Source organism: Bacteroidota bacterium (assembly GCA_030706745.1).
In the GTDB taxonomy this organism is placed as follows: Bacteria; Bacteroidota; Ignavibacteria; order Palsa-1295; family Palsa-1295; genus PALSA-1295.
In genome coordinates this window covers 230,687-288,357 of sequence record JAUZNX010000002.1, presented here as the reverse complement: position 1 = coordinate 288,357, position 57,671 = coordinate 230,687, and the positions used below count along the sequence as shown (strand labels likewise).

The window sequence follows — 57,671 nt, the reverse complement described above, 5'->3', positions numbered from 1 at the left end:
TTACTACAGCGTGCCTTTCTTCCAATCCGCAGGGCAACCCCCGCAACACAATGCTTCAACGTTTCTCGTTATCGCTACTAAGCCTGGACAGGTAATTCGTCGGCAGAATCAGGTCTACTTTTCATCTTCAAAAGCATTCGACTTCTATTGGCGGAGTGACGTCGATCAGAGCAGCACCTGGTCATCAGATCAGCCATTCTTGCTGGTTCAGTATCATAATAGCGCATCCTATCCTGATAATGTGGATGGCTCGGGCGACCCGTCGGAGGTTGTTCTCACACCGAAAGAAGAGTATATGAAGTCCATTCTGTTTCAGGCTCCTGTGACAATTGGGAAAAATGGTTCTTTTGTCAATTATGCGAACATCATCGCGCATAGTGGCGACCAAAACGTCCTGTTAGATGGGAGCAACGCCAAGAAATACACGCAGATTTATATTGATGGCATTTGCGTGGGCTATAGAGCCACCGTATCGCCAGGCGCTCACTCCGTCACGTCCGATTCTGGTGTGACGGTATACTGTTACGGCTATGGCACGTATGAATCGTATGCGTGGTCGGGCGCACTCGGAGTCGTTTCGCAGATCACATCGGATTCGATTCCACCATTAGCATCTGTGAGTCCGCTCACATGTCAGATCGTCCGGATAACCGTTGTCGATTCTGGTCAGAATGCGTCGAAGCTTCAAGGATACAAAATCGATAGCGCAGTAAATCTGCAACTGAATCCCGACGTACCGACCACGAACGGTGATTCAATCGCGCTCTATGATGCAACGGTACTCGATCCGGCGAGTCCGGGTTTGCTGCGTGCGCGTTTCTATGACTTGGCCGGCAACTGGACAACGGTCACGCTCGGCTACGCACCGACCACATCAGCACGTGTGGGGCCACTGCAACAAAGCTTCGGCTCAGCGGACAGCGGGCATTGCACCTATCGATACGATACGATCATAAATAACGGCGTCGGAACATTTACGTTCACGAACCTCAAACTCACGCGGGGCAATCAAGGCTTCACGATCGATAGCGCGGATACTTCCCCACTCCCCTTCGGGAAGAGTCATCTGATCAAGCTTTGCTTCCGGCCCATTTCGGCTGCCACGGTGACGGATACGCTGGAGCTTACCGCTCAATGCGGTAAGATAATTGGAGCACTAACCGGCAATGGCGGACCGACGAACTTCATCGTGACCGATCACGACTTTGACACCGTGATTGTAGGATCGATGGTTTCGGGCGTGGCTTCCATCATCAACCAGTCGACGCTCTCGTTCATTAGCATCGATTCCGTCTGGCTTGAGAGTCCAGGCTTTTTCCAGATCCTGCCAAATCAGGCCGGACACGTCGCGCCGCCTCAGTTTCTCATCGCACCACAAGCTTCGGATACCGTTCAATTTCAATTCGTGACTTCCAGCTTGTCGGCGTTGGGACCATACGAAACGAAGTGGCATGCCCTCAGTCGGGCGATCATGGGACAAGGTGAAACCGGCATCCGGACCGGAACACTCACCGCATTCGTGACGGCACCACAAGCCAGCGTTCTGCATTCGGAGCTAAAGGCGGTGACTCTTTCGGTCTCGCCCAATCCGGCCCGTGATGAACTTTGGGTGCGAATCATCGGTGGGAGTACCACGCGTGCCATGCTACCAGTACTTCGACTCTATGATATTCTTGGACGGGCGTTGGCAATCCAACAGACTCCGATGCTCTCAGGAGATGGAGTTGTCCTCAATCTTAGTAGCTTGGAAGATGGTGTCTACTACCTCAAAGCGATGACAGGCGATCTCAACATGATGCGGAGGATTGTGATTCAGCGGTGACCTCACTTGACTTCGGTCTCACAATTGCGTAAGTTTGCCTCGTTCCGCAAGGGCGTTGGAAGCCCTGTTCCTATTTATTTAACATAATCTCACAATGGCAAACATCAACTGGCTTGCAGTCCTGGTAGCCTCGCTTGTGTTCTTCTTCTTTGGCTCGCTGTGGTATCAGGTTCTCTTTCGCAAACTTTGGGCACGGGAATCGGGGATCAAAATGGATAATCCGCCGTCAGGCTCGGCGATGATGAAGATGATGCTCAAGAGCTTTCTTGGCAATCTTCTCACAGTGATTGCCGTCGCACTCCTCATCAGCTATGCGCACGGCGGCGGATGTGTCCGCAGCATGAAGATTGGTGCCGTTGCAGGGTTTGGCATCGCTGGCGGATCACTTTGGATCAACTATAACTGGCACGGCAAATCAGCAACACTGTGGGCGATCGATATTGGCTATATGACGATTGGCTGCGTGCTCGCCGCCGCGATCGTTGGGACCTGGTAGGATCGCGCGTCAAAAATTCGCACCGATTGCAGCGGCCTTGTGGAATGCTTCAAGGTATTCCATCTGGCCGCACTCATATAAGCCAAACTGTCTGAGATGTGCAGTGGATTGTTGCGCGTCCAGAAGTTCATAGCCACGTTGTCGTAAGTGCTCGACCAGATGGACCAGCGCAATTTGCGAGGCATAGGGAGCCCGTGAGAACATGGACTCTCCACAAAATGCAGCGCCAAAGGTGAGGCCGTAAAGTCCGCCGATCAGGTTGCCCCCGCGCCACACTTCGACGGTGTGGACACGACCCAGATTGAATAGCGACAGGTAATGTTCGATGAGTTCATCTGAGAGCCAGAGTTCATATGCAGGAATCTCACCGATGCGAGAGCAGCCCTGGAGGACCGCTCGAGGCTCGGTGTCGAATGTAATCTGGTAATCTTCGCGCCGGAGGATCTGCCGCAACGATTTGCGAACAGTGAACCGATCATCAAGCGGGACGATGCCGCGAGTTTGATACGCATAGAATCCAATCTCGCCGCCTTCGAGCGCCATCGGGAAAAAGCCTTGATAATACGCATTCAGGATTACCTCCGGCGTAACGAACGTGTTGCTGGAATGCCGCATCATAAGACCAACTGTACAAAAGACCCGATAAAGGATAACACCTCAGACATTCGAAACACTATTTCGCCAAAATAAGAAACTCTATTCTTCGATTCAACCGACGACCCGTCTCAGTAGCATTGGAAGCAATCGGCCGAGTTGCGCCGTACCCGAGCGTTTCGAGACGGTCCGGGGCAATCCCACTCTGCATTAGGTATCGTTTAACCGCTACCGCGCGTTCACTCGATATTTTCCAATTCACATCCGGAATTCCAGTTGAGTCCGCGTGCCCTTCAATCCGAATTCGCATGGCGGGACGGACGTGCATCAGCCGAACCACACGTTCAAGTTCTGGAATGAACTCATTCACCAACTGAGTCTGGTTTGGGCCGAACTGAAGATCTTCGAACACAAATCGTCGTCCCGGCTCCATGGCCAGGAGCTTGCGCGAAGCGAGCGGCGAGCGATCCTCGGCTCGCATGAGATCGATCCGAACCGAATCCGGCGCCAATGTCGATTGCGAGAGGTACCGAAGCGCGTACAAGCTCGTAATATTGCTGGCCATATCAACTATCGTCCCCGCAAAGGTCTGTCCAAGATCGAAGCTTGCGCCTTCGGTCAGGCTTGCCAGTTCATGGTATTCCGGGTATTCAGGTGGCGTGACCGTGAGCAACCGGACTTCCCGCTCGTAAAGCCAATCCCCCATGGACTTCATCGTAAAGTCCGTAGTCCCATCCCCTTGCTCACCCTGCAAGTGACACTGCGCGTCCGTGACAAGGACCGCGAGACGAAGTGCGATCGGACGCAACGGCATCCCGGCAATCGCATGAAGCCCCTCAAGAGCATTCTCCTTCGGATCGCCGCCGCCCTCTGCATGTATTGCGCCAACCCATTTTTCGAACTCGCCGACATCATCTGTCGTCGTTGGACTGACCCACTCAACGACGTCACTAAATCGGATGAGCCCCAACCGGAAGTCGAAGCCATGTCCCCGAAGTTCCTCCGCAAAGCGATTGACGTTGTCCTTGACACTTTCAATTACGTCGCCCATCGAGGCAGTCTGATCGATCACAAATACAATATCGATCGGGACTCGATTCTCCCCGCTGACCAAATCCAAGGATAAAATCGGCCGTTGCTGGCCATTTTCGAGAACGATCAAGTCCTCTTTGCGAAGCGTGCGGATAAATTCATTTCTGGCGTTCGAAGCAGAAAAGATCACGCTCAATTCAGGAAAGTGCGTAATATCAACATTCTTGATCGTGAACCGCAAATTACCCAGAACTGACTGGAGTCCCGTATGCGCGGCATCGCGGCCGGCGATGCTGCGGCGCTTTTCGAGTTCAGGATGCCCTCCATCTTGGCCAAGACAGGGCAAACTCACAGCGAGAATAAGGACACTAAGGGCAAGCGCTCGGGATATCATCTTCCCTCTAAAACTTTTGTCTGACAGTTTTGTGCCCGGCTTCAGCAATCAGGCTGCTCAGCGGCCATGAATTTGAAAATTCATTCAGTAACGAGCGGTCGCTCGGCTGCGTTAAGGAATTGTATGTTGCGAAGGCGATTCCTTGTGATTTGGTTTGCGATCGGACTGGTGCCAATTGGCTGCACGCAGTCGGAGGCGCCGCCATCCATCGTGCCAACGGCTACGTATCGGCTCGTTGCCCAGAATCTCCGGCCTCTCGATACTTCGCGCAACCGGTACGTTTTGTGGCTCCGAACTCAGACGAAACCAGGAAATGACACAGCATGGCTGGCCATCCCGCTCACAAACTGGACGAAGAGTAAGAACGGCGACGTACTCACGTTCTCGGGAAAACTTCCACAGAGCGCTGCCACAGACTCGCTCGGCCGAGCCTTGCTCTCAATTGAACCATTGGCCAATCTCGGTAACCCAACGAGCATTCTTTTGGCGGGAAGCATCTCGAATAGTTTTGCAGCGCTCTCCACTGATTCCTCCGCCATTAAGGACTATTCAAACGCACAAGGCTCGGTTCTGTTTACCACGAAGTCGATCGACACAAATCGGGCGAAAAACGAATTCTATTTGATGCGTTTTGTGAACGGTGTTGCGCAATCGAGCATCACGGACCTGCCTATAGCGAAAGCCGGTTGGGCCTATGGTCTTTGGGTCCTCGATAGCAGCTTCTTCCCGCCGCATCAGTTCTTTTATGGCTCTTTCTTGGAGCCGAATGGCCCCAGCGTTGGCGCAGGTGTGGATTCAAATTCATCTTCAGGCACGTATCCGTTTCCTGGTGGGTATAATCCTGCCCCGCTAACCGATGGAGCAGCTCGGATCGTCGTAACGCTCGAACCAACATCAAACCTTCATCCCAAGCACCCGCTTGTTCCATCACCGATCGAGATCATGACCGCGCCACTTCACGACATCATTAGCCTGGGCGATACGACACGGTTTGAGAATATTTGGGATGCCAACGTGCCAACGGGAACGCTGACGATCACGCACTAAAATTCGATCGGTATCCGGATTTCTTCCTGCTCGTTCTTCTTCAATTCGATCTGACCGATAAAACGATATCCCTTTGGAGGATGCATCATCGGCTTCTCCGAACGCAGTTCCAACTCGCCCGATTGATAGGGTGATAGCCGAAGCATACTTGGTGCCGAGGTCAGGTCCTGTTCGTTTTGCAGGTATCTCATCTCATGGATGCGCAGATGCCAGGGATGGGCGCGATCGGGCAATGCCAATCCACCACGAATAAAGAGAGTATATGGTGCTGAGCGATCGCCAATTGACGCTTGCCCGTTCGCACTAGATTCTTCACCGCCAGACAGTGTGGAATCATCCGCATCTGCCGCTTCCGTGCTTGACATGCTCCCGGAGAGATTGACCGGCACCAATTTTCTGCGATAGTCAAACGCTGAATTGAATACGGCGCTCGAATCCGGACGAAGCACCTGGCAGGTGATGTCAGTGAAGAGGTCGTAATCCGCGGCCGGCAACGAGACATCAAAGAGCACCGCGCGCTCCCCTGCCCTCGCCGCGAATGGCAGAACAAACGAATCACTCGAAGAAATAAGGGTGTCGAAGGTCCGTTCATAACCGAGCACCGTCGCATCTGGCTGTGCTGAGAAAGTGCGCTCGCTTGGATTTGCGACAACCGAGCGGATAACGGGAAGTTGGTCGAGATCGATACTGGCCGAGGCGGTAACAGACAGTGGTTGTACCTCGAATGTAAGATCCACGGGCATCTCCCGTTCGTCCTCCGAGGCCATGGTGCGAGAGAGATCGATCTCCATCACACCAGGCTGAAGTTCGCGACCCGTAACGTATTCCGTTGTGGAACGCTGGGCCGAACCACGACGAAGCGAAAGCCCGGAAAACTCATGGCCATCATTATCGAATATTCTGGCAGTGCATGCACCGTTCTGATCGCGCGTTGAAAGCGTCACCTTCGCGGCAACAGCACCCGGCGGCATTTTAAAGAATTCTCGCTCAACTTCTCCCGGTGCCATCTTGATATCCCGCAATGTCACACGATACTGATTATCATCAGAGAATGTGTAAGGCACCGCGATAGTACTCCAGAGTTCGAAGCGAGCTTCTCCGCGGATATGCTCATGTCCTTTTTCGTATCCCCAGATCCTGCCGGAATAGAGGCCGGGCTTTTGGAGCAACTTGGCATTGTAGCGGACATCCACAGTCATCGCGCCCGAGCCGCGACGGTAGATACTCGATTCAACAGGGGTCATCCAGGCAGCATCGCTGACAAGATCGAAGGCGTCCATTCCCAGCGCGCGCTGGCGCACCCCCGCGCCACTTGACTCTTCCGGAAAGACCGTAAAACTCTCGCGGTCCCCATCGATTGGATAATTTCCGGCACGAAAATATGCTGCCGTACCGCTCCGAATCGCCGATGGGATGGCGGCCTCAACCTGAACCGGCAGCGGCATGGATCCACGCTTCTGCCAGCGCGAGAGTAATTCAAAGGCGGCCGGGATATCGATCATTCCGTATCCTTCATCGGGTGGCAATGCACCCTCGATGTGCTTGGCCGAAAGCATCATTGCGCGTTTTATGGCAAAAGCATTCGTCTGCCAATCCGGAAAAGCCTGCTTCATTGCCGATAGCAGCACGGCCGCGCATCCCGCCGTATATGGCGAAGACATGCTGGTCCCATTATACCGATCGCCACCCACATAGTCCGGCACCGTACTGACCGCCGTTCCGGGCGAGACAATATCGGGTTTGGCGAGTTCACCTCCACGAGACGAAAAATCGAAAAGGACAGGATGATTGATATAAATACTGTAGAGGTCTCGCGCCGCATCGTCCGGGAGTGCGGCACCGCTTGTGATCACGCGATCGGCCGAGCCAGGCAAACCAACGCTTGAGAGCCCGGGGCCTTCGTTACCCGCCGAGATACACACCGTAAGGTTGGGAGTCGCGGCGAGCAAACTATCCAACCACAAGTCCATGACGCTGCTGCCCTCTAACTCGTTGCCTATCCCAAAGCTCATGTTGACAACAACAGGCTTTGGCTGCGTTGTCGCTGTCTCTGCGGCCAATTGAAAGGCCTGTTGCATCGAGCCACTTACTGTTACACCACCGGCATTGTTATCGGCGAACTTGCAGGCAATGATTTCCGCGCCAGGCGCCACACCATTAAAACCGGGCTCATTATCAATATCATGGCCAGCCGCGATTCCTGCGACATGAGTCCCATGACTACCATCATCGAAGTAGATCGAGACAAGATGCCGATCGGGGAAAATATTCACGGCCCCAGTCAGATGCTTGCCGCTCGAGGCGACAGAGTCCGGCGAGTGAAACTCGAATGTATCGAACCGCTCGTGGTAATTAGTCAACTGCCGCTCGCCGGTCAAGTCACCATCCCCATCGGAATCGACGTAGGCAACCCAATGTCCCGAACCACCGGTACTGACCGCATCTTGAAAAAGCAGCACACCAAAGTTGTCTGTTCCTTTGCCATTGAAGTTCAGATCGCTGAGCCCGTTCTGAAACCGCTTCTCCGATAACGATGCATAGTAATATTTTCCGTCTGCCGGCTTGGCAGAAATAGAATTCAGTCCTCGAAGCACTGTGGTCGGCTGAACATTCACGCCACTGGCGGAGCCATGTCTTAAAACATCGCCCTCTCGAATAGCTTCTTCGAATGAGACATCCCCCGTTCCGGAGAAGTCATGAACATCGATGACTTTGTGCGTACCCTCGCTCGTTGTGAGCAAACCGGCTACGCCCGGATCAACCCCGGTATCGAAAATAAAAATGATCACGCCTCGGCCATCATACGTCGGGTGTTCGTGCTCAAAGGCATCCGCATGCGTCGCGCCAAGTGAGAGAAAGCTCCACGCCGAATGCGTTGCTGTCTTGTCCGAAGCGATGACAGGAGATGCGCTTGGACTAGGAGCAGTCACCAGTTTCGGCTTTGGAGTCTGACCCCACGATGCCGAGCTGACGAGTGCGAGGAGCGCGACGAAACAGTACCGACGTGTATATGTGCAAACCATTGGAATAAGTAAAGACGAGTTGGCCTACAAATAAGTCCCGGACTTATACGGAAAGCGTGTATTGCTTACCGGCCATTGGCCGAATGAGGTTCTTCATTTCGAGTGAAAATAGCTGCATGAAGAGATCTTGCACCTCGAATCCAGATCGCTCGGCGATTTGATCGATGACGAGCGGCCCACCGGCCGCATCCAAAACGTCGATAATTCTTGCTTCAAACATTGAGAGCCCTGTGCGATCGAGTGGCTTCTTCTTTTCTTGCTTGTTAGCACCGTTTGACCAGCCAAGTTCGGTTAATATCTGCTCGGGACTGGTTGCGATCCGAGCGCGAGACTCTCGGATCAGCCGATTCGGCCCACTGCTCGACGTTCGGTACAAATCTCCGGGAATCGCATACACGTCGCGCTTCTCGTTGTATGCGATGGATGCCGTGATCATCGAGCCACCATCCGATTCACTTTCAACGACAACCGTCGCGCGGGCAAGTCCACTGACAATCCGGTTTCGCCATGGGAAATTCCGCGCATCGGGATTTGCGCCGAGCGGAAGTTCGCTCGCTATTATTCCCCGGCCACTTTCAATGAGTTGCGTGGCAAATTGTTTGTTCGACGTCGGATATATTACATCAACTCCCGAACCAAGGATCGCGATCGTACTCCCTCCCGCTTCAAACGTAGCCTCATGGGCTTGCGTGTCGATTCCTTTCGCAAACCCGCTCACCACGGTCACACCATCCCGTGCGAACCGCTCGGCAAGTTCCCGTGCCGCCCGGCGCCCGTAGTCACTTGTCTTGCGTGAGCCAACTATAGCGATCGTTCTCTCAGCCTTCAACAGCTGGACGTTGCCACACACAAAGAGCAAAGCGGGAGGTGCATCAATCGATTTCAACAAAGCCGGATAAGTCTCCTCATAATAAGTGACAATCGATGTGTCCGCCGGTAATCGTGCGATCTGTTTCGCGGCTTGATCGAGTGCGTTATCGCGTGACGCCAATAAACTATCGGCAATTCCCCTCCCAAATCCTGGGACCTGCATCCACTCTTGATGCTTCGCATAGATCGCACGCTCTGCACTGCCAAAGTACTCATGGAGCGCTAGTAATCGCCGGGACCCTATGCCGCTGGCCAGATGGAGGGCAAGATAGCACGTGAGTTCGGTCGTTTCCACGATGTTCGAAAAACCGGTAACGTATTCGAATGACCAATAACGAACTTAACTGCCGATCAACGGCCACACGATATTATGTGTTGGCATTCACCTTGGCTCGAGTCGCAATGAGTTCTTCCTCCAACTTCTTAACCCGTTCGATGAGATCAGGCAAGGACCTCATCGCCCCTTCCTGCTTCAAAACCTCTCGGCCTGGCCTTGCCGGATACCCCATATACGTTCCTGGCTTCGTGATGGATTTCGATACGCCGGACTGTGCCCCGACAATCACGTGCTCAGTCGTCTGGATGTGACCGGTGACTCCCGATTGACCCGCGAGGATGTTTGCGCGGCCGATCTTAGTCGAACCAGAAACTCCAGCCTGCGCAGCCATCACGGTGTGCTCGCCAACATCGACATTGTGAGCGATCTGAATTAGATTGTCCAACTTCACTCCCTTTCGAATTCGCGTTTCGGCTACGGTCGCGCGATCGATGGTAGTGTTCGCGCCAACTTCGACATCGTCTTCGAGCACCACAATACCAATTTGAGGAATTTTGCGGTACGAACCATCGCCCATGGGGACATATCCAAAGCCATCGAACCCGATGACGCTTCCGGCTCCAACAACGACGCGGTCCCCAATCTGCATGTGATCGTATATCACGACATTGGGATGTATCTCGCAGTCTGCACCAATAGTCGTAGCGGCCCCGACATACGCGCCATGCCGCACGATGGTCCGGGGCCCAATCGTTGCATCACGACCGATGTATACATGAGCGCCAATATGCGCGTCAGCATCGATGACTGCGGAAGGATCGACGACGGACGAAGGGTGAATGCCTTTCGCCGGGCGTTCCTTCACAGGACTAAACATTTCGAGGGCACGCGCGAAGGCCTCGTAAGGACTTTTGGCGCGGAGAATCGCCGGCCCCTCACCGGCGGCGTATGGAATATTCTGATACTCGCTCACGATTGCCGCTGTCGCCTTCGTCGAGGCCAGAAAGCGTTCGTAAAGCGGATTGCCCACAAAGGTCAGCGCCCCGGGCACGCCATCTTCAATTCCCGTGACGCAGATGATCTCTTCGTCGCCGCGCGCCAGTTCAAGCGTGCTCGCGCCAATTTGTTCGGCTAAGCTTTTGATGTTCATACGAGTAATTGGGCAAAGCCCAGATGGTGTAACGAGTATCGAGTTACGAGTATTCCCTGCGGATGCAACAGCAGCACTCGTTACTCATTCCGATGACCCGAGTTAGTGGAGGACTGCAATTCTGACTGGTGGCGCGTGCCAGATCATCCCTCCAGTAATTGGATCATAGGCGATGAGCGACGCAAAATAAACACCGCTGGCAGACGGAAGTTGATCGCGACTCAGTGTAATTGATTGCGCCCCGGCCGAAAAGAGATCGCCAGAAATTGGATGGCTGACTACTCGCCCAGAGGGATCGGTCAACAAGACATCGACCACTGCTGCATCCGGAAGCAAAATCGAAATCGAAGTTCCTTCCTGAACGGGATTCGGAACGCTGGGCCCGAACGACCACGCGTTGGCTACACTCGCAGATGTCGAAGCATCGACCAGCTTTGGTTCATGTGCGCGCTTCTCACCGGAGAGTGAAATGTCGATCAACCGATATTCATAGAATCCCGGAGAGATGGAGCGATCGACAAAGGCATAGTGTCTCCCTTCGTTCGATGTTCCGAGAGCGCGAAGCGCAGGACTCGTTGCAAAATCGGCAACGAAGGTCCAATTATTATCGAGCCCATCGCCAATTTGGCGCCGCTCTATTTCGAATCCGGCGCATGCGGATTCGCTGGCAGTCTGCCAGGAAAGATCGGCCTCACCGGGACGAGGAGAGATTACATTGAACGAAGAGAGTTCGATTGGCAACGTGCCATCCTTGAAGACAAGTTGCGCGTAAATATCGGCGTTGCCGTTGCGATAATCTGTCCATGCTGCGATCCCGCCATTCGTGCGAGGGGCGAGTGTTACTTGCACGGACTTTGAGCTCGCTCGCGCACTGACGGCAAGGCCCCACAAGCTGGATGCGGACGGAAAGTAGTGTTTTGTGAGCCGGTCGACTCGTTGGGCAAACACACAGCTATCATATCGCGCATCGTTCCAGGCAACCAATGCACTACCCGGCGGACATGGCACCGCCCGGAAGCCATTCATGCCATAGGCGGTGCTCGTAACTGAGGCAAAGGTTCCGTTGGTGGCCGGAATCTGCGTGATCCCATCGGCAAACATCCGAACGGTACCGAGGTGTGGACCGCCAAAACTCGCCTGAAACAGAACGTAAAAACCCGCATAGGGGAAATTTCCGGTTTCCACTGAATCGTCCGAGAATATCACGGGATTTGTCTCATTGCCCGGATAATTTGGGGTAAGGGGTGGAGCAGTGTAATAGACCTTTGTGCCATCGCTCAACAATCGGTTCGCATATACATCTTGCCCATCGCTGGTGCTATTCGGGTTGGTCACCTCCCATGCCGCCAGGAGTTGACTTCCATCGCGATGGAGATTCACATTCTTGACATTCGGCTGAGTCGGTTGACTGGAAGAACCTTGAAAAATCGTGTTGCCGTATGGGGTTGACCACAGGAGACGGCCACTCCCATCAACGTGCTGGCCTGTTATTGAAGTAGGGGTTGTATTGTCATTGTCCCATGCGGCGTAGAACCCACCTGAACCATCTTCGCAGATCGAAGGCCTGCGTTGCTTGCTCGGCTGATTTGTCAGAACCGCGCCCCCTGAGCCCCACGCGACACCGCTTGTGGTAAGCTTGTTCATACCGAGATCTGGAGCCGAAGACTGAATCGATGTATTATTATCTTCCCAAACGACAAAGGCATTGCCATAGCCATCGGCAGTGATTACGGGATTGGTCTGGTCTGCAAGTTCCGTAGCAACGGCTCGACCCATCGTATCCCAGGCAAGGACACCAATATTGGTAATGTGCTGAGCATAAAGATCGATGCCGAGTGAAGCGCTATTGCGCCAATCCTGCCAAACAACGTAAGCCCCACCCTGCCCATCGGAGGTAAGAATCGGGTAGCGCTGAGAAATTCCACCTGAAGGCGCAAGTGCGACGCCATTCAACTTCCAAAGAGGTTTGCCATTTGCATCCAACCGTTGAGCATAGACTCGAAAGCCTCCACCACCACGAGCATCTTCCCAAGCGATAATTGCTCCGTCCGAGCCATCCGAGCAAGCGGCCGGCGAGTCTTGTATGCTCGTCGCAATGCAGACGGGAGTATTCGTGGTAGAATCAGATACCCACTGGCACCGGGCCATGTGTGGAGTTAAGAGTAGGCACAGGGCCATTCCCGATGTTAGAAGTATTGGTCGGAGACGCATGTATAAAGACGTGCTGAAGCAGATAAGGTATGTACTCACGGCACCCACGGCCGGCTCAAAAATCACAGCGTGGCCGGTCAAACCCCGCTTGGTGGTCAGTATGAACACCGGCCAGGCCCCAAATGTCACTGGGGTTCTGCTTAATGATCGCAAGGGCCCCCAATGAACGAAATGGTCCTTTGCCCTGTAACAATTTCCCTTCATGCGAGTTATTATTCAACGGGTTACCAGAGCATCAGTTCGTGTCGATGGCGAACTGATCGGTAGTATCGCCGACGGACTCGTCGCGCTGGTTGGATTTCGCGACAGTGATACGCAGGCTGAAATTCAATGGATGGCTCGTAAACTCCCGGGTCTTCGAGTCTTCAGCGATTCCGAAGGCAAAATGAATCATTCCTTGCGAGATATCAATGGCCAAATACTGATCGTCAGCCAATTCACGGTTTATGGGAACGCCCGAAAAGGCAATCGCCCCAGCTACATACTCGCTGCTCGACCCGAAAAAGCCGTGACGCTGTATCATGAATTTATCGATTTGCTTCGGCAGGATCTTGGCTCAGAGCAGGTTGCTTCAGGAGTCTTTCAGGCACACATGCAACTGGAATTGATGAATGATGGGCCGGTCACTTTGATCCTCGAGCGTGATGCCAAGGACACAGAATAACGAATCTCAGGGGAACAACACAAACGTGTTGTATCTTTACAGTGACTGGAAGCATTCATTGACGCTCCATCTACCGAATCTCGGTCAAATTTTCACGTCAATCATTCCTCAGATGAAGACTCATCCTTCTCCATCCTTTCCTCATTTCGGGCTTGCTTCACTCGGGATTGCGCTGCTGTCTATCAGCGCCATACAGCTGCTGTCGCTCGGCAGCATTGCACGAGCGCAATGCAACACCATGGTCGAACCGCCGACGAGTATCGGCACGGAATTTCTGCTCTGCTTCGAACGAAACGTGGATGCCAATCGGGAAGACCTCGATAGCGGCTATTGCGAGATTGACCTAGCGTCACTTGATCAGGCTGCTACCGTCACGATCACCAGCCGACACTATCCGGGAATGAGTCAGGTATTTCAGCTTCCACCACGGACCTCGAAGGTCTGGCGTGTTACCGACTTGTGGCCTGACCTTTGGATCACAAGTGCCGATAGTATTGAGGATCGCGTCGTGAAGGTCACCTCATCCAGCCCGATCGCCTGTTACGGTCAGAACCATAAGGCACAATCTGCGGATGGATTTCTGGCGCTGCCCATCAGTTCGTGCGGCTCTGAATACCGCGTCATGAGTTATGGTAATTCAGATTATACGACAGCCGTAACCATGATGCCTTCGCAATTCGCTGTGGCGGCATTCACCCCATCGACTATAACGATCACACCTTCCGCTCCCACAGCCACTGGTCACCCGGCCGGTGCTCCGTTTACCGTTACTCTCGATGCCGGACAATGCATTCAGATTCAAACCGATGGCACGGTGATCGGCCAAGATCTAACCGGCTCTATTGTCACCGCATCAGGCGGCAGCAAGATCGCCGTCTTTGGGTCGCATGCCCGGACGGAGTTGCCAACCCGATTTCAGAATTCCCTGTTTTCAACCAGTCGTGATCATTTGGCAGAGCAATTGCCCCCGATCGGGGCCTGGGGCTCCAACTTCGTTCTCGCGCCGATCCAAGTTGACGCGAGCTCTAGGATCTGTCCGGATGGTGATAACGTCCGGGTTCTCGCACTCAACAACAATACCGTGGTTACGGTTAATGGCAATCCGTGGGTCACGCTTGCGGCCAATCAATGGGCCGATTCTTTATTTTTGAACCCGCTTGTCATATCCGCCAGTGGAGGACCCATTCTCGTAGGGCAATACGCACATAGCAATTTGTATAATGGAGATGATGGCGATCCTTTCCTCGCGATTGTCCCACCGGTTGAGCAGTCCTACAATGATTACACTTTTTTTGCCAGTGAGGATAATGCATACTCAGTTCAAAAAGTGATCGTAGCAGCAGATACCGCGGCGCAAAACAGCATTGTCTTCGATGGCGCCCCGCTCTCCTCTTCCTTTTTTATCCCAATGCCCATTTCCATTGGGACCAATTCGTATGGCTACACGGAATTGACCGTCACGCCGGGCGCCCACAGGATTAGCTGCAATCAGTCGGATGGATTCACCATTCTCAGCTATGGTCTCGGATTTGTAATTTCCTATGGATATACTGCCGGAGCACTCCTCAAGCCACTCCGCGCAGTGTTTGTCCAACCTCAGCCGACTATCATTGGGAGCGGCTCAGCGACGCCTGATCGCACCAGTTCGAATCGCGTCCATATTAATAACGTGCTGACCGATCCTGTTTATCTCGATCAGGCCGATTTCATCCCCGATAACCCGGATGATGCGAGTTACGATATTCACTTCGTTGAGCAGCTCGATCCCATTAGCGGACAACTCGATCCTGGTGAGACTTCGACCCTCCATTTGGCCTGCCAGCAGCAATTGGATAAACCGATCACAGGGACCATTAAGATCTATGCGCATGCCTTCAACTGGCATGATCTCGAACCGGCACAGCAAGCGTGGACGTTCTTCCCAAACACTGCGGCCGACGTCCAGGCAGGCACCGCAAACGCGATCGACTTCCGCAATGCACCCAATCCCTTTGGGACCGTCACGACCATCGCATTTAACATGCCCGAAATGGCCGATGTGACGCTCACACTAACCGACGAACTCGGACGCTGTGTTCGTACCATCGCACAGGGACCCTTCCAGCCTGGACACTATGACATTCGTCTCGACCGGCATGAACTGCCAAATGGCTGCTATCACTGCAATCTCAGGGCGCCTAAGCTCGGGATTGACAGGACGATTACAATTCTCGCTGTGGAATAGGTGAACACAAGGGGCGAAGCTCGATTGCCCTTCAACACTTTCGGATGATTCCATATGCAGCGTCCGGCTCTCCTCGCGGTTCTTGCGCTCGCATTTGGGATTGAAACCACAACGTTCGCCCCTCACCTTTTTGGAAGTGAGGGTTTTTTTATTCTGTTTAGTTTAGTCCTCGTTCTCACTGTACTCCGAACTCGACCGGGACTCTTTGTCCCCGCCAGTCTTATCTCTCTGGTGCTTCTGGGTGGTATACTAGCTTCGACAAATCATGCAGCCCACACAGAGACTTTCTTTTCTCAGATTGCCAGTATCAACCCAAGGTTTCCTGTTTCAATGGCAAGGGATGGCAATGCTGGACTAACCTTCAAAATATCCGGGCGCATCGTGGATCTCCGTGAAACAGAGATGAGCTATCTTTATGCGTTCAAAACAGACTCCGCAAGCCTCGCTGGCGGAAAAATGTTCGGCGTCCAAGATCGCGTTCTGATTCGCATTTCAAAAGCCGCGCCTGGCTTGAAGTCTGTTCCGCAGCTTGGCAGCAATCTCGAAGTCTTCGGATCGCTCCAGCCATTTCGCGGACCAACAAACCCACATGAGTTTGCCTGGGGGCTCGCGCTGCAAGCACAGATGCAGACATCCGCCCTACTAGAAGTTCACTCAGGCTATGACCTGTATATGCTTGGTCCACCGCAACGCACTATCTGGTCACAAATTTTCGAAATCGCTAGTATAGCCCATGCCTGGATTGCCACACAACTCGACTCCGCCGTGCGCGATGTCCCCACCCGTGGTTTCATCAAGGCCGTCGTTCTCGGAGATCGCGGCGAGATGGAACGCGAAACGCTTGATGATTTCACCGTTGCCGGAGTCGCCCATATTCTCGCCGTCAGTGGGTTCAATGTCGCGATCGTCGGAATTGTAATTGCGCAGCTCCTACGCATTTTTGGTATCTTTTGGCATCGTCCCCGCACAATCATTACGATGATTGCCGTTTTCGCGTATGCCGCAATCGTTGGCTGGCAGCCGAGTGTCGTTCGAGCATTGTTTATGATCGAGCTATATCTTCTTGCGTTGCTCTTCGAGCGAAAACCAGATTCACTTAATATTATTGCGAGTGCCGCATTAGTGGAGTTGGTAATTCGGCCTTCGGATCTTTTCGATGTCAGCTTTCAACTGTCGTATGCTGCGGTATTGGGTTTGATTCTGATCGCACCGCAGATCCGACGATTGCTGGGAATCTCGAGCGAGGATTCGCAGCCTCATCGAACATCGATTGATCGCCTCATGCAGAATCGCTCTGCAAGACGATTCGCCGAAGCAGCGGCGCTTAGCCTTGGCGCTACCATCGCCTCCTATCCCGTTATCGCCGCGCACTTCTATCGTATCTCCATCGTAGGAATCTTCGCAAATCTTCCGGCTATTCCGCTCTCTGCTCTGATCACCGCGCTTGGATTTCTGTTGATACCTTTGACCGCTCTTTCGAGCTTCCTGGGTCACATTTATGGCGATGCCGCAACGTATCTGACAAACGTGCTTCTCCTAATCACCAGACTCAGCGCTCATTTGCCCCAGGCCTCGCGTCCCGCCGCTGCACCCACGTGGATTTACCTAGCATTCTTCGGCTGCGCTCTCACATATTCACTTCGAGCCTCCACGCGAAAGCAATTCCTTGGGCGCGTCGTTATGGCGGCAGTGTGTTATGTGGTGCTTGGATTACTCCATGTTCCATTTTCCGATTCCGCGCTAGTGCCGAATGAAGGAAAATTGCAGGTCCTCTTTTTCGATGTTGGGCAGGGTGATTGCGTTTACATTCGAACACCCAGCGGCTCATCCTATCTCGTCGATTTTGGCAGCATGGCATCTTCAGGCACCGCTCGAGTCGAGCAAAGCACGCTTCCCTTTCTTCGCGCGGAAAACAGCACGAATGTAATGGCAGGGTTCATTAGCCACATGCACAGCGATCACTACGGCGGCGCGCCCTCGCTTCTCGATCACGCGAGTGTCGCTCAATTGTTCACCAGCGGTGAACGCGTTCACGAACCATTGGCAAAGAGTCTTGAACATGATGCCAACATTCAGCATACTTCACTCCACGTTCTGTCCGTCGGTAATACCATTCGACTCGATACTTCCACAGAAATCCCGGTCACGCTGTACACACTGCATCCGACTCGGTTCGAAATCGCCGGAATGCGGACCAATTACGGTCTCAACACGAATAATGGCTCGTTGGCATTCAAGCTTGTCTATGGCCGAACGAGCTTCTTATTCTTGGGCGACATCGCAACCAGCGATGAACGCGGCATGGTCATGAGCTACGGTGGGAACACCAATGGTGCTCCCAACTTCCTTGCGAGCGATGTCGTGAAAGTCGCTCATCACGGAAGTCTCACCAATTCCTGCAAGGAACTGGTCCAGTGTTCGCATCCGCGTTTCGCCGTGATCTCGGTTGGCGCTTCGAATCGCTATGGCCATCCCGCACCTGCGGTCATCAAACGCTGGATGGGCTCTGGTGCGAACGTACGCCAGACTAACCGCGATGGCGCCATTCTCTTTGCCAGCGATGGAACACGCGTCGAAGAGATCAACTGGAAATGAATTAGAAACCAGCCTGGATGCCAGCAAGGATTTTGATGGTCTCGCCAATCTGATCGCCATTGAGCGCATGGACGAAGGGAAGCCATACTGTGGCATCGAGCGCGATCCGGTCAGCGAAAAAAACCTGTAGGCCCGGTGCCACGTAGGTGACATCACCACCGGAGTTGTCAATCCGTTGGCCATCCTGCACTTCGTATCCACGCCACTCGCCTCGCACACCAAGCGCGGCGAAGACGGGGATGTCGGATGAGTGGCTCCATGCATTGGAGATTCGATACCGCGCTGTCACATCGTAGTTCAGATTATTTCCATACAGGTGTCCGCTTGCTCCCGGCCCAAATCCTCGGATACCAGCCAGGACATTTGCTCCAATACTCCAATCTTCAAAACCACGCAAATAGCCAGCCCCAATCAGCAAATCGGTCGTGCCGGTACCAAGTTGCACATCGGGATCGGCGGGCATCTCGCCGTCGCGCAAACCGGTCGAACCATTGGCAAGCTTCACTCCGCCTGTAATGGACGCAATGCACGCCGAACCGCAAGTGCGGTCGGATAAAACATTGTACCGAGCCAGTAGCGAGATATCACCCAAGCCATCGTTGGTGATTGCGTGCACCGTCCCATCCGGATCGGCGGCATGCTCGCTCTTACGAGCCACCGGCAAGATTGCCGAGACTATGGCTCGCGAGGCGATTGCATAGTTTAGAGCAAACTGATTCGTAAGGTACGTCGCAACCGCATTCGAGGTGTTGGCCACTCGTTCCCCATTGCGAAACTCGTGGCTCAGTTCGGTGTACCGAATATCATACCGCATCCCCGTGCCGCCCATCTCCAGAGGCGAGATGCCTTGCGAGCACATACAGAAGTCGCACTCGGAAACCAGACCGGGAAGCTGCTGCGCGTGCAGCGCAATGCATGCAAAAAGTAAAGAGATTGCGATAGAAATTGTCTTCATAAGAATGGATTGAATGTGGGAAACAACTCCTCATCGGAGTTCCCTGCTGTTAACAGCTATCAGCAGATGCCGTCGGACGAATCCGACTAATCTGGGCAGGGTTCTAATCATCCAATCCGAGGCGGCTGCAGAAGACCTTGCAGCCAGCCGGAGGCAATCGCGCCTCCAGAAACCGGTAAAGTTCTTTCCTGCTTATGAGAAAGCGTCAAATTATCTGCCGCGCTGGGCAGGAATACTTGGTCGAGATGAGGCGCTGCATAGTTCGAGGGAGCATTGGAAGTGTTCTTTGCAAGCTGCTTCGTGAGATAGCAATGACCATTGCAGTGCGGCATCTTCCGCTCGCACTGCGTTCGCACAATCTGGTCCCGATTCAAACGAAACAGCACATAATCGAGCGGGACGGCATTCACCTGCACCCAGATGGCAAGGATGCCCAGCCAGGCCACGGAGCTACTCGAAATTCGTCCCCTTTCTCCCATTTGTTCTATCGACCAGACAAAAGTAATGCCGCCTATGCCGCTACCTCCTCCTTTAGCACACCAAGTTCTGCCCCCACTTTCGTAAATGCCTCGATTGCCTGATCGAGATGCCGCCGCTCGTGGGCCGCTGAGATTTGTACCCGGATGCGCGCCTGTCCCTTCGCCACGACGGGATAGAAGAACCCGGTCACGAAAATGCCTTCGTCCTGCAATCGCGATGCAAATTTCTGCGCAAGTGGCGCATCGTACAGCATGATCGGCACGATGGGATGAATGCCCGGTTTGATGTCGAAGCCCGCTTGGGTCATCTGCTCGCGGAAGTAAGTCGTGTTGGCCTCAAGCTTGTCGCGCAACTCGGTCGTCTCTTCGAGCATTCGCAGCACTTGCAGCGCGGCACCGGCGATTGGTGGTGGCAATGTGTTCGAAAACAGATACGGCCGCGAACGTTGGCGCAGCATATCGATGATCTCCTGACGTCCCGAGACAAATCCGCCAGCCGCTCCGCCGAGCGCCTTGCCGAGTGTCGATGTGATAATATCGACGCGTCCCATCACACCGCAGTGTTCGATCGATCCGCGACCCGTCTTGCCGACGAATCCGGTGGCGTGCGAATCGTCTACCATCACGAGCGCATCATACTTATCCGCGAGGTCGCATATCTCCTTGAGCTTCGCGATATCGCCGTCCATGGAAAAGACACCATCGGTCACAATGACACGGCGGCGACAGGTGGCGGCATCCTTAAGCTGCTGCTCGAGATCGGCCATGTCGGCGTGCTTATAGCGGAAACGCTTCGCCTTCGCCAGGCGAACGCCATCGATGATTGACGCGTGATTCAACTCATCGGAAATGATCGCGTCGTTCTCGCCAAAGAGCGGCTCGAAAACGCCACCGTTTGCATCGAAGCATGCGACATAGAGGATGGTGTCGTCGGTCTTGAGGAAGCGCGATACTTCGCGCTCCAGCTCCTTGTGCAAATCTTGCGTGCCGCAGATAAAGCGGACGCTCGACATCCCGTAGCCATGCGAATCAAGTGTGCGGTGTGCCGCTTCGATCACTTTCGGATGCGATGACAGACCGAGATAGTTGTTCGCGCAAAAGTTGAGGACCGTTCCAGGGCGTCCTTTGACACGAATCTCGACACCTTGCGGCGTTTCGATTTCGCGCTCTGTCTTGTAGAGACCGGCTTCGCGAATGGCACTGAGTTCTGCTGCTAATTCTTCTTTGACTTTTCCGTACATATCACAATTTGTTTTTTGGGAAGCGGCCCCTTAACATGAAGCCGTCGGAAATAGTGTGACCCCATGAAGAGTCAGAATCACTGTGTCAGACGGACAAGGAAAAACCATGATTTTGATCCTAAGAATCGTGGCGCGTACGTTTGTACTTCATGAACTTTATTGAGAACATTGAATTTACGGGGGCACTTATATACCTGACTCACCAGCCGGTTAGAAAAGAGACCCTTCCCGGAATTCTTGCATCGGCAGCACCTCGAAGACCTGCAAGATGGTGTAAGATTCTGCCACGACCTCAAAATCGTATCCATAATTAACAACCGTCCGAAGAGAGACACGCAATGAGTCTCCCGGCCTGACATCGTGTGCCCGATTTTGGAAGGCCGTTAGCCATATTTCGTCTGCGATTTTTGCGGCGATTGTATGTGTGCCGTGTCGGAATTCCCATTGAGAAGAACCAAGATAATCCGGCTTTTTTACCTTCAAAATTGCTTCGTGCGTTTCCCCGAGGGATTGTCTCGTTAGTAGCTCTTCGAGGTTCTCAGGGATCATTGTGAATTCGGCATTGACGACTAAATCCGGGCGGTCGGATTTATAGGTCACCGTGTCCTGTGGACTGAGATTAGACATTGCAGTGGTTACGCTTTGAATTCCGGGTAATAGGCGACGTGGGTTAATACGGGAATAGCTTGGCATATTGAGAATATCCGTCTCTTCGGCCAGCCTCAATAGGTCATTTTCCAGTACCTCTAATTCAGCGCGGGACGTTATTGAGGTCTTGTTCTCAATGTAATTGAGAATAACATACTTTCCCTTGACAAGATACGAACCAACGACCTTTTTCCAATCACCATCTTTTAAGGCAGAGTCATCGACGCTTCGCAGTGCATAAGCAAGCCACGCTCGCACAGAGCCAGTCTCAACATCTTCAATTATTGCAACGGGCTGAATGTTCGGGTCAATAGAGGACAGGAGCGCCCGATCTATTTGTTCAAAGGCCTCAATAAGTCCAGTGAGTGCACGAAAAACGCGGGACGGGTTTTCGCTACCCTTCTCGAAATCAATCTCAATAGCAAAAATCGGATTGTTCGGAGTTGGCATTCAGAGCTAACCGCTGAATGCCAACTTTGGTTTAAACTCAGGAAGTAGCACTTATCCTGAATAGATTCAACTGCGCCCCCGCTCGTCCGGGTCTTTCGGTACTGGCAATTTTCGAATTTTCTCCGCTTCCTCTGGGGTGAGTTTCAAAATATGCCGCACGGCGTTCTCGAATTTCTCGAACTCTTCGGATTTCGAATTCACGTCTGTCCCTGAGTTCTCGGAATCGTTTTGATCTTCCGGCTTCTTCATTGTTGATTCGCTCCGATCAATTCAGCATAGGTCAGAGTAGTCCCAAAAATCTGAGACGCAGCCTGTGTGAATCTCTCGGAGTCATTGCCCTTTCGTGTGTTGAATCGGAATCCCTGTTCATCCAGGTACCGATCTAAGTGGAACGGCTCAACGTGAATGTAGGTGCCTTTTAACATGCGCTTTACGAGTGACCAGTAGTTCTCAACGGTGTTCGTGTGAACGTCACCCTTGACATATTCGCCGTTCGCATGGTTCACAACGTCGCGATAATACTCATGGCCCATGCCGTCATATGAAGGGAAGTTGTCAGTGTAGAGAACTGAATCCCTCTCAACGTGCTTGCGAATCTCAGATTTCAGGCTATGCGCCGTTGTGTTATTAACGACCTTCGAAACTACCTTACCCTGACGCTCAACCATACCCATTACGATTGTCTTATCAGACGGCATGTAGGGATTCATACGACGCTTTTTGTTCGCGTGCCGGTTGATGTCCTTACCGCCGATGAACGTCTCATCTGCCTCCACGACGCCGGAGAGCTTCGCTACGGAGTCATTTGCAATCGCCTGACGAATCCTGTGGTTCATGTGCCATGCACTCTTCTGAGTGATTCCGAGTGCGCGTGCCATCTCGCAAGAGCTAATGCCGTTCTTGCAATTCACAACCATCCAAATCGCCGGAACCCATTTCGTGATCGGAAGCGGAGAGTCCTGCATGATTGTACCAACCTTAATGCTGAACTGCTTTTTGCAATCGCGGCACTTGAACACCGGGCGGGTGCGGAGTCCGTACACGGCAACAGAACCGCACTTCGGGCAGCACTTCTCGCCACCGTCCCATTTCAGGGAGGAGAGAAATTCAACGCATACCGTCTCGTTTGAGTAGTAACGGATGGCCTCTAACAGGCTTGTCGGGTTCTTCATGTTCGTTGTCATTGTTTCGTTATAGTATAACGCCTTGCGGGACGGGATGTTTCCCCAAACCGAAACTTTCTCAAATTATTTTCGTTATCGTTGCCATGAAGAAACCACTCCAAAAACAGGTAGCAGAGCGCATTTCGGATGTACTCCACGAAAAGGGACTCCGGCAACAGGACTTGGCCGATCAAACGGGCATGACGAAGTCCTATGTGAGTCAAATCATGCACGGGACGGTGAACCTCACGCTCGAAACGATTGAACTGATTGAGAGTGCGCTAAAGGCTCCGATAGTGGTATGCCCGAAGTAGCGGAGAGGGACACGGTGTTCGCCGCCTTTGGCGAATTCATGGCCGCATTCAGCCTCGCGGATGGAAGCTTCCATCGGTTTCTTCGCCTAATAACTGGAATGCCGGATGACATTGCAAGACTGGCATTTGAGGGGGAAAGGACTGCGGATATTATTAAGCGGGTGAAGTCGATTGCCAAGATAACGATAACTCACGATGTTCTTATGACGGTGCTTGGCGATACAATAGAGCAATTTGAAAAGATTGCCAGAATGCGCAACATGATCCTTCACCGCCAGACGTTCGTTGAGGGTGGTGCGCTCGTGTCGAGCGATGAACTAACCTCCAAAGTGGCAAGAGAGGATGAAAGTGAGTATTTGCGGCATCAAACAAAAGACCTACTGAACGCGGCGAGTGACCTATGGAAGATAGTCACTCAGATTCAGTTTGTGAAGTTGTCGCTGGAGAGCGACGGGAAGGCAAACAGACTTCTGATCTTACCACGTCATTCTTCCTCATGGCTTTATACACCTCCCTCGCAATGAACCGCGTGCTAACTGCGTCCCGAAGATCGTCAATTATCTGCGCTCCCGCCTCCTCCATCTCCTCCGTCACTATGATTTCATCGTTTTCCATTTTTGGGCCTCACAAACTTTTCTATGATGGGTTAAGGTTTCCTGTAAGTTATTTTGGGGCAATGATTTAGGGCTGGTGAGTCAGCGATATAAGTGCCTTTACGGGAATTTGTCTTTTAGACAGAAAGCTATTTGTGTCATAATTCGTACCTCATAATCTCTCGTAGGTGCCTATCACAGCTTACATGAATATAGCACACTGGCCGAGGCGATACAAGCAAAAGTGAGATTATTGCGGATGGCAAGAATGCAACTCTCCCTGATTGGGACAGCACCGATCGGTGCTGTCCTCGAACGTACATCGACACACTCACCCAACTGGCACACTTATCCGGCAACTCCATTTGTGTGACTACATTCTAATACAGGAGGCGTTATGACTAAACAACCGAACGCACAAACACCGAGAACCCCGATCGCACGGGCGCTCGCCTCCGCACAGTTCTTCTCCTTACTCTCAAGGCTGAACCGCTCTACGAAGACGATAAACTGACCGCTCAGTCCAAGGCTGACTGAGCGTAAGCCCGCTGCCAGGCCACTCGCGCCGCGAACATCTTAGGATTCCTATTTATCACTTTCCGTGACAGTACGGAGAGGCTGTATCGCGCACTCTAAAATACGAATCATTGCCATGAAGACCATACTCATTCTTCTTCTTCTCGCGCCGCTCGCCGCGCAAGCGCAGCGAGTGCATACCGCAAGTATTCCCCGCGCCGGTGATACGGTATTTCCTGGGTCACCCGCGTGGATCCATGCCGGTTCGCCACATAATACACTGACGGGAGATTCCATCACACTGATATGGGGAGCCGATGGCGCGTTACATCCGCTCGGATACGCGATCGAGGATGTGGATGGTTCATGGGTGGTCAACACGCTTGCGAATCGAGAAGTGGTGGAGGAAAAAACTCGGCTGATGGCCGCCGCCAGGCTGATCATGCAGGAAATGCCAGATCGGAAAATTCTTCGACCCGTTAACACTGGCACGGTCTCCATCGCGCGCAACGATACAGGATATGACCCCTACAAGGAAGTCATGCAATGGGTGGACTCGATCGCGAGAGTCTACAATGCGCCGTACTTCCGACAAAGGATGTATGATAATTATCGAACGGGGCACGGCGGATTAGAACCAACACCATACGATCATCCCCGCTACGATTCGTAACACGTTCTCACAACGACAACAAGCAGCCAATCAAAATGAAGACTACCGTACTCACCCTTCTTCTTCTGCCGGGCTTCACGCTCCTGACCGCCTCTCAACTCGCGGCGCAGGACCCACTGACCCGCTATGCACGCGCATACCCGAAACAGCCATCGGACTCCGAACGCGAGGCCGCACTCCGACCATATCAAGAGCCCCTCGATAGCTTAGACACAATACTCGAAAGCGAAGAGGCGCAAGCGCGTGACCTCGCCGATTATCCCGATCCAATGCCGGACTCATTCGTCATCTGGGCACGCGACGACCGGCAAGTCACGCCGAGTCAATTTGTGGACATCCTCTACAAAGACATGGCCACATACGACTCGCTGAACTTCGAATACCGCAAGTTCTGGGTCACCTATCGTCGGCGCACCATGCTCGATCCCGACGCGCTCGCCATGCCGTCCGGCATTGACTATATCAACGCCCGCGAACAACGCCACGAGCGGATGCTCTCGAAGCTCACAGCGGCAATCGCGCGGCGGAAGCACTAATACTGCGAAGGTCAGCGCCTCTGGACCAACCGGCTGATTCTTTTGGGGATCCGATTGGGCGAGACGCCCCGACCCAAGTGTACTGCCCAAAAGGCCTTGAATCCTCATGAACATTCCTTCCCCAAACTATTCCCCATCCATTTCGTTTGTACGTTTCTTCACACGAGCAAATATTTGTCGCCCGTGGAAGCCAAGGCAATTTGTCGCCAATCGTTACGAATTTTCACTTCATGGACCTATCCTTCATTAGCCACACGTGGTGGGGCGCCGCACTGTTCGTTGTGCTTTGTGGACACATCACGATCATGTGTACTTCGCTGTATTTGCACCGTTCCATCACCCACTCAGGCGTGACATTTAATCCGGTCATCAGCATGGCGATGCGCCTGTGGCTCTGGTTCTTTACCGGCATGAGCACCAAGCACTGGGTTGCCGTGCATCGCAAGCACCATGTCTTTACCGATACCGAGGGCGATCCGCATTCACCCGTTCTGAATGGCTGGTCTCAGATCATGTTCTTTGGCGTGAAGTATTATCGCGCCGCCTATAGCGATCCAGCCTCGATGGCGCAATACACCGAAGGCTGCCCGGAGGACTGGATGGAGCGTCACGTTTTCGAGCCTCACAAATACACCGGGCCGGTGCTGCTACTGATTATCAACGTCCTGCTGTTCGGCTTCATTGCCGGACCGCTCCTCTGGCTCGGACAAGTGCTCTGGGTACCGTTCTGGGCGGCGGGTGTTGTCAATGGACTCGGCCACACGATCGGCTATCGCAATTACAAAGTCAAAGACGCCAGCCGCAATATCATCCCGCTGGGGCTCTTGCTCTCGGGCGAAGAGCTTCACAACAACCACCACAAATTCCCATCGAGCGCAAAGTTCTCGAAGCGTTGGTTCGAGTTCGATATGGGCTGGAATTATATTCAGACCTTGCGCGTGTTCGGACTCGCGCGCGTGAACGTCGTGCAGACTGGTCTGGCCGACTTCAAAGAACGCGCCCGGCAAGCTGCGCTCCATGCCCGTGAAGCAGCCGGACATGCTCGCGAAACGGCGATCGAACGCGTACATACTGCTACCCAGGCAGCAAAAGACATGGCGCAAGCGGCATCCGCCGTGCCGCAGCCGGAAGGCTAAGGCGCGGAATCCGTGAACCGGGATTGGCTGTCGCAGGTTTTGTAACATGCGATTGTCCATCCAGTCCCTTATACGCCTTCTATCTGTGGCCGTTGCGATTCTGACTTTTGTCGAAAGCTCGGGCGCGCAACAGCTGTTTACTGGTAAACCGCAATATCAGATTGAAGTCCGCCGTGCCGATACGGTGATGGGCCGGATCATTGTCGAGTTATTTCCTGCTATCGCGCCGAACAGCGTCCGCAATTGGGATAGCCTCGTCGGGATTCACTTTTACGATTCCACCGCGTTTCATCGCGTCATCCCAGGATTTATGATCCAGGGTGGTGATCCGAATTCGCGGAGCGGCGATCCATCGACGTGGGGGTACGGCGACCCGTCACAGCAGACCGTGGATTCAGAGTTTAGCGCCATCTCGCATCGCCGCGGCATCCTCTCCGCGGCTCGGGCGAGCGACCCCAACAGCGCGACCTCGCAGTTCTTCATTTGCGTCGCGAGCGCAGCATATCTCGATCGACATTATTCTGTCTATGGACATGTCATTCAAGGCATGAGTGTTGCCGACTCCATTGTGATGGCCCCACGTGACGGAAGCGATCGGCCTTACGATAAGATCTCGATGTTCATCACGCGCATTGGCTCGAACGATAGCCTTGAGCCTGCCCCCGCACTGGCATCGCCAACCAATGGGTTCGCGAATGGGATAGCCTCCAAGGTCACCATGCGCTGGCATCTGGTCCATGATGCGATGATGTACGAACTTCAAATGGCAACGGACACCGGGTTCAATCATATCGTGATTGACAGCACATTCAACCAGATCGATACGATTGAATTGTTTAGCAAGTTGAAAACCGGGACGACGTACTACTGGCACGTGCTTGCAAATAACGGTGGCCATGCGAGCGCGTATTCTCCAACGTGGACATTCAACGAGCAGTCACTCGGCGTGGCGGAGCCAGCCGCGACCGAACTCGATCTAAGCGAGCCGCTTCCTAATCCAACGCAGGGCGGCACATTGCTTCGCTTCAATCTCAAGCAAGAGGCGGTCGTTCGTTTCTCGATTCAAGATATGCTTGGCCGCACGGTCATGACTCTGCTTGACGCAAGAATGATGGCAAGCGGTGACCAAGAAGTTACAATACCCACAACCACGCTCATCCCCGGCGTTTACCTCTGCCGGTTCGAATGCATGGGCAATGTAATCTCGAAGAAACTAGTAGTGGAGTAGAATCCTCCACGGTCTACAGATGGATCGGCTCGCCTTCGGCCACGCTGGCCGCTTCCATCACGGCTTCGGACCACGTCGGATGCGGATGGATCGTCTTGGTAAGTGACATACCGGTGGCGCCGTGGGCCCGGGCAATCACGATCTCTTCCAGCATCTCGGCTGCTTCGTAGCCAATGATGTGCGCGCCTAAGATCTCATCGTACTTCGTGCCGATGATAAGCTTGACAAATCCATCGGTCTCTCCCATAGCGCGGGCTTTGCCGAGCGCGGTGAATGGGAATTTGCCGATCTTATATTCGATCCCGGCTTCTTTCGCCGCGCGCTCGGTCATACCGACACTCGCAACTTGTGGTTGACAATAGGTGCAACCCGGAATGTTGACGTAATCGAGCGACTGCGGATGATGTCCCGCCAGATGCTCGGCGGCGATCACGCCTTCGTGCGTCGCGACGTGCGCGAGCCACGGCGGGCCAGCGACATCACCGACCGCATAAATGCTATCGACGCCCGTTCGCATGAACTCATCAACATCGATGAATCCCTTCGTCATCTTCACACCGAGCTTCTCGAGTCCGATGTTCTCGGTGTTGCCTTGCACACCGATAGCAACAAGTACGCACTCCGCCTCGAGCACTTGCTTCTTGCCATCGGCAGATTCGATCTCGACTTTCGTCGTCTTCTTATCCACCTTGACCGAATTGACTTTGTGCTTCGTAAAGAGCTGGTAGCCCTGCTTCTTGTATAGTCGTTCGATCTCGGTTGAGACTTCCGTATCCTCGATCGGCAACAGGTTTGGCATCATCTCGACGACCGAGACTTTTGTCCCGAACGTCTTGTAGAAGTAAGCGAATTCCATTCCGATCGCACCGGCGCCAATGACCGTCATGGATTCCGGAATGTGGTCCATGATCATTGCCTCCGTGGAGGAGAGCACTTGCTTTCCATCGGGCTTCACATTTGGCAGCATCCGGGCGCGAGCACCGGTCGCAATCACAATGTTCTTTGCGGTCACGATCTTTTTCGTACCATCCGCGCCGGTCACTTCGATAGAGTTCTTTCCCGTCAGGACGCCGAAGCCTTTGATGTGCTCGACTTTATTCTTGCGAAAGAGAAATTCGATGCCCTTGACAACACGATCGGAAACGTCGCGCGATCGCTTGATCACCCGCGTGAAATCGACGCGGAGATTGTCGTAGCTGATGCCCCACTCATCCGGCGCCACCTGCATCGTGTGATAGATCTCGGCGTTTTTGAGCAATGCTTTGGTCGGGATGCAACCCCAGTTCAGGCAGATGCCACCCAGACGGTCGCGCTCGATGCACGCCGTTTTGAGGCCAAGCTGCGCCGATCGAATTGCCGCCGGATAACCGCCCGGACCGCCGCCGAGCACAATTACGTCAAAGTCAAAAGCCATGGATAAGTGCTTAATGCTGAAGGTCAAATGTTGACTACAAAACCCTGAAACGATTGGAAATGGGGTGTTTGTTGCCCTTCAGCGAAAAATGATTGGATTCTGCTGTAGGACACTCCAATTAGTATTTCGCTCTTGATTGGCTGTCCCAATTTGACACGATTGTTTCGTGACGTGTACAAAAATACGACAGCCCCGGATAATATTACCAGATCGTCGTAAGATTTACCGCCTAATACGCCGAAAAGCATGATTAGTTATAAACCATATCGCCGGTTGTTTCGTCTAATCCATAGTGCAGGTTTCGTTCATTGCACCTCAGTTTGAGGGCAATGCGATCGAAGAAGACAATGCGCAACTTTCTAGCTCACTGGTCCCTGATTCTCATGATCGCGCCGATCGTATGCGTGGGTCAGGCACTCGCGCAGGAGCGGACACTCAACCATGCGAACGTCCCGGTGACCGTCGCCGCTGATAATGTGGATGTTGGCCCGCTCACGATGCCGCAGGCTGAATACAGTCAGACATATCCTCCGATTTTCATTCCACCGCTGATTCAACCGACTCCGGGATTCCGATTCGAAATTTCGTTTGCACCGCCGGTCAATAATATTCCGACGGATCCGTATCAGATGGGGAAATACGGAAGATTGAGTTTGGACTATACGCCACTGACCGTATTCGATGGCTCCGATCTCGGCGTAATGATTCAGGCCATGCATGTCGCGCATCATCTTCTGCTGTACTCTGCCGGCTTCACGACGGACATCAATAAAGATGGCAAGTTTCTGCTGACGGCAGGCCTGGCACACTATCAAACTGGAAATGCGCCGACCGAACCGTTCGTCGATGCCCCGTTCATCCGGTTTCGGATGCAATCGCTGTCGGAGAACGATCCGTTTGCAGTAGATGATGATGGCTCCGATCTCTTCGTTTATTCCGAGGTTGAGACGACCATGCACTTCCGATCCTACATCTCCGGGACCGCCGGACTCGGCTTGCGCCTCACGCCAATGCTCCGCATGATTGGCGGCTGGCAGCATACCGAGTTTATCATGCCCACCGAACGCGCTGTCCGAACGGTCGATGGCTTGCAGGGCATCTTGCAGTGGGGCATGTAGGAGATTGGCAATTGTTCCACAATGTCGTCGTTGCGAGTGGCGACGAAGGTGCGACGAAGCAATGCAGGACAAACTCACACTTCGTGGCGGACTATACTGTTGTAACGTAGAAACACACGCCTGCCAACCAATTCATCGGACGACCGATGGCGAAACACTGGCCGGAGCCATGCGCCCATCTCTCGCATCTCGAAGCGATTGCATGAAGTTCTGAGTGGGCGCGCCGGATGATCCGCTTGTCTCGGATAGATTCACGAAACGCCTGCTTGCTGTATGGCGCGAGCCGATGATCGTGAAGAGGTAAGTGCCGGGCACAAGTCCCCGGAGATAGATGCGCTGTTCTTCCGCCCCGCCGAGCAATCGGATTGGACTCGCATCCACCAACCGCCCGAGCATATCATAAACTTTGTATTCCGCCTCCTCGGCCTCGGGCCACACGATCATCGCAACTGACCAGCCTCTGGTAACGGGATTTGGTGCAAGAACAAGTGACTCGGAAGCGCGATTTTCAGCCCTCTGAACGTCGGCGAACTTCGAATTCAGGTGAACCGGAATATCTTTTGTGCCGTAGTAAAGTTTGAGACCTCCAGGTGCCATGGGATCGTTCGGGGCGTTCGGCCATGACAAGTCCGTCACATAATCCTCTAGGCTGTCTCCGTTCACAGTAAGCGAATCCCCGTATCCGAATCCATACTGGACCTGGTCGAATAAATCGATCCGTTCGTCAAGTCCCCTGCCTAACACATAGAAGTTTTCCCATCCGTAGTCACCTGAGGCATTGCGGGCGGTGACATCCAGAACGCGATTGCCAGTCCCTGTCATATCCCCGGCATCGGTTAGAGTCTCTGGCCAATAATAGTCACTGCCGAACGTGAAGGGATCGAGGTTCTTTGGATGCCGAATGACATAAGCAGCGCTGTCGAGCGTCAGCCGGTGCGAGCCGAAATCGGGACCACCGCGGAAAAAGAAAATGCCCAAATTCAGGTCGTCTGTTGTATGGAAGACGGGAAGGAGGTCCACGGATTTATCCCATGCTGGCTTCGGAAGTGCTCGCATCGTAAGGTAGCTGCCGAGGGCTTCAGGTTCTGTGGGATATTGGAGATGCGGATTCTGCCATTTTGCAAGCAGGGTGTCGTAGAGCATCGCATGTGCAAATTTCTCGAGCGTGAATGGGGGATCGTTTTTGAAGTAATGCCAATTCATCGAATCGTCACTAAAGAGAAGATCCTCGCGGCCCACCCCTCGAAAATCGCCTTTCGTAATCCGGCGATTGTAGGGCTTGAGGGCGAAGACAGAGCAGATTGCTATGGAGGTGTCCTCAAACAGTGTGTCGTGAAGCGCTCGGTCGGAACCACCGCTATACAGTGCAAGAAACACAGTGTCTTTCATGTAATCTGTCCACTGAGAGGATAGCCCGAGTACAATATCATCGACACTATCGCTGGTCAGGTGGGCAATGTATGCCTGCGGATTCCAATCAAACACATGCGGGTCCCACATCCCATCGCCCCTGATGTTTGTCGAGACTTGTGAGAATCGAGTCGAGTCGTAGTTGCCCTGATCGTCGGCCCAATAGATGCGCCAATTGTAGTTGACGAACATATCAAGATGACTGCGGTCACGAAAATGGGCGAGGATGTATCCCGAGCCAAGTTGAGTGTTATCGGACAGTCGCTGGCGCGTTGTCTTCAATTGGTGCAGATTGAAGCTCGACCCGCTCTGGATTTGAAAAATTGTGCTGCTCGTCGTATAGTGATCGTTGGCATCGAGATTTTCGATAAAGAGATTGCCGTACGAGCCGTCCGGCTTCGGACCAAGGTTCTTGATCCCCGATCCGAGGTACTGATTCTTTACCGTGCCGTAGAGCGTATCGATCTGCCCGGGAATTCCTATCTGTGGGAAGTAACAATTAGAATCGAGCGCCGGGCTGCTGAACGGAGTGTTTTGGGCAAGCAGCACTGGCGGGCCAGAAGCAACGACCCACACTGCTATAAGCAAGAGTAGAATGTGTTTCATCGCTGTACGGATCCAGATAGAGTTGCCGGAGCCATGCGCCCATCTCTCGCATCTCGAAGCGATTGCATGAAGTTCTGAGGCGCTGCACCTGATGATCCGCTGGTCTCGGATAGGTTTACGAAACGCGTGCTTGCCGTGTGGCGCGAACCGATGATCGTGAAGAGGTACGTGCCGGGCACAAGTCCCCGGAAATAGATGCGCTGCTGTTCCGCCCCGCCGAGCAAACGAATCGGCCAGTCCTCCACCAACCGTCCGAGCATATCATAGACTTTGTATTGAGCCTCCTCGGCTTCAGGCCACACGATCGCTGCAACAGACCAGCCTCTGGTGATGGGATTCGGCGAGAGCGAAAGGCCCGTCCCATCGAGTGATACCGGGATATTCTTCACATCGGCCCACTTTGGATTTAGATGGACAGGTATTTGCGTTGTGCCTTTATAGACCCAAAGTGATCCTTTTTCACTCTCAGGAATAGAGTACGGATCACCCACCATCACATCCTCAAGCGAGTCCTCGTCCGCTGTCAGCGTGTCCGCACCGGCTTCACCGATAATGCCAGAGTGATAAATATCGATCTTTTCGTCGAGGGCAGTTCCAGTGACATAGAACATGTTGATTTCGGCCGCACCGGCGGTATTTGCCGTCGTGAGTATTACATGATTGCCTGTGCCCGTCATATCGCCGGCATCGATTAGACCCTCGGGCCAAAAATCGAATTGGTAAAACCGCCAAAAGTCCAGCATAGCTGGATGCCGAATGATGAATGCTGCGCTATCGATCGTAATGCGATGTGAGCCGAAATCGGGTCCGCCCCGGAACATGAATATGGCTCCGGCGCTGTCTTTTCGTGTCACAAAGACCGGAAGAAAGTCAACGGAATTGTCTGTGCTCGCCTTGGGCAATGCTCGCATCGTAAACCATTTTTCCGCTGTGTGCAGATGAGACGACAAACTCGGATTTTGCCAGGACGTGAAAATTGTGTCCTTACCCATTGCATGAGCCAGACTGTCGAGAGAGAAGGGACGATCGTTTCGATAGTAGCATAGATTTGTGGAGTCGTCGGAGACGATGAGATCGTCTCGGCCGATACCCCGAAAATCCGCTTGAGTGCATATTCGGAACGCGTGGTTATTGGGCTTCATCGGATATAGGAAGGCAGATGTGTCCTCATATGCCGTGTCCTTCGATGCTAACTGTGTTCCTCCTCGGTACAAGGTCAAGTAAGCCGTGTCCTTCTCGTTGATGTAATCAGAATAACAACTGATGACAATGTCCTCGACTGTGTCGTTTGTAAGATACGCGAAATAAGGATCGACAATGCCATAACCGAGTCCTCCACCGGAGTGGTAATCACCATGCCTAATGTTTGCCAGAAGTTCCGTAAATCTCAGAGAATCGTAATCCCCGGCATCATCGGCCCAATAGATCTTTAGATTGGCTGCGTCCAAAATATCGACGTTTGATCGATTGTGAAAATGTCCGAATCGGAGATCCTCAATATCGGGCAGAAACTTCTGCGCCCTCGCTTTGAAATTGTGTAAATCAAATGGCCCCGTAGCAGCGGTGACAAAAAAATTCGTCGATTGATTAAGAGCGTTGGTCGGTCCTTGCCTCCCGATGAGCATGTTGCCAAAGCTTCCATCGGGCTTTGGTCCAAGATTGTGGATGAAGGCGCCGGGACCCTTTCCGCTATCGATGGTCTGAATCGTATCGATCTCGCCTGGCACGCCGATTTGCGGGAAATAGCAATTGCTATCGAGCGCAGGACTGCTGAACGGCGTGTTTTGGGCACGGGCTTCCCCTCCTACAAAAAGGAGCGTCATCAGAGCCGCGAGCACGTTCAAACGCTTGAGGCCCATGGTTAGAAAAGAGCAGACATCAAATGACGAATGACAATTAGAATCCAATTTGTCATTCGTCATTCGTCATTTGTCATTGAATGGACCCTACCTGGCTCCCAACCTGCGCAGAGTAGATATGTGTGAGCTCCGTGGATATTCCGCCCGAAGCCGCTCGTACCAGGTGTTCGCTCCCTGGCGATTCCCAAGATGCAGATTGGCACGTGAAAGTTTGTAGAGCGACATCTCCCGCTTGTATTGGGGTCCAACGCGCACCACATACCGGAAATATGGCATCGACTCGGCATAGCGGCCCATGGCATAGAGCGATTCACCCATCCAGTAATATGCATTCGGCACCAGCTCCGGCGGACGGCCCGTCGTAACGATGCGCGAGAACAGCGCCAGCGCTTCATCGTATCGAGCACCGTTGTATGCTCCGAGTGCTGCCTCGTAAAGTCCGTATTCCGTCGCGTCCGGCTGCGGAAGCCGTGGCGCAACCGACATCGGTGGTCGCGGCGCAGCGAATCCTTCCGCTGGCGGCGGCATTTCGCGCGGCGCCTCGCGGTCGTCATTGGCAAGTTGGCTCACTCGCGCCAAAGCACTATCGGCATGATTCAACACTTGCTTCGCGCTCGGCGCGGATTGCTCGCTGGCAGCGGGAGCGGCCGGCCGACTGCGTTGTGCGGTGCCTCTCGAACTTCGTGATGGACGGCACGCACTAAGCGAGAGGGTGCTCGCGGCGAGAATGCCAAAGAGGAAAATCTTGTACGCGTTGCGCATGGTCTATCTCCTCAATAAAGATTGTATTTGATGCCGATCGAAAGCGAGACGTTCGAGGCCGAACGTTGCGGACCCGTCTGTGATACAAGATACGGGTCATTTCCCGGTTTGGTCAGCACAGGGCCAGCGCCCGATCCGTTCGGATAAATGTCGTAATCATAAACGTACACGCTCATTTCCGTGAGTCGGAATTCGGCGAATAAATCGAGCATGCTGTTGCCAGCGTCGGCATCATACATAAGTGGCTCCTCGAACCCCAGCGAGCCATACAGCGCAAACGGAAGCGGCGGGTGCATCCTCCGAGTGAAGCTCGCGGCGCCATCCGAAGAACTGACATCTTCTTCGTAAATTCCGACGAGATAGATTCCTCCGCCGGCACCGATGTAAACCGATGGCAAACCACCACCGAAATTTGTTCGAACGTTCAGGCCAAGCAGCACCGGTACGAAGGTCGCGGTCCGCGTTGTCGAAAGTGTGACGCCTCCGCCAAGCGGATCGCCGGTCGAACCGCCGCTCGAAAGATGATAACCTGTCGAGGCCTCGAGTTCGAGTCCGACAACCGGCACGGTACCGCTGGTGCTCCCTGCGGAATCGACAACATCGACCGGAATGAGCGGAAGATCAAGTGCGAGATCGAGCTTCGGACCTTGACCGGTGCTCCACCAAAGGTCATCACTCTTTGTGGAGCTATAGAGTTGCCGCGAGCGGCCCAAGCCGTAGCCTGCGCTCGCTTTCAGACTAAAAAGCGTGGGCGCTTCGATCGCTGCCCCAGCATCCTGCGCGCGGCACACGGTCGGAGCGAATGCTGCGAGTGCAGCCGTTGCGAGCGCACCCATCGCGAGTGTGATCGCGATCACGGGAAATACAGAACGGGCTTGTCGTATCATCATGAGATTCAATTGATTCAACTTCATTCACCGGTCAACGCGCGGAGCCGAATTGACGCACGAGAGTGATATTCTGAATTCGGATAATCAGCCAGCAATCGCGCATATGCTGCCCTCGCGTTCGATTTATCTCCGAGCTGTTCGTAGCACTCCGCGATCTTAAACGCTGCCGCGGAAGCTTTGGGCGATTGTGGATACCCATCGAGCACAGACCGGAAACCGTGCAATGCCCGGCTGTAGCGCTTCATCGCATACAAACTTTCACTTTCCCAATATTTATAGTTCGGATAGTATGACCCGGTGGGATCGTCCGCCTCCAGGGATTGCATGGCATCGAGCGCGGCAGAATACTGCTTATCATTGAAGAGTCTCAGCGCCGATTCATATCGATCGCGCAGCATTGTGGATCCCTGATCCGCGGGTGGCACGGGCGCGGCAAAACCACGAGGTGCGGGTGTTTCTCGCGGTTCCGCAGTCTGTGCGGGAGGCGGCGCAGGAAGTTCGGTGCCATCGATACGGGATCGCAACATCGACACATCTGCTTCCAACGCACGGATTCGCTCGCGATCGGCACTGGCTAAACTCGTGAGCGAATCGATAAGCTCGACCAGCTTCTCCTGAACGAGACGCAGCGAATCGACCTCGCGAGACAGGCCACCGGTTGGCGTTCGCGCGGCGGCGTCCCGGCGCGACTGCTGGGCCGTGCGGCATCCAAAGAGTGCCACCATGCTGGCGGCAAGTAGAAAAGCGGTCCCCGTGTGGACGAGCGTCCGCGGTAAGTGAGTCATATCGCGCGTTAATTGCACGACGAATGATCGTTCGTCGAAATAGCCGCCAACAGGCGGCACCGCGGGGCACGCGGCCTACTGCCTATCAATGCATCACAAAGATACTACTATTTGCGGCAAAAAGCAAGAAAATGTGCCAGTATGCCTCAAAAACATTTTTAATGAATCGACAGGGGAGTTCACGCTCCGATTCAAACATCGCCAGAAATCCCGGCAGGTCGTCCTCCTTGTGAAGCCCGAATTTTTGCGCAGATTCAGTCGGTGAATCTGGACGGTGCGCATGGCAATGCAAAGAGTGGTGCATTGTCCTGCGCTTTCTGATCGAGCTGGCGAAGAGAATAATCTTAGCTTATCAGAGCATTCGCCGAATTCGGTGAGATGCTTAGATCTCAATGAGCGACCCATAGCAGTCATTGACTCACCAATTTTTCAAATGCGGAACCTACTGATTTCAAGCGGCATTTAAGGGCCGCTTCCTTAGCTCAGTTGGTAGAGCAACTGACTCTTAATCAGTGGGTCGCCGGTTCGAGCCCGGCAGGAAGCACAAGGTCTGTCCCCTTGAACATGATCGTCAGCCTTTTCATGGTAAGGTCCGTTGCCTGATCCCCGTCTCGATTCCTTTTGCCTGAAGGCGACTGTCAAAAGTCCGCTCGAATGTCAGATTTCCTCCAATGATTACATAAGAAGCCAGAACTGCTTGGTCGCGGATCCCGATGCGATTCCTTCGTGGCAGCCAGGGAAAAGGAATATCTTGACTCTCCGTAAGATATTCTTCCCCTCCGATCAAATATCTTACGCATCATTTAGGGCTAATACGCGCTATTGCTTCAAAAATACACGCGGAGACAACGTGGCACAATAGTTCGAATAAGAATCACCAGTGATCGATCTGCCAGTTCTCAGAAACTGTAGAATTGCATTCCGATGACAGGTCCTCCATAAGACGACAAGAAAAAGGCGACAAAAAGGGTAGCGTAAGCTACCCTTTTTTTGCGACCTGCAACCAAGGTTTTCCTAGCCACTAACGTTCCGGCACGGCTTTTTCCCATTACTAAGGATAGAGTCGTCAGCGATTTCAAAATCGTTGAATATTCGCCCATAAGGCCCATTCTTGATCTTTCGGCCAAAGTGGTTTATTCGAGGCCGTAAAGAATTTTAACGGTAGCCAAGTGGAACCGTAGGATTTTCGTCAGAAGCGTTTTGAATTCTAGCAGGACCATGAAATCACGCCCCCTAAACGATTTGGTGCTCGCCGAAGGTGCGTTGGCGCACCTATTCGAACGGCTGGGAATCGATTACTGCTGCCACGGCGAGGAAACGCTGGAGGTCGCTTGTATCAAGAGAGGTCTTGATGTCGACTTGGTTTTAGCTGAAATTGAGGCTATGCGGCAGACCCGCCCATATAGCTTCCTTCATGGTGACTTGTGGAGCGAGGAATTCCTCATCGAGTACATTGTTGAAAACCACCACCGGTATTTTCGAGCCACGATGCCGGTGTTGCTCGAGCAGTTGACGAAGGTTAACGAAGTGAACGGTGAGCGCTATGCGTATCTTCGACCGGTGTTGTTCCTTTTTCAACGCGTGACGCACGAAATCGAGCAGCACATGCGCAAAGAGGAAATGATCCTCTTCCCATATATTAAGTCATTGGCTTCGGCTCACGAATTTTCGCGCCGGCGTCCGCTGGCTCCATTTGTCGCAATCGAAGGTCCGATTACGCGTATGAAGGAAGAGCACGAGGAGACCGTACAGATCTTCGCGAAGATCCGCGCGCTGCTCAATGACTTTACCACACCGAAGGACGCGACTCCGATGCACGCTGCAGTGATTAGGGGTCTGCAGGCATTCACGAATGACCTGCATCAACATGTCCACCTTGAGAACAACCTTCTATTTCCGCGCGCGCGCGCGCTCGAGCAAGAATTTGACAAGCGGACTGGTCTTCCGCTGGCCGACAGAGCTTCGTCGTATTCAAGAGAACCTTCACATAGGAGTGCAAACGCCTTATCATAATTTATCGCCTAAAGACCTATGGATAACGCTGTCACATTCAAACCACTAAAACGGAGCGAGCGCATGCGGAAAGCAGCGCCGCCAAAGGAAGTCCCACGCCGAGACGATCTTCTGCCATTGCTTGCCAAATATGATGTGCAGGCACCGCGATACACGAGTTATCCGCCTGCAACTCAATTTACCGCAGCCTTCGATAGCGGCCGCTATATCAGCCAGATTGCACAAATCGGAAGTGACGGCGAGCGGACCGAGCTCTCGCTGTATATGCATTTGCCGTTCTGTGATACGCTCTGCTACTTCTGTGGCTGCACCATGTTGATCTCGAACAATCGGGAGAAGATCGCCGAATACCTGGGGTATCTCAAGCGCGAGATCACGATGGCCTCTGAGTTATTCGAGGTGCCGCCCGTCATCGTCCAAATGCATTGGGGGGGAGGAAGTCCCACGCATCTGCTCCCTCAGGAAATCGCTGAACTGGGTGCGCATATTCGCAGTACTTTTGAATTTGCTCCGAATGCCGAAGTCTCGATCGAAATCGATCCACGTGGCGTAACGAAAGAGCACATTGCTGCCATGCAAGCTGTCGGATTCAACCGAGCAAGTATTGGCGTCCAGGATTTCGATTCTGACGTGCAGATAGCCATCAATCGTGTTCAGCCGCGGAGCATCACAGAGCAAGTGATCACCTGGTGCCGGCAAGCCGGGATTTCGGCTATTAATCTGGATCTTATTTATGGACTCCCCTACCAGACCAGCGAGAGTTTTCTGAGGACGCTGGAAGCGGTAAAGGAAATTTCTCCGGACCGAATTGCGGTATATAATTTCGCATACGTTCCGTGGATCAAGCCTCATCAGAAGTTGATCGAGATCGAGACGCTGCCGAAAGCAAGTTCGAAACTCGCGCTCCTTGAGCTTGCCATCCGTGTACTTAGCGAGGCAGGCTATGAATATCTGGGAATGGACCATTTTGCGAAGCCATCGGATGCTCTCGTCCAGGCCAAGCATGCCAAAACCCTTCACCGAAATTTCCAGGGATATTCGACACTCGCTGGCAAGGACCTTCTGGCATTCGGTATTTCCGCCATCGGACGTGTGGAAAACTTTTTCGCGCAAAATGTCAAGGAGCTGCCTGACTACTATCGAATGATCGATGAAGGTCGACTCCCGATCGAGAAGGGATACGAACTGACCGCGGACGATGCAGTGCGCGAGTATGTCATTATGCAGTTAATGTGCAACTCCCGACTGGATGAGCGCGAGACAGAGCTTCTTTTTGGAATCAATTTCAAAGAATATTTCTCTCAGGCAATCGCAGCCCTCTCCCCCCTGGCTGCCGATGGTCTATGCGAGATAGAGAACAATGCAATCGGCATCACAGACCGAGGCCGATATTTTTTGCGCAACATCGCTGCACAATTTGATGCATATCTGCCCTCCGCACAGGCGGCGCAGATGTACTCCCGCGCAGTGTAAAATGCGGATAGGCTGGTATGGACAGTGGATTGAAACCGGTGGAACAATGTTCTGTGGTTGACGGCGCGTTACTGCTCACGGATGTGGGGCCGAAAGCGCGCCGCCGAGCTGTACTCCGTGCTATGCCTCAAACAGAATCCGCCTTGCTCCGTTTTGCCTTCGAACATTCCTCGGATGGGATGCTTTTGACCGATCCTCATGGAGTCATCCGGATGGTCAATAATGCATTCATCCGCATGTTCGGCTTTACTCGCGATGAAGTGATCGGACAACGGACCGGTTTTTTGCGCTCCCAGTATTCCACGCAGGAGTTTTATGAGATGATGTGGAATTCACTTCGTGAACGCGGCGAGTGGAAAGGCGAGATCATTAACCGGACGAAGCAAGGGACGGAGAAAACATGTTTTCTCACCATCACCTCGATTTTCTCCGAGGCAGGAGAACGGCTTGGGTATCTCGGAGTGGAGATTGATCTGACAGAGCGAAAGCGCCTTGAATCTCAGTTGATTCAAGGCGAAAAACTCTCCGCGATTGGCGAAAGCGTGGCAACACTCGTGCATGAGATCCGCAATCCGCTCAACGGTATCGCGATGAATATCTACATGCTCGAGCACAGTGCGAACACCGATAAGCACTGGACCGAGGAGGAGCGCGAGTCGATCCATCTTATCAGCCGAGAGGCAAAACGGCTCGAAGGACTTGTAAAGAACGTACTGACGTATGCGCGAAACGTCGAACTCCGCTACGAACGCGTCATTCTTTCTTCATTCCTTGAAGAACTTGAAGAATTGCTTGTTTTTCAAGCCGAGCAGCGGGACGTGACACTTAAAGTATTGATCGAGCAAGATAAACTCACGGGACGCTTCGATCCCGATCAGATGAAGCAGGTCATGCTGAATCTCGTTCAAAACGCAATCGAAGCTGCTGAGCAAAGCGATCAGCGAGCAGTCCAAGTCCAGGCCAATCTACGTGAAGATTCCTCTTGGAGGCCCATCAGCTCTTCGGGTCGCGTCATTCTCTTTGAAGTAGCTAATAGCGGCCCAGGCATCCCGGAAGAAGTCCGAAGCCGACTCTTTCGGCCATTCTTCACGACCAAATCCCAGGGATTGGGACTCGGGCTGGCGACGAGTGCGAAGATCGTCCGTCAGCACCATGGAATTCTCGACATTCGAAAGGCCGAAGAGCCTCCCTTTACGACCGTATTCACTGTAGCTTTACCCGCATAATATCGTGGAAGAAGAGCAAGTACTAACCCTACCCCGAGATGGTATTGCCCAACGGGCATCCACTACCCGCCGCGTCCTCGTTATCGATGACGACGCAACCGCACGACGCACCCTTGAGCGATTCCTGACGCGAGAGGGATTCTCCGTAACGACTGCCGCAAATGCGAATGAGGGCTTGCTGGCAGTGCAGGTCGATCAGCCCGAAATCATCTTGTCGGACATTTATATGCCCGGCATGTCTGGTCTCGAGCTTCAAGCGAAGATCCAGGAATTCGCGCCGCATATCAATATCTTGCTGATGACCGGGCAAGACGATATGCCAACGACCGTCAAGGCCATGCAGCAAGGCGCATACGATTATCTTACGAAGCCGATCGATCTCGAACGGCTCAAGAAGATCCTTACTCGCCTGATCGAGACGCAGCAACTCTCCGAGCAACTCGAACTCCTGAAAAAGACCGAGGCCGAAGAGTATAAACTCGAGAACATTCTGGTCGGACGAAGCCGACAGATGCTCGATATTTACAAAACAATCGGCAGCGTGACACGCTCGCGTGTCACTGTTCTGATCGAAGGCGAGTCTGGCACGGGCAAAGAGCTCATCGCACGGGCAGTTCATTTTAACTCGCCATGGAAAGACGAACCGTTCATTGCCGTTAATTGCACGGCACTTGCCGAGACGTTGCTCGAATCTGAATTGTTCGGGCACATGAAGGGATCGTTCACCGGTGCGACCGCCGATAAGCGTGGAAAATTCGAGCTTGCTCGCGGCGGTACAATCTTCCTCGATGAGATCGGCGAGATTTCACCGACGCTCCAGGTTAAGCTATTGCGCGTATTGCAGGAGCGGGAATTCGAACGAGTCGGAGGCGAAAAAACGCTTCCCATGAGTGCGCGAATCATCGCTGCGACGAATCGCGACCTCAAAAAAGAAGTCGATGAAGGCCGCTTCCGTGAGGACTTATATTATCGACTTAATGTCGTTTCGATCAAAGCGCCGCCACTTCGCGAGCGCAAGGAAGACATTCCGATTCTCGTCACGAACTTGCTTCGGCGCATCAATGAAGAACTTCACACGAAGGTCTTCAAGGTTAGCTCGCAAGCGATGGAACGTATACAAAAGCACGATTGGTCCGGGAATGTCCGCGAGCTTGAGAATGTGCTGACCCGCGCGGTCGTGCTTTCCAAGTCCGATGTGATCGAGGAGTCTGTTCTTCCGAATCCTTCGGAACATCTGGGTCATGCGAACCACTACGACTGGAATCGCTCGCTGGCCGATGTCGAGCGCGAACATATTCGTCGCGTCCTCGATGCCGTCCACGGCAATCGTACCGAAGCAGCCCGCATTCTTGGGATTTCCAAACCTACGCTATACGCCAAGCTTCCCACCGTTAAACATGAAGAAAAGGTGGATCACCACGAGACAGCGCATAGCGCCTAGCGCTCTGCTATAACTGGAGCGGAACTGATGTTCCGCTCCACTGTCTCAATTGCCGCCGAATTGAGAATGTGTGACCAGCGACTGCTTCCAGCAGAGAACGAAGCACCCCCTGGACGACTTAGCCGATTACAGGTGTGTTTTGTGAAATTCTGATTGCGCCTACCTGCAGTGTTCGATGCTCAGCGTGTTTGTTTTCACAGCAATCGGACTAACGTATGGAATTCCCAATTCCATACCGCGCAACAAAAAGAGTGTCGCAATCACAAGACCAATGGCTGGCGCAGCATATCGCAGACGTTGCCGGACTTCACACGACATTCTGGAACCGCCGATGGCAATGGCACTCATTAGCGGAACGGTACCGAGACCAAAACCGAGCATGAAGACTGCACCTTGAATCATCGATCCCATTCCAAGTGAACCCAACAATGCGGCGGTGACCATGCCGCATGGCAGGAGTCCATTGAGAAGTCCAATTCCGAAATGCGTGAGCGTTCCATGATGAGTGAAGAGACGAGAAAGTCCTCGCTTGATGGGTATCACAGCTCGATCTAGTCGCATATTTACCCGTACTTCCCGTCGCCAGAGAAATTGCGCAGCAAGTGCAACGATCATCGCCAGACCCGATACAATCGAAAGCACACGGCTATAGCCGGCCAGTACGACAGCACTTCCACTCAGACCGACGATTGCTCCAAGCGACATATATGTTGTCACCCTGCCGAGTTGATAGATAAATTTCTCCGTTACATGGCGTGGCCATCCGGGCCGCGTTCCACTTGGAAGCGCAACTGCAATTGGCCCGCACATGCCCGCACAATGCAAACTGCCACCAAGACCGAGCGCAAGCCCGGCAAGAATTCCGATCATGGATAAACTACAGGGTGTCGTCTGCTATCAACTGATAAGACTGATTCTGGAACGTCCAATCCAGAGTTACCCGCCAGAGCCCCCTGGAAAGCTGCGCCGTTGGAACGAGCATCGATCCATTGCTCCCAAGGGCAAGCTTCAGTGTTCGGTCCTCATTCGATGCATTTGGCCGGTAGAGCGTTACGCTTCCCTGGGCTGACGCAGCTTGATCGCGTGGAATTTGAATAGCGAAGACGCCGCGGCTCCTGTCATTCTGGATCGATGCTGCACCGGATAGCGTCGCCGCGCGCGCCTGAGCAGCCACCGTCACGTCCTGTTTCAGACTTTGCTCGTAGTAATCGCCTCGCACGAGATCGACTTCGGTTGTCATGGCATAGCCGACCCAGCTTGCAGTCCCTGCAATGAAGATGACGTACGCTGCTATGATGCCCCAACCCCAGCTAATTTGTTTTATCCGTATCATTTATGGAATCAGTAATTCGCTTTTCACTTGCTTGACAATTTCATTGCCGGAATGCAGCGCGAGTACCAAATGGACTTCATGTGCGCCATGCTCATGCTCGTGTTCATCGTCCGCGTGCTCCGGATTGGATGGAACCTCGACAAGGAATCGACCTTGTACTCGTTCACCTCGCTTGACACTCAAAGGCAACCCTAAAGGCGTGATCGTCGCGTTTTTTGGCTCGATTGCCGTGAGTGTATATGCCAAATCCCGCGATCCCTTGTTGATGATCTGAACGTCGTAGAAATTTGCGGTCCCGTGCTGCGTCATTGTCCACGTCGTGCCGGGTGAGCGAAGCACGCGGACATCGAGATCTGAACGAAACACGAAGAGTCCGATCGTCAAAAGTGTCAGTACCGTCCAGAGAGCACCGTACGCCTTGACCCTCGGTGTTAGCCATTTCTTATTCCCGGTTTGAACTGCCGTGGCGCTCGCATACCGAATCAGCCCTTTGGGCAGATTCACCTTGGTCATCACATCATCGCAGGCATCGATACAAGCGGTACACGCGACACATTCGAGCTGAATCCCGTTGCGTATATCGATGCCGGTAGGGCATACTGCAACACATTGGTGACAGTCGATGCAATGGCCAGTATCACGTTCCGTGCGTGTATCGTCGCGCTTCCACTTGGAGCGCGGTTCGCCGCGTTTTGCGTCGTAGGTTACCGTTACTGTATTATCATCGACGAGCGCCGACATGAACCGGCCATACGGACATACGACAAGGCACGCTTGTTCGCGAAATCGGGCGAAGACTAAATAGAAAACAACCGTAAAGGCAAGTAGCGCAATGAACAGCTCCAGATGTGCCAAAGGCCCATCCTTCACATATCCTTGAAGCGCATCGCTCGAGACAACATAAGCCAGGAAGACATTCGCAATTGCGAATGAGATTGCGAAGAAGATGGACTGCTTAAGAACGAGTCGCGCGACTCGACTCGCCGTCCAGGGACCTCGATGTCGCGTGAGTTGCTCGCCAGCTGTACCGTCGATCAGCCATTCGATTCGTCGGAAGACCATCTCCATAAATACCGTCTGCGGACAGAGCCAGCCACACCAGATCCGACCTAGCACCGAAGTGAAGACAACAATCGAGACCAGACCTGCCAGAAACAGCACGACGATCAGGTAGAAGTCCTCCGGCCAAATCACGAAGCCGAGCAGCACAAACTTCCGATTGATGAGATCGAACAGCAGGAACTGGTCGCCACCGATTTTGATGAACGGCGCCACTGCAAGAAATGCCAGTAATATCCCGGCGACGGCTGTTCGCCAGCGCGTGAATGAGCCTTTCGGCTTTCTCGCATAGATCCACTTGCGCCGGCCATCCGAAGCAACGCTCGCAAGCTGCGACCGAAATCGCTCCTCTTCTTGAATTAGATCCAGATCAGTGAGTGCCATGCCGAATACTTAGTCCTGTGATTTGACCAGCACGTCTCTGGCTGGATCGATTGGCTTCGGATTTGGTGGATTCGAACCGTGCTTTGAGATAACATAAGACGCCACGTCCAGCAATTCGTCATCGGTCAGGCGATTGTTATTGCCAAATTGGAGCATTCCCTTCTCGGGATAACCGGTCGTGATACTCTTAAGAATATCCTGGAAGCGACCGCCGTGCAGCCAGTAGTCATCGGTCAGATTCGGGCCCACCAAACCACCCAGATCGGGTCGATGACACGTGAAACAAAGGTTACGCTGCTGGAAGATCGACTCGCCAATCTTTAGCGACGCAGCATCCGTCTTCTTTTGCCATGTCGAAAAGTCGCGAACGCCGGGTTTTAGCGGCGTCTTCACATTCTTCATCTCAGCAGCAAATTCCTGTTCCTGCCCGCGCGGACCATACCACAGGAAATTCCAATCCGGGCCCTCCCACGCATGATAGTAAAACAAATAAATTGCACCGAGTATGATGGTAACGTAAAAGCCATATAGCCACCATTTCGGTAGTGCGTTATCATATTCGCGAATACCGTCGGCATCATGCCCTTCAATGAGAATATCTTTTGGTTCGTGTGCCATAGCTCAGGCGTATGTTTGGTTGGCGTTCGAAGTGGAGAAGTCCGAAGATGAGCAATCGTTGTCGGATAATGCAGCCTGCGCGATTGCTTCGAGTCTCTGTCCTCGACTCGATCGCGGGTTGGCCCGGAAGAACCAAACTATCAGCACCGCGAAGAGCGAGAAGAACAGTATGAGCGATACGATTGGATAGTATTCGATCCCTGGGATGGATGTCAGTACTTTAGATTCCATTGCTACTCCGCTTTCTATTTCGATGCAGTATTGTTCGGCGCTGGCACGAGGGCAGATGCGACGGGCATCTTTTTGATGTCAGTGCCCATCCGCTGCAAATACGCGATGAGCGCGATGATTTCCTTGTTGGGATTAATACCTTGCAAGCCCGTCGTCCCCAGTTCAGCCGCAATCTTGCGCTGCTGTTCATGGGCAAGATCCACAGCATCGAACTCGAAATCATGCGCATACGGCACACCAAGATTTCGGAGCGTAATGATCTTACCCTCCGTATGTGAGAGGTCGAGATCGTCCTCGAATAGCCATGTATAGGCTGGCATAATCGAGTTCGGCGAAGTTGACCTCGGATCCATCATGTGTCGCCAATGCCAGGCACTCGGATATTTGCCACCAATGCGGGCCAGGTCCGGGCCAGTCCGCTTCGAACCCCAAAGGAATGGATGATCGTAAACGAATTCACCGGGTTTTGAATAGTCCCCATAGCGCGCGACTTCGCTGCGGAATGGCCGGATCATCTGCGAATGGCAATTATTGCAGCCTTCGCGAATATAGATATCACGTCCTTCGACTTCCAGCGGGGTATAGGGCATGACGCTGGCAATGGTCGGCACATTGGATTCGACGAGCGCGGTTGGGACGTACTCGATAAGCCCACCGATGAGAACCGCGACGAGCGCATAAAGGCTGAACCGCAGTGGCGCTGCTTCGAGCGCTCGGTGCCAGGTTTCTCGTTTCGGTTCAACCATAAGCCTTCGGTTCACGACTTGCACTTCTTCATCGCGCAATAGTGAACCAGTCTTGGCTGTCTTAAATAAATTCCACGCGGCTAAGATCGCTCCGCTAATATACAGTGCACCTCCGATCGACCGCATGATATACATCGGTTTGATCTGCATGACCGTTTCGAGAAAGTTTGGATACATGAGTGAACCATCCGGACGGAATTGCTTGAACATGAGCGCCTCGGTGATCCCAGCCCAATACATAGGGATCACATAGAAGACCACGCCAAGCGTCATGAGCCAAAAGTGCCAGTTGGCCATCTTCAGAGAGTACAATTTGGTCCGGTAGATGCGTGGGAAGATGTAATAGAGCAGTGCAAAAGCAAAGCCGCCATTCCACAATAGGGCTGGCAGATGCACATGGCCGATCACGTAATTCGTATAGTGTGTTAGCGCATTTACATTCTTGAATGCCATCATCGGCCCTTCGAATGTCGCCATGCCGTAGGCGGTGATGCCAACAACAAAGAACTTCAGCACCGGGTCGGTCCGGACCTTATCCCACGCACCTCGAAGAGTCATGAGTCCATTGATCATTCCACCCCAGGATGGCGCGATCAGCATGATGCTAAAAACAGAGCCGAGCGACTGAGCCCAATCCGGAAGAGCAGTGTAGAGCAGATGGTGTGGGCCAGCCCAAATATAAATGAATATCAGACCCCAAAAGTGGATGATCGAAAGGCGATAGGAGAAAATTGGCCGGTCCGCAGCCTTCGGCACGAAGTAATACATAACGCCGAGAAATGGCGTCGTAAGAAAGAATGCCACGGCATTATGACCATACCACCATTGAACCAGCGCGTCCTGAACGCCCGCATACATCGAGTAACTTTTGAGAAATGACACCGGCAACTCGAGTGAATTCACAATGTGCAAAATGGCAACGGTGAGAAATGTCGCCAGATAAAACCACACCGCCACGTACATGTGCTTATCCTTGCGGTGCAGGATCGTCCAGATCATATTCCATCCAAAGATGACCCAGACCGCAGCAATTGCGATATCAATCGGCCACTCGAGTTCGGCGTATTCCTTGCTGGTCGTGAAACCGAGCGGTAGCGTGATCGCCGCGCTAACGATAATGATCTGCCAACCCCAGAAGTGGAGCTTGCTAAGCAGGTCACTCGCCATCCGTGCCTTGCAGAGCCGCTGCAATGAGTAATAGACCCCAACAAAGATCGCGTTGCCTGCAAATGCAAAAATGACCGCGTTCGTATGAAGCGGCCGAAGCCGGCCATACGAAAGGATGTTGATGCCGCCGAGGAAGTCCGGGATATAGAGCTTCATAGCCACAATGATCCCCACCAACATCCCGATGATCCCCCACCCCATCGTTGCCATGGAAAACAGGCGGACGATGTTGTTATCATACGCTACGGTTTCTGTCCGTGGGAGCGGGCCGCCTGCAGCGACAGGCGGTGCTTCAGATTTTGTGAGCAACACGTCATCCGGGGGTCGTTGCGTGAGTTCAAGTGCCATGAGTGGTAATTGAATGGATATCGGTGGGTGTGCGGTCAACCACAGATGGTTGATCGTCAAATAGAATTCTTATTGCGGGTGTGTGAAGATCGTCGTATTGCCCGTTGGCATTGGCCCATAGGAATGCAACGAGAAATACGGAGGCAGCGAGGACGCTTGATAGCACCAGCAGGATTACTATGTTCATTTGATGCTCCCTATGAAGTGCCTGGCGCCGCCTACACTGATCGCGATCACCGTTAGCGAACTTACCGGCATGAGTATCGCGGCCATCATCGGAGAGAGTCTGCCAAATATCGCGAGTGTTAGCCCGAGCGCATTGTACAAGACTGAAAAGATCAAGCTAACGGCAATCACCCATTTCATTGCGCGAGCGTATTGCAGCAGCGCCGGCAAAGCCTGGAGCGCGTCCGCATGCATAATAATGTCACATGCCGGTACCAGAGTCGCTGTGCCTTCGGTCACCGCGATGGCGACATCCGCAGCAGCCATCGCGCCGGCATCGTTGAGCCCGTCGCCGACCATGAGCACCGCTCGCCCTTCGGCGCGAGCCGCTTGGACGCGTTCCACCTTTTGTGCGGGTCTGCAATTGAATGTCATAGCGCTCGCATCGAAATGCGATTCGAGCAAGGGGCGGTCTCGTTCGGAGTCGCCAGAAATGAGTGCGACGCGCGGCGATTGCTTGTCGGTATCGGGCAGGCGCTCGCGCAATCTTGCGATCATATTGGCAATGCCACTCTTAAGGACGGGCTTCAAAGTAAACGCTCCGGCATAGGCCCCATCAAGGGCGACAGCAGCGGCAATCTCCTTTGCTCCGCTCTGTTCCGGTATTGCCCCGCATTCTTCTTCGATAAAACTTGGCGACCCAATCACGATCGTGTGACCGATCGCGGTCCCGAAAATCCCGCGTCCAATTATTTCGCGTACTGGACCCAACCTGAAACCCTGCTCGTCTAACTCGACTTGCTCTTCTATTCCCTTTGCGCCATTTAGCTGGTCCGCGATAGCTCGGCTGATCGGGTGAGTACTCTGCGCGGCAATAGTGCCGATTGCGCGCCACTCCTCCCGCGTGAGACTGCGTCCCAGAAATACCAATTCATGATCGGATGCTGTGAGTGTGCCGGTTTTATCGAAGATCACATGTTTCACTCGGTCGAGATCAAGAAGGACGCCCATGTTCTTGAGGTAGATACCCTGCCGACCAAGCCGACCCATTGCGCTCCCGAGCGTGATCGGTGCTGCCAGCGTGAGCGCGCAGGGACATGCAATGATCAGGACCGCCGTTAGAATATTGAAGGCCTTTGCCCAATCTGGCAGCCATAAGGAAGCGCCCGCAAGAGCGATCATAACTGCAATACCCGTAAACCACTGGCCGAAGCGGTCGCTAAGTTTGAAGAATGTCGAGCGCGGTAGCCCAACCCCTTCTCCACCTGATTCACCGTTGGATCCCGCTATTTGCCGGATATTGCCACTGCGGTCCCACATCGCAGCAAGTTCGCTGTGCGAGACACTCTTGATCGCCAGCAGTCGCATGGATTGGCCGAGCACCTTACCTCCTGCATAAACAAGTGCTCCTTTTGTACACTCGACCGGGACTGCTTCACCCGTCACAAAACTGTAATCGATATAGCCAATTTCACTCTCGAGCATACTATCGCATGGTACAACCTCGCCATTGCGGATCGAGAGGACGTCGCCAATCTGGACTTTCTCGATTGGAAGAACCGAACTCGCACCAGAACGCTCGATTCGCACCGAGAGTGGGAAAAACGAGCGATACGTACGATCAAAAGAGAGCGCATCGAACGCCTTCTGCTGAAAGAGCCGGCCAATCAGAAGAAAGAACACCAGACCGTTGAAGGAGTCGAGATAGCCTTCGCCTTGCCCTGTCGTAATATCGAACACACTGCGCGCAAAGAGCACAAGAATGCCCAATGCCACGGGCACATCAAGATTGATCCGCCGACCCCGGAGAGCACCACGAGCACCTTCAAACCAGGGCGAGGCACAATAAAAAAGTACAGGCACAGAAAGAGCAATTGAGAGGATTCGGAAGACGCTCATCAGTGGGTGTTCCACTCCAGAACTCCCAGCGAAATACTGCGCAACATACATCATCATCGTATTTCCCGCCGCGAACCCGGCAATGCCGATGCGGGCATACAACCTGCGTGTTGCGGTGTGATCGGGCTTGATATTCCCTTCAAGCCGGAGCAGCGGGGCATAGCCGACAGATGCCATACGTTCTGCGATCTTCCGCAACGATGTGATTCGTGGATCGAAATCGATGGTGACGGTTCGTCGAATGAAATCGACGGTGGATGCCAGCACGCCCGACTCCAGCCGATCAAACCGTTCGATGAGCCATACGCAGGAGACGCAGTGAATTGCGGGGACCGTCCAAACCACTCTGGCCATGGATGAACTGGCGAAGGTCAGCAACCCTCCGCCCACACTTGGATCGTCGAGTACCGCGAATTCATCTTCGCGGATGGACCGACGCTTCATACTGATGCCGGCATTTTCACCACGACCATAATAGTCGCATAGTTCATGCTCCGCAAGAATCTCATAGACGGTCTTGCAGCCGGAACAGCAAAAGGCCAGTGAGCCGTCTACGATACCAGCACCAACGACGTCTTCGCCACAATGCACACATGCCACCGTACCCGGCGCCAGGTGTCTCAAATCCGAAGCATTGCGCTGACTCTCTGACATTGAAGAACAGGGCGTTGCGACAAAAGCAACCCAAAACCATACGCCCAGCGATTTGCAGACTGTGCAACTTCATGCCATCAGCAATTCAGCGGCTTCAATGTAAAAAAGGATGGGAAATCGGACAACTCAAAGGCAAAAGAAGAGCCGGGCAGTGTAAAATTTATTTACACCACCCGGCTCGGTCGTATAAATACCTTACTGCTTGTATGTCGAGCTCAATGAGCGCACAAATGCGATGACATTCTTGATCGTGTCATCCGCCATTTGAGGCTGTGCTGGCATAGTGGGGTATCCAAATGCCGCACCGCCTTGTTTGACCACCTGGAAGATGTGCGCATTGGTCAGCTTGTCCATGTACGCTCCGTTCGTGTGATCGCGGGGCTTCGGATTAAGCGCTGCAGCGGCAGGCCCGTCTCCCTTGCCACCTTCGCCGTGACATGGCGCGCAGGTGGTGTGGTAAGTTGCTTTGCCTAGCGCGATGTGCTCAGGCGACCTATCGATTGTAACCGCCGTTTCACCGGCCGGTGCCGGGGTGGTGGTAGTGGTAGCGGCTCCCTGGTCCTGATTGAGCTTATCGCTTCCCCCGCCACATGATGCGAGCGAGACAAAGATAGCGAAGGCCGCGGCACCGATGGCGCCGCTGACGACAGACGATCTAACAGATTTCATACGGTTCTTTACTGGATGGTTAATGGTGCCGCCCACGCTCCTCTTGCGAGTGCCTGGGCTGGCGATACTAAAACGTTTCACACTGAGAAATAACGGAATCCCTGTCCAAACAAACAGGCTCATCACAAGCATGATGGCGGTTGTGCCCACGCCAAGCGTCTGCGTGAGGTACGCCCCTGCCGGACCAAGAACATAGAGTTCAGGGTCCAGCGCAAGAATCGTGAGCGTCCTGGCCGCATCGATGGGATTTGCGAATAGCAGAAATCCCAGCGTTCCCGCCGGAAGACGCACGACCGAAAGGCTTCCCATTAGCAGCAAGTCATACGCGAGAACGAAAACGAACCAAAGAAGAATCGACGTCGTCTGCGCTTCGGCGCGGCCCTTTGCGCGCACAGAAATGTACAGGCCAACGGCAAGCATGGCGCTGGCTACTAGCAGCGCGAGCATTGGGAACAGAAGGAAATGGAGAAAACTTCCGACACCGGTCAACGAACCGATTATGATTCCCGCTGGCGCGAAACCCGCCAGTGTCGCAATTGCCATCGCGCACCACAGCCCGGAAAATTTTCCGAGGAGCAATTCCGATCGTTCGATCGGCTGCGCAAGAAGATGCTCCAGAGTTCCCATATCACGCTCCCCGGCGATCGCACCAGCTCCCAAAGTAATCGCGACGAGTGGGGCGACAAAAAGGCAGAGATTGACAAATGTCGCTGTCGTGCGGCCAAACATCTGCAATGCAAGTCCGCTCGTACTGGAACTACCCATGATCGCGATCACGATCCCGAGTAATGCCAGCACCAGCGCATACCCGATCAGCCAACGGTTCCGTCGCGCATCGTTCAACTCCTTCAGCGCAATGCTGATCGTAGAAACTGGCGGACGAATCGAATCAACTATCCTGGCAAATCCGATCATTGGGGAATCGCTCCTTCCATGCCATATTCCGTGACGACTTCGGTATCCCAGAGCCGACCTTCCGCCAAGACTAACGAGCGATCAGCCACATCGAGCATTCCATGTTTCTGGTGAGTCGAAAGGAGAATAGTGGTTTTCTGCTCGCGGAGTTCCAGGAGATGCGATAGAATGAGCGACTGACTGTCGCGATCGAGATTTGCGATTGGTTCATCCAGCAAAAGCACGTTTGGTTTCGAAAATGCCGACACCACGTAGGCCAGCCGTTGCTTCATACCTCCCGATAATTCTCCAACCTTCATATGGCGCTTTCCAGCAAGCGAGACACGCTCGAGGAGTCTGAACGCAAGCGATGCATCGGATTGACGAAGTAAGGCGTAGAACTCTAAGGTCTCTTCGACTGAAATATCCAGATGAAGGCCGCATTGCTGAGGCATGTAACCGACGCGTTTGCGCACTTCCTTACCGCGCTCGATTGGAGATAGTCCATTGACCTGGATCATTCCTTCATAGTCTGTCAGACCCAGCAGGCACCGGAACAGCGTCGACTTGCCGCAGCCATTCGGCCCCAGCAAAACAACGAGTTCACCTGCGGAAATGGATGCGTCCAATCCTGTCAGGACTTTCAGGCTGCCGAAGTACTTATAAAGCTCTTTGATTTGGATCATGAGGCTTTGTATGAGAATGAATGAAAGGGACGCCATTTCCATAGTAACCAGAGCGCAAGGCCAATCACCAGCGAAGCCACAAGTGAGACAATCAACCGCGAAATAAACTCATTTCGGGAATGCTCGATGCCGACTCCTGAACTCCACGGAAGCATCCTGGCCTCCATGAGCGGCAGTCCATCGCTCACTACAGGATCGCTCTTGAATAGGGGAAACATCTTTAGTACGGCATCGAGGACCAGGTGCGCCGGCGTATAAATAAACGCACGGGCTGGGTTCGACGTATTAAGAACCGATTCCGTAAGATTTTCTTCGTGATAGGCAAGATCGCCAATGCCATCGCCATTCCGATCGAATCCATGATACTCGCTCCAGAAGTTTCCACTTTGAGCATCGGACCAATGAACGGTTGGCGAGGTGCGCTCACCTTCATTATAGACATCAGTCAAATTGTCAATCACGTTATTGGCAACGAAATCGAAGGATGAGTTGCTCATCGCGGAGAGTCCGCGCTCGTTACCGGCGATCGTGTTCTCCGAGATCCTCGATGCACTGCCCAATTGCATTGAAATTCCATCGGCATAAATGCCAACACGATTACATGTAATCGTATTGTGTCGCATCACGAGATTATTCAGGTCCTTGAGCAAAAAACCAAATGGAGTTGCTCCGGTTTTATGACTCGTGACCAGGTTCCCTTCCGCGAGCATCGTGTCGGTATACATCAGAGCGACCCCCAACAGATTATCGTGGACGTAATTGCGTGTGAATGCGAGGTTCTTCGAATACATCGAGTGCAGACCATACCGGCAGTTCGTCACTTGGTTCGAATCGACGATCGCTTTCGCCACATAGGTCAGTATCACACCGTCCCGCGCATCGTGAAGATAATTGCCGCGGATAGTGATGTCTTCCACATTCCAAACGTTGATCGCATGTCCTGGCCGGTCGCCATACAACTGTCCAGGATGAATCTCATTATCCGCTATCAGAATATTGTTGCCGCTTGTAACATGAACGCCGAAATAGACATCCAAGACCTCGCTTGAGCGCACTATGATATTGCTACCCTTCGTCAAAATGCCAGCGGCGTCCTGGGACACTTCTTTTCCACTCAAACTTACGCGAAAGCCTTTGAAGGTCACATCGTTTGAAGCGATCGTAACAACAGTCCCCTGACCATCGCCGCGAATTTCGGGCATTCCATTGCCAATCAGAGTGAGTGGTTTGACGATTGTGATCGGCCCTCGATAAATACCCGGTGGAACCGTGATTGTCGAACCGGGGGCTGCTGCATCAATCGTTGATTGGAGTTCGCCGACCGAAGCCACCGACCGATCATGTGAAATGGACTGCGCGTTCAGTTGTGACAGCGACATAATCGTGATCGCTGCAATGATAGGAAATGCAAGCCCACGTTTGCGAAATGGATTGACCCCATGGACAAGGCTCCGTGCAAGCCGATTTCCAAAGCCGATCAACAACGAGGCCGCTGCGAGCAGCCAAAAACCGGAACCCGGAAGCGCCACTGTCTTGAAATTCCAGACGGTCGTCGGTCCAATTACGTGAGGGGTGAACGCGGGCATGCGCAGCGGTGCATGAGGGTCCAGCGAGTGTCCGAATGAATAGAGGTAATACTGGATCACCACAAGAATCCCGAGAGGAATGGTCATGGCAAGCACTGAGAATAACCATCGGAATCGAGGAAGGACGAACGCAAGAGCGGCCAGGAAAACAATTGCTCCAACCGCATACGGACACAAGAACATCGCCTTGATCTCCTGAGGATCAAGGTCTTTCATTCCGATGTATTGATTCAACGTATTGATTTCATTCACATCACCCTCGACCCGATCGCCATATGCGCGCAATTCAAGTCCTTGCGGATAATTATGCGACTCGAGATGCATGACCCAGAGTGGCGATCGCTCGCCAATGAGCGAGAGAGCGGCAATTAATAATAGCAGGAGAGCTGCTCCAATCCATTGCGCGCGCGTCTTGCGATGATATTCCTTAAACCATTCCATTAGCGTCTTTCCTTAAACTGTTGTCGTAGCTGACCCCAACTGTCAATCGGCTGACCAGCGACTCTGGTCGCAAGAGATTGTGCTTCGGTGCGACTTACAACTGCTACAAATCCGTAGTTCATTGGTGTCCCGAGCTTCGCCGCGAAGACATAGCTCGCTTTGCGTGCATCCAGCCAGGTATTCTTGTTAAAGTCTCGCACCCAAACATTTGCCGGCTCTTGCTTCATACTCGTAATCGCACTTAGCATGCATCCGATGTCATCAAATGTTCTTATCTCACCATCATTGATGGCTGCGGCATATCGTGTATCACTGATAAGCATTTGACACTTGTGGCACGAGGACCGGTCCGCTACCAGTTCTGGCGGCGTGGCGGTCCCACCCGCACAGCCCATGACAAATGCAGCGAGTAACAAGGAACTAGTAATGAGTAGTCGGATGCCCATCGCTCGAAACGTCTTGTGCAATGCAGCCCGCTCGTTACTCATTACTCGTTACCCGTTACTTCGGTTACTCAGTTGACCAGCAGCCAGCCCTGCATCTCCAGATGGAGCGCCGAGCAGAACTCGGTGCAGTAATAGCTGAAAGATCCCGGCCGAATCGCATTGAATTCGACATCGACAGTTGCTCCAGGTTCCAAGCTTGCGCTGATGTTATACTCCGGCACCGCAAACCCATGTGTAGCATCCAAAGTCTGCTCGATGTTGGTAATATGAAATCGGACCAGATCCCCTTTATGCACTTCGACAATATCCGGCGAGAACGAACTCCGAATCACACTCATGTATACATCGACGACATTGCCATGCCGCTCAATGCGTGCATCTTTGGCGTTCTTGAGTGCATTCGGCGAGAGCTTCATCGTTAGTGGATCCGTCCCCAGTGCATAGGTCTGGATCGGATGCAACCGGCTCACTGGAATCGTTTGAGCATAATGCGGCTCGGCGAATCCGATCGGCATGTCGCTCAGCAATTTCATTTTGTCCCCTGAAATGTCGATCAATTGGAAATTCTGTGGAAGCAGCGGCCCCACCGGGCCATACCGGTCAATCGACCACTTATCCATTGCGATAATGTACTTCCCTTCCGGGTGCCGCGTATCGCCGCAGGGCATTGTGAGATGCCCGATATTATAGTGAATCGTGATCTTGTCCACGAGCTTCCACGCCTTATCTGCGGGATGATACGGCGTCCCAAGCGTCCATTTCGCGACGGCATTTTCGAGGAAGAGGCTTGTATAGGCGTTGCCGTTGCCATCGAACTGCGTGTGCAGCGGACCCGCGCCGACTTCGACCTGCCCCGCGACGCACGCCTTGTAATTAAGCACAGGCACTCCCCACGCATCGTGCTTCTCGAAGTTCTTCGTAGCGATTGCCTTCTTGATCAACTCCATACTGAAGATCGTCACGTGCGGATCGAGCTTACCGGCGACGACAAGGTAGTTGCCATCTGGTGAAACATCG

47 protein-coding genes and 1 tRNA gene (2 of these 48 running past the window's edge) are annotated in these 57,671 nt (G+C 53.2%); 18 read left to right on the top strand and 30 right to left on the bottom strand.

Annotation, left to right across the window (positions count from 1 at the left end):
• Positions 1 to 1,822, top strand: partial view of a T9SS type A sorting domain-containing protein gene (locus tag Q8902_03845; protein MDP4198686.1) — the 3' portion only. It extends 821 nt beyond the left edge of the window; the window shows 1,822 of its 2,643 coding nt (coding positions 822-2,643); its start codon lies off the left edge, out of view; the stop codon is at positions 1,820 to 1,822.
• 94 nt (positions 1,823 to 1,916) lie between these two features.
• Entirely contained in the window at positions 1,917 to 2,318 is a 402-nt protein-coding gene (locus Q8902_03840; GenBank protein ID MDP4198685.1) for a DUF1761 domain-containing protein, read from the top strand.
• Positions 2,319 to 2,327: 9 nt separating this feature from the next.
• Here the strand turns inward: Q8902_03840 and aat are convergent, their stop codons facing one another.
• Together aat and Q8902_03830 are read right to left on the bottom strand one after the other, a co-directional pair.
• Positions 2,328 to 2,936 (bottom strand): leucyl/phenylalanyl-tRNA--protein transferase, encoded by a 609-nt coding sequence (gene aat / locus Q8902_03835; protein MDP4198684.1) that lies wholly within the window; start codon positions 2,934 to 2,936, stop codon positions 2,328 to 2,330.
• 55 nt (positions 2,937 to 2,991) lie between these two features.
• A complete protein-coding gene (locus Q8902_03830) occupies positions 2,992 to 4,338 on the bottom strand; it encodes an OmpA family protein (GenBank protein MDP4198683.1) in 1,347 nt (448 codons plus the stop codon).
• Between the two features lie 123 nt (positions 4,339 to 4,461).
• On the opposite strand from Q8902_03830, the gene Q8902_03825 reads away from it, so the two are divergent.
• Positions 4,462 to 5,385: a hypothetical protein gene (locus tag Q8902_03825; protein MDP4198682.1), complete on the top strand. Its 924-nt coding sequence runs from the start codon at positions 4,462 to 4,464 to the stop codon at positions 5,383 to 5,385.
• Here the strand turns inward: Q8902_03825 and Q8902_03820 are convergent.
• From Q8902_03820 to Q8902_03805, 4 genes are all read right to left on the bottom strand, one after another.
• Positions 5,382 to 8,408, bottom strand: coding sequence for a S8 family serine peptidase (locus tag Q8902_03820; protein MDP4198681.1), 3,027 nt, complete (start codon positions 8,406 to 8,408; stop codon positions 5,382 to 5,384). The genes Q8902_03825 and Q8902_03820 overlap by 4 nt on opposite strands.
• A gap of 43 nt (positions 8,409 to 8,451) precedes the next feature.
• Positions 8,452 to 9,573 carry a DNA-processing protein DprA gene (dprA, locus tag Q8902_03815; GenBank protein ID MDP4198680.1) on the bottom strand — a complete coding sequence of 374 codons (1,122 nt, stop codon included), beginning with the start codon at positions 9,571 to 9,573 and terminating at the stop codon, positions 8,452 to 8,454.
• 73 nt (positions 9,574 to 9,646) lie between these two features.
• Positions 9,647 to 10,705, bottom strand: coding sequence for a UDP-3-O-(3-hydroxymyristoyl)glucosamine N-acyltransferase (gene lpxD, locus Q8902_03810; protein ID MDP4198679.1), 1,059 nt, complete (start codon positions 10,703 to 10,705; stop codon positions 9,647 to 9,649).
• Positions 10,706 to 10,807: 102 nt separating this feature from the next.
• Positions 10,808 to 12,853: a hypothetical protein gene (locus Q8902_03805; protein MDP4198678.1), complete on the bottom strand. Its 2,046-nt coding sequence runs from the start codon at positions 12,851 to 12,853 to the stop codon at positions 10,808 to 10,810.
• Positions 12,854 to 13,118: 265 nt separating this feature from the next.
• On the opposite strand from Q8902_03805, the gene dtd reads away from it, so the two are divergent.
• The 3 genes from dtd (at position 13,119) to Q8902_03790 (ending at position 18,399) form a co-directional block, all read left to right on the top strand.
• A complete protein-coding gene (gene dtd, locus Q8902_03800; GenBank protein ID MDP4198677.1) occupies positions 13,119 to 13,580 on the top strand; it encodes a D-aminoacyl-tRNA deacylase in 462 nt (153 codons plus the stop codon).
• A gap of 112 nt (positions 13,581 to 13,692) precedes the next feature.
• Entirely contained in the window at positions 13,693 to 15,804 is a 2,112-nt protein-coding gene (locus Q8902_03795; protein MDP4198676.1) for an IgGFc-binding protein, read from the top strand.
• 402 nt (positions 15,805 to 16,206) lie between these two features.
• The gene (locus tag Q8902_03790) at positions 16,207 to 18,399 is read left to right on the top strand and encodes a DNA internalization-related competence protein ComEC/Rec2 (protein MDP4198675.1); all 2,193 of its coding nucleotides are present in this window, start codon (positions 16,207 to 16,209) and stop codon (positions 18,397 to 18,399) included.
• A 1-nt stretch (position 18,400) separates the two neighbouring features.
• Here the strand turns inward: Q8902_03790 and Q8902_03785 are convergent, their stop codons facing one another.
• The 5 genes from Q8902_03785 to Q8902_03765 all read right to left on the bottom strand — a co-directional run bounded on the left by Q8902_03785 (position 18,401) and on the right by Q8902_03765 (position 23,356).
• Positions 18,401 to 19,354: a hypothetical protein gene (locus Q8902_03785; protein MDP4198674.1), complete on the bottom strand. Its 954-nt coding sequence runs from the start codon at positions 19,352 to 19,354 to the stop codon at positions 18,401 to 18,403.
• Between the two features lie 107 nt (positions 19,355 to 19,461).
• On the bottom strand, positions 19,462 to 19,800 hold the full coding sequence (locus tag Q8902_03780; GenBank protein ID MDP4198673.1) for a hypothetical protein: 339 nt from the start codon (positions 19,798 to 19,800) through the stop codon (positions 19,462 to 19,464).
• Between the two features lie 65 nt (positions 19,801 to 19,865).
• The gene (gene kbl, locus Q8902_03775) at positions 19,866 to 21,074 is read right to left on the bottom strand and encodes a glycine C-acetyltransferase (protein ID MDP4198672.1); all 1,209 of its coding nucleotides are present in this window, start codon (positions 21,072 to 21,074) and stop codon (positions 19,866 to 19,868) included.
• A gap of 210 nt (positions 21,075 to 21,284) precedes the next feature.
• Positions 21,285 to 22,172, bottom strand: coding sequence for a hypothetical protein (locus Q8902_03770; GenBank protein MDP4198671.1), 888 nt, complete (start codon positions 22,170 to 22,172; stop codon positions 21,285 to 21,287).
• 245 nt (positions 22,173 to 22,417) lie between these two features.
• Positions 22,418 to 23,356: an IS1595 family transposase gene (locus tag Q8902_03765; protein ID MDP4198670.1), complete on the bottom strand. Its 939-nt coding sequence runs from the start codon at positions 23,354 to 23,356 to the stop codon at positions 22,418 to 22,420.
• Positions 23,357 to 23,439: 83 nt separating this feature from the next.
• Between Q8902_03765 and Q8902_03760 the strand changes: the two genes are divergently transcribed.
• The 6 genes from Q8902_03760 (at position 23,440) to Q8902_03735 (ending at position 28,331) form a co-directional block, all read left to right on the top strand.
• The gene (locus tag Q8902_03760; GenBank protein ID MDP4198669.1) at positions 23,440 to 23,649 is read left to right on the top strand and encodes a helix-turn-helix transcriptional regulator; all 210 of its coding nucleotides are present in this window, start codon (positions 23,440 to 23,442) and stop codon (positions 23,647 to 23,649) included.
• Complete coding sequence (locus tag Q8902_03755) at positions 23,637 to 24,173, top strand: hypothetical protein (GenBank protein MDP4198668.1); 537 nt, start codon at positions 23,637 to 23,639, stop codon at positions 24,171 to 24,173. Before Q8902_03760 ends, Q8902_03755 begins: the two co-directional genes overlap by 13 nt.
• A gap of 721 nt (positions 24,174 to 24,894) precedes the next feature.
• A complete protein-coding gene (locus Q8902_03750) occupies positions 24,895 to 25,431 on the top strand; it encodes a hypothetical protein (GenBank protein ID MDP4198667.1) in 537 nt (178 codons plus the stop codon).
• Positions 25,432 to 25,466: 35 nt separating this feature from the next.
• The gene (locus tag Q8902_03745) at positions 25,467 to 25,967 is read left to right on the top strand and encodes a hypothetical protein (protein MDP4198666.1); all 501 of its coding nucleotides are present in this window, start codon (positions 25,467 to 25,469) and stop codon (positions 25,965 to 25,967) included.
• Positions 25,968 to 26,197: 230 nt separating this feature from the next.
• Positions 26,198 to 27,103 (top strand): fatty acid desaturase, encoded by a 906-nt coding sequence (locus Q8902_03740; GenBank protein ID MDP4198665.1) that lies wholly within the window; start codon positions 26,198 to 26,200, stop codon positions 27,101 to 27,103.
• Positions 27,104 to 27,149: 46 nt separating this feature from the next.
• The gene (locus tag Q8902_03735) at positions 27,150 to 28,331 is read left to right on the top strand and encodes a peptidylprolyl isomerase (GenBank protein MDP4198664.1); all 1,182 of its coding nucleotides are present in this window, start codon (positions 27,150 to 27,152) and stop codon (positions 28,329 to 28,331) included.
• Between the two features lie 13 nt (positions 28,332 to 28,344).
• Here Q8902_03735 and lpdA read toward each other — a convergent pair whose 3' ends face one another.
• On the bottom strand, positions 28,345 to 29,745 hold the full coding sequence (gene lpdA / locus Q8902_03730) for a dihydrolipoyl dehydrogenase (GenBank protein ID MDP4198663.1): 1,401 nt from the start codon (positions 29,743 to 29,745) through the stop codon (positions 28,345 to 28,347).
• Positions 29,746 to 30,092: 347 nt separating this feature from the next.
• Between lpdA and Q8902_03725 the strand changes: the two genes are divergently transcribed.
• Positions 30,093 to 30,863 (top strand): hypothetical protein, encoded by a 771-nt coding sequence (locus Q8902_03725; protein ID MDP4198662.1) that lies wholly within the window; start codon positions 30,093 to 30,095, stop codon positions 30,861 to 30,863.
• 132 nt (positions 30,864 to 30,995) lie between these two features.
• Here the strand turns inward: Q8902_03725 and Q8902_03720 are convergent, their stop codons facing one another.
• The 5 genes from Q8902_03720 to Q8902_03700 form a co-directional block, all read right to left on the bottom strand.
• Entirely contained in the window at positions 30,996 to 32,879 is a 1,884-nt protein-coding gene (locus Q8902_03720) for a T9SS type A sorting domain-containing protein (GenBank protein MDP4198661.1), read from the bottom strand.
• Complete coding sequence (locus tag Q8902_03715; GenBank protein MDP4198660.1) at positions 32,876 to 34,738, bottom strand: T9SS type A sorting domain-containing protein; 1,863 nt, start codon at positions 34,736 to 34,738, stop codon at positions 32,876 to 32,878. Before Q8902_03715 ends, Q8902_03720 begins: the two co-directional genes overlap by 4 nt.
• Positions 34,739 to 34,825: 87 nt before the next feature.
• Positions 34,826 to 35,500 carry a tetratricopeptide repeat protein gene (locus Q8902_03710; GenBank protein MDP4198659.1) on the bottom strand — a complete coding sequence of 225 codons (675 nt, stop codon included), beginning with the start codon at positions 35,498 to 35,500 and terminating at the stop codon, positions 34,826 to 34,828.
• A gap of 11 nt (positions 35,501 to 35,511) precedes the next feature.
• On the bottom strand, positions 35,512 to 36,390 hold the full coding sequence (locus Q8902_03705) for a hypothetical protein (GenBank protein ID MDP4198658.1): 879 nt from the start codon (positions 36,388 to 36,390) through the stop codon (positions 35,512 to 35,514).
• A gap of 20 nt (positions 36,391 to 36,410) precedes the next feature.
• Positions 36,411 to 37,175, bottom strand: a complete 765-nt coding sequence (locus tag Q8902_03700; GenBank protein MDP4198657.1) for a tetratricopeptide repeat protein — start codon at positions 37,173 to 37,175, stop codon at positions 36,411 to 36,413.
• A gap of 471 nt (positions 37,176 to 37,646) precedes the next feature.
• Here Q8902_03700 and Q8902_03695 point away from each other — a divergent pair.
• The 5 genes from Q8902_03695 (at position 37,647) to Q8902_03675 (ending at position 43,328) form a co-directional block, all read left to right on the top strand.
• Positions 37,647 to 37,719, top strand: a tRNA-Lys gene (locus Q8902_03695).
• Positions 37,720 to 38,393: 674 nt separating this feature from the next.
• The gene (locus Q8902_03690) at positions 38,394 to 39,188 is read left to right on the top strand and encodes a DUF542 domain-containing protein (GenBank protein ID MDP4198656.1); all 795 of its coding nucleotides are present in this window, start codon (positions 38,394 to 38,396) and stop codon (positions 39,186 to 39,188) included.
• An 18-nt stretch (positions 39,189 to 39,206) separates the two neighbouring features.
• Positions 39,207 to 40,661, top strand: a complete 1,455-nt coding sequence (gene hemN / locus Q8902_03685) for an oxygen-independent coproporphyrinogen III oxidase (protein ID MDP4198655.1) — start codon at positions 39,207 to 39,209, stop codon at positions 40,659 to 40,661.
• A gap of 122 nt (positions 40,662 to 40,783) precedes the next feature.
• Complete coding sequence (locus Q8902_03680) at positions 40,784 to 41,887, top strand: PAS domain S-box protein (GenBank protein ID MDP4198654.1); 1,104 nt, start codon at positions 40,784 to 40,786, stop codon at positions 41,885 to 41,887.
• A gap of 4 nt (positions 41,888 to 41,891) precedes the next feature.
• Positions 41,892 to 43,328, top strand: coding sequence for a sigma-54 dependent transcriptional regulator (locus Q8902_03675; protein ID MDP4198653.1), 1,437 nt, complete (start codon positions 41,892 to 41,894; stop codon positions 43,326 to 43,328).
• Between the two features lie 159 nt (positions 43,329 to 43,487).
• Here Q8902_03675 and Q8902_03670 read toward each other — a convergent pair whose 3' ends face one another.
• The 13 genes from Q8902_03670 to nosZ form a co-directional block, all read right to left on the bottom strand.
• Positions 43,488 to 44,198: a sulfite exporter TauE/SafE family protein gene (locus Q8902_03670; GenBank protein MDP4198652.1), complete on the bottom strand. Its 711-nt coding sequence runs from the start codon at positions 44,196 to 44,198 to the stop codon at positions 43,488 to 43,490.
• A 7-nt stretch (positions 44,199 to 44,205) separates the two neighbouring features.
• A complete protein-coding gene (locus Q8902_03665; GenBank protein ID MDP4198651.1) occupies positions 44,206 to 44,661 on the bottom strand; it encodes a FixH family protein in 456 nt (151 codons plus the stop codon).
• Positions 44,662 to 46,104 carry a cytochrome c oxidase accessory protein CcoG gene (gene ccoG, locus Q8902_03660; GenBank protein ID MDP4198650.1) on the bottom strand — a complete coding sequence of 481 codons (1,443 nt, stop codon included), beginning with the start codon at positions 46,102 to 46,104 and terminating at the stop codon, positions 44,662 to 44,664.
• Between the two features lie 9 nt (positions 46,105 to 46,113).
• Positions 46,114 to 46,722, bottom strand: coding sequence for a cbb3-type cytochrome c oxidase N-terminal domain-containing protein (locus Q8902_03655; GenBank protein MDP4198649.1), 609 nt, complete (start codon positions 46,720 to 46,722; stop codon positions 46,114 to 46,116).
• 3 nt (positions 46,723 to 46,725) lie between these two features.
• Positions 46,726 to 46,953 carry a hypothetical protein gene (locus tag Q8902_03650; protein MDP4198648.1) on the bottom strand — a complete coding sequence of 76 codons (228 nt, stop codon included), beginning with the start codon at positions 46,951 to 46,953 and terminating at the stop codon, positions 46,726 to 46,728.
• Between the two features lie 14 nt (positions 46,954 to 46,967).
• Positions 46,968 to 49,214, bottom strand: a complete 2,247-nt coding sequence (gene ccoN, locus Q8902_03645; protein MDP4198647.1) for a cytochrome-c oxidase, cbb3-type subunit I — start codon at positions 49,212 to 49,214, stop codon at positions 46,968 to 46,970.
• On the bottom strand, positions 49,204 to 49,401 hold the full coding sequence (gene ccoS, locus Q8902_03640; GenBank protein MDP4198646.1) for a cbb3-type cytochrome oxidase assembly protein CcoS: 198 nt from the start codon (positions 49,399 to 49,401) through the stop codon (positions 49,204 to 49,206). The genes ccoN and ccoS overlap by 11 nt, the downstream gene beginning before the upstream one ends.
• Positions 49,398 to 51,932: a heavy metal translocating P-type ATPase metal-binding domain-containing protein gene (locus Q8902_03635; GenBank protein MDP4198645.1), complete on the bottom strand. Its 2,535-nt coding sequence runs from the start codon at positions 51,930 to 51,932 to the stop codon at positions 49,398 to 49,400. Before Q8902_03635 ends, ccoS begins: the two co-directional genes overlap by 4 nt.
• Positions 51,933 to 52,127: 195 nt before the next feature.
• Positions 52,128 to 53,516 carry an ABC transporter permease subunit gene (locus Q8902_03630; protein MDP4198644.1) on the bottom strand — a complete coding sequence of 463 codons (1,389 nt, stop codon included), beginning with the start codon at positions 53,514 to 53,516 and terminating at the stop codon, positions 52,128 to 52,130.
• The gene (locus Q8902_03625) at positions 53,513 to 54,181 is read right to left on the bottom strand and encodes an ABC transporter ATP-binding protein (protein ID MDP4198643.1); all 669 of its coding nucleotides are present in this window, start codon (positions 54,179 to 54,181) and stop codon (positions 53,513 to 53,515) included. The genes Q8902_03630 and Q8902_03625 overlap by 4 nt, the downstream gene beginning before the upstream one ends.
• Positions 54,178 to 56,208, bottom strand: coding sequence for a nitrous oxide reductase family maturation protein NosD (gene nosD, locus Q8902_03620; protein MDP4198642.1), 2,031 nt, complete (start codon positions 56,206 to 56,208; stop codon positions 54,178 to 54,180). The genes Q8902_03625 and nosD overlap by 4 nt, the downstream gene beginning before the upstream one ends.
• On the bottom strand, positions 56,208 to 56,696 hold the full coding sequence (locus Q8902_03615; GenBank protein MDP4198641.1) for a nitrous oxide reductase accessory protein NosL: 489 nt from the start codon (positions 56,694 to 56,696) through the stop codon (positions 56,208 to 56,210). The genes nosD and Q8902_03615 overlap by 1 nt, the downstream gene beginning before the upstream one ends.
• Positions 56,697 to 56,722: 26 nt before the next feature.
• Positions 56,723 to 57,671: the 3' portion of a Sec-dependent nitrous-oxide reductase gene (gene nosZ, locus Q8902_03610; protein ID MDP4198640.1), read on the bottom strand. 1,091 nt of this gene lie beyond the right edge of the window; 949 of the gene's 2,040 nt are visible here — the last part of the coding sequence; its start codon lies beyond the right edge, outside the window; it ends in the stop codon at positions 56,723 to 56,725.

Coding starts and splice junctions, on each gene's coding strand:
- Q8902_03840 (MDP4198685.1), top strand. CDS start 1,917: ATGGCAAACATCAACTGGCTTGCAGTCCTGGTAGCCTCGCTTGTGTTC.
- aat (MDP4198684.1), bottom strand. CDS start 2,936: ATGATGCGGCATTCCAGCAACACGTTCGTTACGCCGGAGGTAATCCTG.
- Q8902_03830 (MDP4198683.1), bottom strand. CDS start 4,338: ATGATATCCCGAGCGCTTGCCCTTAGTGTCCTTATTCTCGCTGTGAGT.
- Q8902_03825 (MDP4198682.1), top strand. CDS start 4,462: ATGTTGCGAAGGCGATTCCTTGTGATTTGGTTTGCGATCGGACTGGTG.
- Q8902_03820 (MDP4198681.1), bottom strand. CDS start 8,408: ATGGTTTGCACATATACACGTCGGTACTGTTTCGTCGCGCTCCTCGCA.
- lpxD (MDP4198679.1), bottom strand. CDS start 10,705: ATGAACATCAAAAGCTTAGCCGAACAAATTGGCGCGAGCACGCTTGAA.
- Q8902_03805 (MDP4198678.1), bottom strand. CDS start 12,853: ATGGCCCGGTGCCAGTGGGTATCTGATTCTACCACGAATACTCCCGTC.
- dtd (MDP4198677.1), top strand. CDS start 13,119: ATGCGAGTTATTATTCAACGGGTTACCAGAGCATCAGTTCGTGTCGAT.
- Q8902_03795 (MDP4198676.1), top strand. CDS start 13,693: ATGAAGACTCATCCTTCTCCATCCTTTCCTCATTTCGGGCTTGCTTCA.
- Q8902_03790 (MDP4198675.1), top strand. CDS start 16,207: ATGAGCTATCTTTATGCGTTCAAAACAGACTCCGCAAGCCTCGCTGGC.
- Q8902_03785 (MDP4198674.1), bottom strand. CDS start 19,354: ATGAAGACAATTTCTATCGCAATCTCTTTACTTTTTGCATGCATTGCG.
- kbl (MDP4198672.1), bottom strand. CDS start 21,074: ATGTACGGAAAAGTCAAAGAAGAATTAGCAGCAGAACTCAGTGCCATT.
- Q8902_03770 (MDP4198671.1), bottom strand. CDS start 22,172: ATGCCAACTCCGAACAATCCGATTTTTGCTATTGAGATTGATTTCGAG.
- Q8902_03765 (MDP4198670.1), bottom strand. CDS start 23,356: ATGACAACGAACATGAAGAACCCGACAAGCCTGTTAGAGGCCATCCGT.
- Q8902_03760 (MDP4198669.1), top strand. CDS start 23,440: ATGAAGAAACCACTCCAAAAACAGGTAGCAGAGCGCATTTCGGATGTA.
- Q8902_03755 (MDP4198668.1), top strand. CDS start 23,637: ATGCCCGAAGTAGCGGAGAGGGACACGGTGTTCGCCGCCTTTGGCGAA.
- Q8902_03750 (MDP4198667.1), top strand. CDS start 24,895: ATGAAGACCATACTCATTCTTCTTCTTCTCGCGCCGCTCGCCGCGCAA.
- Q8902_03745 (MDP4198666.1), top strand. CDS start 25,467: ATGAAGACTACCGTACTCACCCTTCTTCTTCTGCCGGGCTTCACGCTC.
- Q8902_03740 (MDP4198665.1), top strand. CDS start 26,198: ATGGACCTATCCTTCATTAGCCACACGTGGTGGGGCGCCGCACTGTTC.
- Q8902_03735 (MDP4198664.1), top strand. CDS start 27,150: ATGCGATTGTCCATCCAGTCCCTTATACGCCTTCTATCTGTGGCCGTT.
- lpdA (MDP4198663.1), bottom strand. CDS start 29,745: ATGGCTTTTGACTTTGACGTAATTGTGCTCGGCGGCGGTCCGGGCGGT.
- Q8902_03725 (MDP4198662.1), top strand. CDS start 30,093: ATGCGCAACTTTCTAGCTCACTGGTCCCTGATTCTCATGATCGCGCCG.
- Q8902_03720 (MDP4198661.1), bottom strand. CDS start 32,879: ATGAAACACATTCTACTCTTGCTTATAGCAGTGTGGGTCGTTGCTTCT.
- Q8902_03715 (MDP4198660.1), bottom strand. CDS start 34,738: ATGGGCCTCAAGCGTTTGAACGTGCTCGCGGCTCTGATGACGCTCCTT.
- Q8902_03710 (MDP4198659.1), bottom strand. CDS start 35,500: ATGCGCAACGCGTACAAGATTTTCCTCTTTGGCATTCTCGCCGCGAGC.
- Q8902_03705 (MDP4198658.1), bottom strand. CDS start 36,390: ATGATGATACGACAAGCCCGTTCTGTATTTCCCGTGATCGCGATCACA.
- Q8902_03700 (MDP4198657.1), bottom strand. CDS start 37,175: ATGACTCACTTACCGCGGACGCTCGTCCACACGGGGACCGCTTTTCTA.
- Q8902_03690 (MDP4198656.1), top strand. CDS start 38,394: ATGAAATCACGCCCCCTAAACGATTTGGTGCTCGCCGAAGGTGCGTTG.
- hemN (MDP4198655.1), top strand. CDS start 39,207: ATGGATAACGCTGTCACATTCAAACCACTAAAACGGAGCGAGCGCATG.
- Q8902_03680 (MDP4198654.1), top strand. CDS start 40,784: ATGCCTCAAACAGAATCCGCCTTGCTCCGTTTTGCCTTCGAACATTCC.
- Q8902_03670 (MDP4198652.1), bottom strand. CDS start 44,198: ATGATCGGAATTCTTGCCGGGCTTGCGCTCGGTCTTGGTGGCAGTTTG.
- Q8902_03665 (MDP4198651.1), bottom strand. CDS start 44,661: ATGATACGGATAAAACAAATTAGCTGGGGTTGGGGCATCATAGCAGCG.
- ccoG (MDP4198650.1), bottom strand. CDS start 46,104: ATGGCACTCACTGATCTGGATCTAATTCAAGAAGAGGAGCGATTTCGG.
- Q8902_03655 (MDP4198649.1), bottom strand. CDS start 46,722: ATGGCACACGAACCAAAAGATATTCTCATTGAAGGGCATGATGCCGAC.
- Q8902_03650 (MDP4198648.1), bottom strand. CDS start 46,953: ATGGAATCTAAAGTACTGACATCCATCCCAGGGATCGAATACTATCCA.
- ccoN (MDP4198647.1), bottom strand. CDS start 49,214: ATGGCACTTGAACTCACGCAACGACCCCCGGATGACGTGTTGCTCACA.
- ccoS (MDP4198646.1), bottom strand. CDS start 49,401: ATGAACATAGTAATCCTGCTGGTGCTATCAAGCGTCCTCGCTGCCTCC.
- Q8902_03635 (MDP4198645.1), bottom strand. CDS start 51,932: ATGTCAGAGAGTCAGCGCAATGCTTCGGATTTGAGACACCTGGCGCCG.
- Q8902_03630 (MDP4198644.1), bottom strand. CDS start 53,516: ATGATCGGATTTGCCAGGATAGTTGATTCGATTCGTCCGCCAGTTTCT.
- Q8902_03625 (MDP4198643.1), bottom strand. CDS start 54,181: ATGATCCAAATCAAAGAGCTTTATAAGTACTTCGGCAGCCTGAAAGTC.
- nosD (MDP4198642.1), bottom strand. CDS start 56,208: ATGGAATGGTTTAAGGAATATCATCGCAAGACGCGCGCGCAATGGATT.
- Q8902_03615 (MDP4198641.1), bottom strand. CDS start 56,696: ATGAGTAACGAGCGGGCTGCATTGCACAAGACGTTTCGAGCGATGGGC.